Below are 54651 nucleotides of genomic sequence, written 5' to 3'. Positions count from 1 at the left end.
CAAAATCTCGTACACGCGATTCAAACGGCCGATCATCGGCTGCAGGTCTTTTGGCGTCAGACCTTTCTGCTCCATCCTGAACTTGATTGCATCAATCGGGTTGGGCTGCTCCATGGGGAAGTGCTTCGCCTCATAAGCTTCCACGAGCGTGGCCAGGACGTCCAGGCGATCCCCTTCAGGTGTACCTAGTTCGGCGGACATCAGCCCGTCTATCTCTTGCAGCGCTGCAGCGTGGTCTGCGGCGGTCTTGATTGGTTTAATTTCCATTTGCGACCTCATTTAGACTGTCTGTGCATCAATCGCGTCATACTGCTTGTGTGTGCCGATGAACTTGATAAACACGATACCGTGCGGGTAATTAATCGACGTGATGAGTCGATACTTATTTCCTGCAATATTGAATACGACCCGTCCATTCTTCAGAATGCTAGCGGTTCCGAAGTCCGCCTTTACATCTGCCGGTGACGACCAACTCGCTTTTAAGACAAACCCGTACCAAGTTGTCAGGGGAATCTTAGCGTCCGCATAAGTCGGCTGCTCATAGAATGATTTAATAGTCGGGAGGGAGAGTATTCGCATGAATTACATCATAGTCCCAAAATGGGACTAACGCAAGAAAATCTTGCATCTGCCGCCACAGCTATGCACGGCGGCGAGCGGCTACACGCTCGGTTGGAAAGCGCTTCGCGCTTCCCAATGCCTGCCCGCGCTTGGCCGCGACTAGCGCGGCCGTAGGTGCTACTGGGCGTTTTCCTACTTGGCGTGACGTTGGTACTGAAACGCAATGGCGAACACGACTGCGACAACACCAATCAACGTAAAAGGTATTTCAAAGTACGGTGAACCAGAAGCCACCCACGCAAGTGCTCCGGCAACACAAGCCACTGCTGTCCAACGGCGTACAAACTTCACACCATGCTCCCGGAACCAAGCACGATTTTCAGATCGTGCGAGATTGTCTGCATGCCTTGTCCACACGTCTACTACCGAGCGGTGATTGTCTTTCAGGTGCGCAGACCATACCCTTTAGCTAGCAAATCTGCCTTCATCGCATCCTGGGATGCAACCGATACCTTCATCGGTGGATGAAGGGCCAAAAGTAGCTTTTCAAAACATTGAACATGCAAAATTATTTCCATCCAGCTACCGGCCGGTACGGTGGCGCCAGGTGGCGCCGGTCTTTTCCGGGTTACTAAACGTGCGTTGGAGGTGGTCCAAATTTGGCCAACAGTTCGGCCTTGCGATCTGCTGGAGCAAAGATATGCGTCGGCTCCTGCAACTCGCTATGGCATTTTTGGCAGTAACCCAGCGCCTTGCCGCTACCTGACGACGTGGACCAGGCGTAATAGAACGTCTTGTAGCTCGGATTGTCATCTGTTATCAACTCGCCGTTGCCACACTCGCAGTGCAGGCCGGCGACATCGCGGTATAAGATCAATGCGTTCTTGCTCATAATTTTCCTTCATAAAATCTCTGAAACTCAGGGCCTATTAGCGGAAATTCTCGCTTGATAGGCCTGTCGCTCAGCAGTTACCTTGTCTCTTTGCTCGCGCAATTGAAAATCGCGGTTCGAACCATCTTGCTCTTGAGACAGAGGTGGCAACGATGCGTGCTCACGGAGCCTCTGCGCTAACTCTGAGATGGTAAGGCCCAGTACGGCATATCCGTACCGGCGCGCCCAAAAGAATTCTGTATATTCTGGTGGATCATCCATCCACTCTTGCGCGACCTCGCGGTTCAACTGCTCGATGCGGTAAGCCAGACCTAAAATGTCGTACATCAAATTCTGCGGAAGAGCCTTCCAGTTCACATCGATTTCGAGCGGATCAAAATTAGGGGTACTAACCGTTGAAGCATGACAACCACCGCTCCCGGCTGGCCGCCCTTCCTGCGTCCCGTCATCATATGCGACATGAAGGCAAGCAGTTGCCAGGCGATCTAAATGAGCAACTACCAGAATAGCCAAGTAGCTTGCCTCTTTCAGATTCCGCTCCATTTCCCGTTTTGCCTCACGTTGCCAAGTCAGCCTTCCACCCAGCCAAACGCCCACAAGTCCAGCACTTGCAGATATCGCGCTCTGTATGACACCCCACTCGATCGACATATGTTTTTCGTTTTCGTTAGTTTAGTCGGGCATGCCACGCATGCGATCCTCGATCTCCCGTCGTTCGGCGATTTTTTTTAAGTGCGGTACAACTTGAAGGTCGTAGACGGCTTTTTGTGCAGGGCTGAGAGAATCGTAACCTTGATCGAAGCACTGTTTCGCCACGCCGCAAGCTGCAGATTTTTCATCGATCATCCCTTCGTCAACTGCATCTTGCAGCAGTTCGTGAGATTCGTAGTCGTAGTCCATATTTTCCGATCAGGTTGTAGGCTGGGAGTCAGACCGCCACACCTGGAGCATGTGCGCCATCCATTCAGGGCCTACACGGTCGACCGCGTAGGGAATCGAATCGCTTGGCGCCAGCTCGCGCATGCGGCCGGATGCAAGAGCGACATACAGCAGCTCCCCTTTTGACAGCACGCCTGTGCGCTCGTAGTTGCCGGCCCAGGCCTCTCGGGCGATTTCTTCAAGACTTTCTAGATTCGACATGATTTTAATTTCCTCTTACTGTTCGCGCACGAACTTTAACGTCCGGCGCAGGTATTCAAAGCCTTTAATCGTCACAGGCACTTCATGGAGGATGTCGCCGTTATCAGCCAGCACATCGACCCACTGGTCAGCATCCTTGTGAGCGATCATGCCGAAAGCTTCCAATCGGCGCAGAACCAACGCGCAGCCCTGCAAAGGATTGCCCGGAAAGGTGGTGCCGGTGAAGTGACGAAGGTCTTCGTTCACGATGCGGGCCGGGCGCAAGGCGTGCGAACGAAACTGCATCGGCTCATCACCGTCCCGTGTCTTCAAAATAACCATGTTCATAATTTCGCCTCTTACCGCAGGAGTGTGCCGAGAGATTCGGCATGTTCCATCCATTTCAAAATTTTGGCCTTCTTCGCGTCGATGGCAGTGCGGTCGAACAGGCCGGGAAGTTCGACACCGCATTCCTGCAACCCCTCAAGCGCTCCCACCAGATCGTTGAATTCACGGACCAGATCGTTGCGGTTCGTTCGTTCGGTATCTGGATAGCCGTCATGCAGCCCGAAGCGCAGCGCCTTGTTTGCGGCCTGTGCGAGACGCAGAGAGATCTGCGCGACTTCTGAGCATTCTTCGGCAACGCAGGTAAGCATGTGTTCGGAATGATTCACGGCGTTTTCCTTGGCAGCTACGCTGCGTTCAACTGGGCCATTGCGCGCTGATATTTTACGGTCCTGGCCAGGTCGGCAGCCGTGGGAGCCGCAATGCGGGTCAAGTCTGCATTATCCTGCAGGTCTGCGTACTTGACTCGCCGGCCGATCGCATTTGTCGCCGTACGTGCGACAAATGCTTCGTATGTTTCACCTTCCTTGCGCGTCACCGAATCCAACGCGTCAAGAATGTAGGCGGGGAAACCTTCGGCTGCGAGTTGGTCGAGCGTTACATCGGAATCTTCTATCACGTCATGCAAGATGGCGACAATTCGCTCGGCATCGTTGCTCACGGCCGCCATGACGCGCTTCGGGTGCTCGATGTATGGGCGACCGGCTTTGTCTACCTGACCGGCATGCTTCTGTTCAGCGATCGCAATCGCGCGCTGGAGAAGATCCTGAAGTGACTTACTTGGGTTCATTTAATTTCCATTCAGCGGATTTTTTCAGTTCCCGGTGCGCTTCGTCCGGACTACGGTTGCTTGGATCCAAAATCTTTTCCGTGGTCAGGTAGGCTTCAGTTCCCTGGTCCAATCTTGGACTTGCTTGTTCAAGATTGCTTGTTGTTCAGTTGCGCTAAATGCCATGATCAATTCCTTGTTAGTTGAGTTGCGTCACTAGGGCGCGAGCCGGAACGTCCATGCGCTTACCTGCGCTGGCGCCATCCGTGCGCTCTACTTCCCACATTGCCTGGCCACGATATGGCGTTGTCGGTGCAATGGCGCGAACCTCGTTGCCTGATTTCGTGAAAAAGTAGGTTTTACCTGCCTCGATAGTCATGATGCGTTTTCCTATTGCGGTCTAGAACTCTGCTCCAACCATGCTTCGATAGCTAAGTCGGACAAATTTGTGGAACGAAGAGCCTTCCACTTCTCGCACGCCGCGACCCATTGCCTCCCCTCAAAGTCCTTCCGTGCCGCCTGCTGCGCAAAGACGTCCTTGCCGGTCTTTTTCGACAAGTGGTTGAGCTCACTGGCGACCTGAAGCCAGCCTTGCAGATTGTCGCGGCGGCGAATGATCCAAAATTCGGTAACTGCGATCAAGCTCACCGTCATACCCACGTTACGGAAAGCCGTATCGGCAACGACACTTTCAATCCAGCTAACGAAGTCAGTCACAAGCTGCTCACAACTCAACTCGAACGAGAGCGCGCTACCCGGCATATTCACGCCAACGAGGGCGGCCACGTCGGTACGTTGATCGACGGCTAATCTGCGGAACCAATTTAAGTAGTGCTGTGTGGGAGAATTCATACTCACTATATTCCTTCCTACTTTTTCCCGGCACTCATAGCGCGCAATCCCGAAATGCTTTCAGGCTCGATCAACGCATAGAGCCTATCCATATCGCGCCTCGCTGCTGCTTTGTCGACCATACCCGCCAGCTCTAGCCAGAGCTGCCAAATACCGTGGCCCATATCCAAGCGCTGACGGAATTCAATTTTTTCAACCATCGTCGAAGCTTGATCTGCGCACTCGCGTAACTTGCGTTCGGCGGTGCTTGTAAGGGTCGAGTAATCCAACATTAAATATTCGCTTTCTATTTTTTCCGGCGCCGGCCGGTACGGGGCGCCCTGGGCGCCGGGATTTTCCTATCCCGCCGTGAGTGCAGCTTGGAGCAGCTTGTGCATGTCGGATTCAACGATGCTCAACTTCAACCGGCGAGCTTTAGCCAACGCTGCATTGACCATCGCCGGCGTGGCGCTGTATTGCACTTCAGTTTTCCCGCCTTCGCCAACTTCCAACTGCACCATTCCTAAATCGATCTTCATCATTTCCTTCACGCGGACACAGCCGCTTTGTCGCGGTAGCCGGCGACGGTACGTTCCTCCCAGGCCTTCCACTGCACGGACTCAGTATTGCGCTCGAACCCGCCACCCAAAAAGCCTTTACGGCCACATGCTGGGCATGTATCGAATGGCGCGGGAGAGTTCTCCATCGAGCGGCAGTCACTAGCTTGGCACTGGTAACGCGGCCCCGAGCGCAGCGCCAGTTCGAGCTGCAACGCGCTGGTTGAAAAGTCTTTCAATGGTCGTTGAAAATTCACGTTCGTTTCCTTGATCAGAACAAATAGGCGCGGCCATCACCAGGCAGCGTCCAGTGCGTCGGCTCAAAACCCATCATGCGGGCAATTTGACGCGCGTGGCCAGGCCCGATTGCGCCGGTCAATTGGTGAGCGCGAACGTCAGCGCCGACGCCTTTAACACGCAACCAGTACACGTCATTCGGGTGACTTGCTGCGAATTTCGCATCGTGCGCCACGATGACTTGGGCCGGAAAGTCGGCTGGTGGGGTCGCGTTGATTATCTGCATGTCTTTTCCTTGAATTTAAGACCTACCCAGGAGCCGCGAGAATATCGACGGTTTGGTCTTGCTCCGAACCTCAAACTGCTCCTCGTCAGTGCGTATGTGATGATCCTGCATGGTTCGATACTCCATCGGCCAGGTATTAGCCATCACTCTATCAAATCGGGGATCAGCGCCGCAGTACTGCACCAATAACGAAAAAAGACTTGGCGTAATCGCGATTGCAGCTTTTGCAGGGGCACTAAAAACCAAAGTATCGTGGACCGCCGCCAATCCTTCGAACAGCGCTCGAATACCCTGCTCGGATACCGGAGTCAGCGCAAGTGGCGATTCATTACAGTGACCATTGATTTCCACCAAGTTCGTCATGGATATATTCCTTCAATTCGGGATCGGATCGTTCGGCAACCACATCAGCGCACCATCACGCTGATCGCCAGCAATGGTAGTCCAGCTTTTGCCTTCCTCATCGACTGCGATGCAGCCTGGTTGCCAATGCTCAGGGTTGCGAAGCTGATTCACCCAGCTTTGAACTTCGCCATCCAGCAACACAACGACGCCACCACGGCCGATATAGCCCCACTGTTCACGCCAGCGCCGCGCTGCGGCCATGTTGTCGATCATCGTTGTCACAGATCTTTTCCCATTCAAATATATCGGCGGTAGCAGTAGAGCACTTTGCCTGTGTCGGTTCTGCCTGCAGGCAGAACTAATATGCCGCGTTTGCGTAAAGTTCTACCTCGCTTGGCACTGACGACCTTAATATAAAACCGGCCGCCGTCTGACGGCAGATCAAAAATTTCTCGCTGTGTCGCCACGATGTTATCCGCTGAGTTAGAGGATGAAGGAAGCTGCTGTGCACGCACCGCCAATAATTTGGAGCGCAAAACCCAGAACCAGCATTTTCGTGCCAAGCTTTTCGGCGCCTTCAATGTGAGTCGTGGACCCGTACATTCTGATATTTGGCATATCGCGATTACCGTTGGCACGCGCCGCCTCGATCTGCATGTTCATGTCTGCCATTTTTACAGCCATCGTCAAAACGCCGAGAATCTTCGTGACTCGCATGGCCAGCACGATAGTCCCCAGAAGACTTAGAATTACGCCAGCTACTTTTATGTATTCAATTTGCATCTGAATTTCCCTACCAGTTCGTGATAATGTTGTAGAGCGGACGGCAGATCGGACGAATCTTGTCTGCTTCCGCCTTCAATCGAAGAACGGCGGTTTCGACGAGTCCGTTACTGACATCGTTTCGCGCCAGCCGCACGGCTGTCAGGTCATCGAGGCCAGGGGCGGCGAGCAACCTCGCCAACTCCATTACGTCAGCGCTGGTGTAGTGCATATTTTCCTCATGCTTCTATTCCTTTATGCGCCGATCAAAGATTTACCGGTCATCGGGTCGAATTTCGACGGTGGATTGAAGTTTGTGTCGATTTCGTACACGATCAACACGTCTGCACTTTCAGCCACCCTGGAGTAATAACGGAACTGACCACCGTTTTTTTCATCCCAGTTCCAGTCGTGGACGTAATCCTCCATGAAGACGTTTTTGGCATGCGTTAAAACCTGATCCTCATTGAATGAGTCTTCATTGATGATGGTGGCAACACGGATCGGTCGAACGGCTAGCAGAACAGCGTGCCCACCAGCCTTAACGTCACGCAGAATTTCATACTTCAACGCTTTAAGCATGCTTCTTTTCCAGTATCAATTCAGTTCGACGGCCGGATCAGTTGCCCGGAGTTTTTCCAGCACCTGCTGGTAATTAGGATGCAGATCTGGCCAGCCGGTTCCAGGGCGTAGCGCAGATGCGTCCAAACGGCCCAAAGCGACCGCCAGGCGCACGCCAGGGTGACGATGGCCTACGGTTGCCATCCAGCCTGCACATGCGATCTCGGCGCCCTCCCTGGACTGATGGCAGGCGAACATGCTCGCACCGAAGTTTGGTCCCATGTTGCGGGTATCCGGACAACAGTTCGCAAGACTTTCTGCCAAACTTAAATCAAAATTCGGTATATCTGTCGCATCCCGGTTGACGCGCCAGGGGCACGATGGACAAGGTTTAGCGAGAGTTGTCAGCGTACAAGACGACATAGCGTTGTCCTCGGCGTTTAGTGTTGATCAGTCTTCTCGAAAACGGCTTCGATAATACGCTGGTTCGGCAGTGGGCTGAGCGACAAGCTGCCGTTTGGCGACAGTTCGGCCGCGCGTTGAAGCAGTTGTAGCAGCTGGGCGTTTCCCAGCTCGACGCCGAAGGCCTGCCCGCCCAATTCAACGGCAAAAAACACCTTCGTGAATTTATGATCTGCCATGGTTTTCCTAAATCGTTTATACCGTTTTCGCCACCGCGAAAAAGCGGCGGGATTATCCTTGAATCACTTCCGAGCTCTTCGTGCGGCCATTTTCATGATGTCCACCAGTGACCACCATCCGAACAACCCCCAAAAAAATAAGGTGACCACTAGACCGATGCCAACTTCAGCCATCGAGCCATTTGCGAGACCAACGTACACTGCAAGTGGTCCTTCCCATCCAAGCATGATCAGAAAGTAAATGAAGAATGAGACCGAAGACATGGGCGGGCGATATCGCATATCTTTTTCGTTTAGTTGAATGTCGTTTGATCGTGGTCAAACAACGGTTTGCCGCGACGCTTTGCTTCCATGCGAATGAGACTGGAATTCTGCCTCAGTGACGACAGCATTTGCATGGCCGTCTCTTCATTGCAGCCATGCTGCAAAAGGTAGCTGATGGCATGTACCGCACCCTGTTGAACCAAGTCCTGCGCGATCAATAATTCGTCCTGCATTTCGCGGAACGTGCTCGCATCGATCACACCAGTGTTTTCAATTGCTGCCATGTTCTATTCCTCGCTGGCCAGCACCGTGCTGACCCTCTCATATATTGGTTGGTGTTGAACGCTGTGCCCAATGGAATGCATACCGAAGCAGAATAGCACCAGAAAAAATAAGCCCGACCATTGCTTGAGATTCATCTGAGAAAGAACTGAAGCCAGCGAGGTCGGTTATGCAGATGCATGATATTGCGATGCATATTCCAACGATGCCCAAGCGCATTTGACGCTGGCCACTAACCGGCATTGTCTCGATGTCTTCAGGCATCGGGATTGCTGGTGGTAGCGATCTTCCTGCGTTCCTCAGAGTTCTGACAGCCCAAACAATGCAGGCAAAACTCACGAGCAAGGCTGGAACACCCACTATGAACCACAAATTCTCATCCATAAAATCCTCCTACCGGCTACCGGCCGGCACGGTGGCGCCAAGTGGCGCGTTTTCCGTGGAGCGCCGGCGATTACGCTGGCCACCATCCAAAAATCTTTGCCGCTGCTAATGCTAGTGCAATAAGGACAATGAAAATTTTATGATTGAAAAATATTGCAAGAAAACCAAACAGTGCAACAATCACAAAATTAACAGAAATATTTGCCACGTCCCCATACTTCTGTGAAAGAAGTGAGGCATAGATTGCAACACCTAAGAGGCAAATAATTGCCACAGAATTAACGATGACTCGCTTGTACTTTTCCACGATAATCATATTTTTTCCTCATTGACCAAGCACAGCGCTCGACCTTCTCATTGAACCTGGCCCGTCGATGCGGGCCGTGGTGTGCTGCTGGGCGATTTCCGGTGCGTTATTGTTTGATTTGAACATCCGCAAACTCAGTGGCGCTTAAGCCCATCTGCTGGTAACTCTGCGCCATACCTTTATGGGCATCGGCGCTCTTGCCGATGATGACAGTATGGGTGGGCTGACCAGCGATCTTGAAGTAGTTGCTCGTGGCACTGAACCTGTCAGCGTGGACATCAACGATGGCTTCCAGCTGCGCCACTTGCTCCGTCGAATATCCAAGGTCTGTCAGCGTGTGTTTTACCCCTTGGTGGCCAGTATTGGCCAACTCGATCAGTTCTGCTGCATCGTTACTTTTACTCATTTCTTACTCCATATGGCTACCGGCCAGTCTCGGGGTGCGAACGCCGATTTCCTTGGGTCAGATGTTCCACTTGCCGCGCAGCTGTACGATGCGCTGGCCTTTGCGTGTGCGCTCGGCTACAGCTTCGGCACCGGCCGCGATTGGTGCACCAGCCAGCGCGGCGGCGGCCATCGTAGTGTCGTAGTTCTCGACGGCGCGCACCAGGTCAATCAGTTCGCGCAGATCGGGTTGCAGTTCATTCAGCATGCTCTTTTCCGGGTTAAAGTTTTTCGAGTTCAGAAGGCTTGAACGATGCAGACCACGGCATCAAGTTTGCACCTTCCCCGGTACGGAGGCGTCGAACAAAATTGCGAAAACGTTGGAGAACGTATCCATCCAAGACGACGCTAACTTTCCCACTTGGGTCCACATACCGCACAGTCCCGCGCTGGCCCGCACGATACGCAAATACTCTTTGCGTTGTATCGGCTTTTACTTGAACTGTTACGTCGGAAAAGAAAATTGAATGATGGCCCTTAGAAATCAAGGACTTACCGTTCTCATCAAGTCTGGTGGCCGTGCATAAATTCTTGAATAGCAGCTTCTCCGAGCATCTTTTTGATGTGCAATTTTAATATATTCTTGAATGACGGCCAGATACAAAAGTCGAATTCTTTATTTCGATGACCTGTGACTTATCAAAAATGCAACAGAACGTCTTAGGGAAGCACTGATTTATTCATTGGACGCCGTTCCGCGCGGCGGTCCGACCTGAGACAATGACGGCATCCCCACTGTTTGCCATCGACCATGCAAAAGAGCTTTTCCGACCTCGAATACGCCCCCAAGAAGAAGTTGACGCGGCGCGACCGCTTCCTCGCTGAGATCGACAGCGTGACGCCGTGGGGCAAGCTGCATCAAGCCGTCGAGCCGCTCTATCCGAAGGTCGAAGGCGCTGGTCGGCCGCCGATCGGACTGGCTCGCATGTTGCGCATGTACGTGGCCCAGCAGTGCTTTGGTTTGTCGGACGAAGGCATCGAAGATGCGATCTACGACAGCCAATCCATTCGCGCTTTTGTCGACATTGATTTGGGCCGCGAGTCGGCGCCGGACGCGACGACCTTGCTGAAGTTCCGCCGCTTGCTTGAAGCCAAAGGGCTCACACGCCAGATCTTCGACACGATCAACGGTCACCTCGCCGAGAAGGGCCTGATGATGCGCGAAGGCACCATCGTCGACGCCACGCTGATCGCCGCGCCGCCGTCGACAAAAAACAAGGACGGCAAGCGCGATCCCGAAATGCACCAGTCTAAGAAAGGCAATGACTGGCACTTCGGCATGAAGGCCCACGTGCGACCTGAAAGTCGCTTGAATTTCTGTCTTGCTCGGCAGACTTTGCGGTTGTTCCATCAACCGTTCCCTAGCCTACGTGAAATATGTGGGCTGCGTGACAAAAATTCTGCAAACGATATATCTAATTTCGAATTCAGCAAGAGCGCTACTCCTGCCCTGACGAAAGAAACAGCCCGCTTCGCTCAACCACGCGTACAAAATTGATGGCATGGATATGAAGGCGTTCAGCAGCTGCGGCTGCTTCACTGGCGACCACTGTATTACGAACTGCCACTCCAAGCATACTTAGAATTCCAGACTCGATAGTCGCCATTTCCTCGTGGTGTACTGACGAAGTTTTTGCAGCTAAAGTAATTTGCGCACCAAGCTGTCGAAGCTGCTGCTCTATCTCGATTAAGGTCGCTGAAGTAGGGCGTGTAGACCAGATGTGTCGATTAGCAGGGCTATCTGGCCTGCCAATAATTTTTCGGATATCAAGTTCTGCACGGGCGGCTAGTCGAGCAGCGGTATGAGCTACTAAGGTGACGTTTGTCAAATCATATAGTACGTTGCTGTCCAGCGAGTGCAATGATGAATCTGGGCCAAGTTTTTGCTTGAGCGAAGCGATGGTTTTTGTAACTTGAAAACCCATTGCTGTACCGGCCTCACCGATGGCAAGCGAGCGCTCCAATAGAGCACCGCTGCTCATCAACAACTGACCCGCTAGATGCGCAATCTCGCATGCTTTATACAGCAGCTTTTCGTCGTACGAAGCGTCATCTTCGCCGGGGGGCTAATGGGTAAACCAATTTGCAGACTTTCTAATCGACAGTGAGATTGAAGATGAGAATTTATCATGCGGGATAGCGTGCGTCTAACGTACTTTTAATCGAGCGCTTTTTCTGCGTTCTTTATGTTGCCGACAGAATTCCGGACCGCTTAAAACGCGCATAGCAGTACCTGGAGAAATGCCGTTCTCGTACATATATTGGACCGCTTCGGCGATTCCTTGCTCTGCTGCGATACGAAGCGCTGTCTCCACCGCCGCTGCCTTTCCTCGAAACATTCGCCTATCTTGAATCGTCATGAAAACTGTAGTGGTCAACCCATCCCGGACACTACGTTAAGTTTTTCTTCGGTGACAGCCGGTGCCAATCCCTGATTGAACTGATGTGGCCGTATCCAGTTATACCGGTGCATCAGGTAGTGGCTGATGTCCCGTTGTGCTTCTTGTGCCGTCATGTATCCTGTTGACGGCAGCCATTCCGTTTTGAAGCTGCGGAACAGCCGTTCCATCGGGGAGTTATCCCAACAATTTCCCCGACGGCTCATACTCTGTCGTATCCGATAGCGCCACAAGCGCTGACGGAATTTTCGACTGGCGTACTGGCTACCCTGATCCGAATGAAACAGCAGCCCCTGCGGTCGACCTCGCTGCTCGTAAGCCCTTTCCAGCGCTTGCACAACAAGGTCAGCGTCGGGCCGTAGCGAGAATGCCCAGCCCACCGCGCGACGCGCGAACAAGTCCAACACCACGGCCAAGTAATACCATCGGCCTTGCGCCCAGACATAGGTGATGTCCCCGCACCAGACCTGATTTGGCGCCTCCACCGTAAATTCACGATTGAGGTGGTTCGGAATATCAACCCGCTCCACCGTGGCCTGCTTATAGGCATGGCTGCCAGGCTGCTTGCAGACCAGCCCCAACTCCTCCATCAAACGGCTGACTTTGAAGCGGCCAATTGCCGTGCCTTCTTCGCGCATCATGCCCATGATGCTGCGGCTTCCCGCCGAACTACGACTCTCGACGAACAGCTCATGTACGCGGCTACGCAATGCCATGCGCTCAACATCAATGTGGCGGGCGCGCTCCCGATGTGCATACAGGCATGACCGCGCCACGTCGAACACCGCGCAGATCAACTCGATTGATTCGTCACCGCAAATCTGATCGATTACCTCGTACGTTCGATCCCTTCCGACATCAAGAGCGCGGTAGCCTTTTTTAAAATGGACTTCTCCCGCTCCAGACGTTCAATGCGCGCTTCGAGCTCCTGTATTCGCTGCTGGTCAGGCGTCATTGCCTTACTCTGCGGCGTGATGCCTTGCCGCTCCGATTGAAGCTGCCGCACCCAGCGGCGCAGCACTGATTCGCCGATGCCGACCGACCGGCTTGCCTCTATGTGGCTATATCCTTGATCCAGCACCAGGCACGCCGCCTGCTGTTTGAACTCCGGGGAAAACGTACGTCTCTGCTTGCTCATCAAACACCTCTCCATGGCGAGCATTCTCGCCTAAATCAGTGTCCGGGTACATTAAACCACTACACTAAAACCACCAAAAGGAAAGAAATATCGACCCATCGTGACCGCACCGACTACAATTTAACCGCGTAATATCATCTGATACGCAAGTGGGCGCGATAGACCGGAATGGGTGGGCACACTCACCGACATACGCAGTTGGTCATTCGCTCGATACTGCGAAGCCCTAAACAGATCACACCGGCCACATCAGGTCGAGCAAGCCTTCGAACTCTTGCAAAAAGCGGATGCGTGCACCGTCCGGCCGGCTTTCAGAAGTGGGGTGGTCAATCTCAATGGTTTAAGCATTCCAACGCTGTGCTCACACCTTACCGGCGAAGGCGCGGCGCAAAGCCACAGCCGCTGCTCGTTGAGCTGCTACTCCTTGTATCAGACCGTCCCGCGCCTTAAAGTAGCTGCGGCGCGCATCAAGAACCGTATTTAGATCCACAAGGCCCGCGCCAAAAAGGCGCTCGCTTCTAAATGCGGCATCAGCCCCTGCGGCTTGCACCTGCTCCAGATTCGACACCGTGGCATGGGCCGATGAGAGCTGAACCATCGCGGTTTCGGCATCTGCAAGCGCATTCAGCATGGCCTTCTCATACACCAGCATCGCTTCCTGAGCCTTTGCCTCGTGAATATCGATGTTGGCGCGGATTCTGCCGCCATCAAAGATGGGCAGTGAAAGGGAAATGCCATAGCCGACGACGGTCGTTGGTGAAGCGCTGGATCCATCGGTGCTGAGGCGCTCCTTGCGTCCTGACCAATCGAGTGCTATGTGCGGGTACAGATCTCGCTTGGCCACTCCAAGGCGAGCGATGGCGGCTTCGACTGCGCGTGCAGATCCTCCGACGTCTGGGCGACGCTCGAGTAATTCGATCGGCAGCGATACAGTTGGCATTTCTGCACTGGTAGTGGTATTGATAGGGAACGTCAGGTTGGTGCGCGGCTTTGCCTCACCAAGCATAACTGCCAACTGTCGAATTCTCACATCCAGCTCTCCTCGAAGTTGCGTCGTCGTTGCCCGTTCCAAGCCAAGTTCTACCGTTAGCCTGTCGATGTCCAACTTGCCGATTTGCCCCGCATGAAAACGCCGTTGGGCAACTTCAATTTGGCGTTCCAAGGTAGCAACGACATCGCGTGCAACATCCTCTCGTTCTGCGAGGGATTGCGCTTCAAAGTAGGTCGTCATCACTTCTGCCGCAACCGCTACCTGCATTGCCTCGTGCGCCAGTTTCGCACCCTCGAAGTCTCGTTCAGCAGCGAGGCTTGCCAGCCCCTTGTCGCCAAAAAAATCTGGCTCCCAACTGGCGCGGAAGCCGGCATGGCTCAAATCAGTTTTCGGATCGGCACTGGAGTCGTGACCACGTCGCAAGCCGGCATTTAGCCCCAGCTGTGGTGAGAGATCAGCGTCGGTGCTGCCGACGATCGCGCGAGCCTGCGCAACCCGGGCTGCTGCGATACGAATGTCGGAATTTGCTAGCAACGCAGATTCAACAAGCGCCGTTAATTCCGCGTTGCCAAAGTCTCTCCACCAAGCCGTCGTCGGGATGGGCTTACGATCCTGCTTCTGACTGGGATTAATGCTCCACGTCGGAGGTGCGGTAGTCGACAAAGGGGCTATAGCAGGTTGCGTAGAACATCCCGCCAGAAGCACGAGCATCAAGACGGAAGTAGCGATGTTGGGTATGTATTTTTGAGATGGGATGAACATTGGATTTCCAGAGTTGACGTTTAATGTCTAATACTTTACTATACGTACAGTACATTTACAACCACTCAAACATTCCCATGACTAATTCATCTACGCGCCACAGCGCCAAACAACGACTTATTGATGTCGCAGCCGAGATCGTCTCGACACAGGGAGTTCAGGCGTTGACCTTGGAGGGTGTTGCCGCTGCCGCCGGCGTCACCAAGGGCGGTCTGATCTATCACTTCAAGACTAAGGATGATCTTCTGGAAGCGGTCGTCAAGGCCATGCTCGAAGATTGGGGACAGCGCAACCGAGCCAAGGCAATCCTGGCCGGCAACTCCAGTGGTGACCTATTGCGAGCCATGATCGACGACACCCTCGACATGAAGCCGGGGGAAAAACAGTTGATGAGTAACCTGCTTGCGGCTGCATCCAACTATCCGCATCTGTTAGGGCCTGTGCGCGATCTATATGACCATCTCTATAGCGACTTTGCCAACTCAGGCCCCCACAACGGCACCGCATTGGTGATCGCCGCAGCGCTGGACGGGATCTTGATGCTGCAACTGCTGGATTTCCATCGATTCAACGAACATGAACGCAACGCCATTCGCTTGGCGCTTTATACGCTCGCCAAACAACTAACCTAACCCCCCCCCCTCATACAGGATTTTTATGTCATCCTCGACCTCTACGGCTGTAGCCGTCACACTGTTAGCCGCACTGATTGCTGGCTGCGCCCAAAAAACATCTCCAGCTCCTGTGTCACCTCGGCCAGTCAAAGTGGAGGTTGTATCGAGCAGCACACTACAAGCTAATGAATCCTTCATCGGCACACTGCGCGCACGCCAGCGCTCGGAACTTGGCTTCGAATCATCGGGGCGCATCAGTGCCATCCTGGTCGATGTTGGAGACCGCGTAAAGTCGGGGCAGGTGCTCGCTCGCCTCGACGAATCGCCGGCGCTACGGCGCATTGAAAAAGCAGAAGCGGATCGTACTGCTGCCGTTGCGGCTTTGGCCGAGCGTGCCACCCAACTCCGGCAGAACGAATCATTGGCTAAAGACCAGATCGTCTCTCCCATCACACTCGAATCTGTTCAAACCCAGCATCGAATCGCCCAGAGCCAACTACAGGCTGCTGACTCAGCTCTGGCTCTGGCTCGTCGGGAGTTAGCCTTGTCTCGCATCGCAGCCCCGTTCGACGGCGTGATCGTGGCCCGCAACGCCCAGCCTTTTGCCGACATCAGCGCGGGACTGCCCGTATTCCAGATCGAGGCAGGTCAAACCCTGGAGGTAGTTGCTATGCTGCCGGAGGCGGTGGCGGCCCGCATCGCTCCCGGACAGTCAGCCCAAGCGACTATCACCCAACCGTCGCAGCCCTCTGCCAAACTGCTGTTGAAGCTGGAACGCATCTCCAGCCGAAATGAGAGCGGCTCGTTGGTACAGGCTATCTTTCGCTTCGACGGTGCCACGCCGACTTTGCGCAGCGGTGCAATGCTCTCATTGGAGTTGCCCGGAATCACAAACAAAGGCTTGTCGGTGCCCGCGGCAGCGCTCTTGCCGGGTGTGGATTCGGACCATGGCAGCGTCTATCTGCTGGAGCAGACAAAACTCGTCAGACGTACTGTTCAACTCGGCGAGGGCCTGCTGCCCGACGGACGCATTTCGGTAAAATCCGGATTAAATTCCGGTGACCGGGTGGTGATCGCCGGGGCGGCCTTCCTGGTCGACGGCCAAGCCGCTGTAGAACATGCATCTACGACCCTGCTCCACGGAGGCAAGCCATGAAGCTTACCGAATCGGCGCTGGGTTCAAGCCGCCTCACCTTGTTTGTCGCGGTCCTGGTATTGATCGCAGGCGTCTTCGCTTTCCTGCGTTTTCCATCGCAGGAGGAGCCATCGACCACCATTCGCGACGCTATGATCTTCGTCTCCAACCCTGGATTATCAGTTGAGCGTATGGAGCAATTGATCGCGCGACCGCTTGAAGCGCGTTTGCGTGAGCTCCCTGAAATCAAGCATGTTGTAAGTACGGTTCGCACAGGCACAGTCATCGTGCAAGTTACGATTTTAGAGAAGTATTCTGACTTGGCACCTATTTGGCAAAAGGTCCGCGCGAAGGTCTCAGAAGTGTCACCGCTATTCCCCAGCGGTACCTTGCCAACGGTCGTTAACGACGACTTCGGCCGGGTCGCGGTCGCTTCGATCGCGGTAACCGCTCCAGGCTTTAACATGAGCGAAATGCGTGAACCCCTCAAGCGGTTACGGGATCGTCTGTACGAGCTGCCGGGCGTACAGAATATAAGCCTTCACGGACTGCAAGACGAGCGCATCTACATTGAATTTGATCGGGCCCGCCTAGCTGGGCTTGGCCTGGCTGCGCCAGCCGTGCTACAGCAGTTGCAGCAACAAAACGTTGTACTGTCTGGTGGGCAGATGGTGATGAGTGGGCTCAACGCGGCACTGGTGGCTTCTGGCGAGATCCGATCGCTTCAGGCCTTGAGAGAGTTCGTTCTCAGCGTGCCGGACCACAGCGGTCGTGCCGAGAATACCGTCCGTCTGGGCGACATTGCGCAAATCAAGGTGCTGCCTGCCGATCCACCGGATTCAGCCGCTGTCTACAAGGGTGAGCCAGCCGTGGTGCTCGGCGTATCGATGCGCTCGGGCCAAAACATCCAGGCTTTCGGTCGCAGCCTCAAGGCGCGCGTGAGCGAGCTTCAGCAAATGTTACCTGCTGGCTTCACACTCGACTACGTCACCTTTCAGGCCGACGTCGTCGACCGAGAAATGGGCAAGATGAATCAGGTGATGGGAGAGACCATTGTGATCGTCATGACGGTGGTTGTGTTATTCCTTGGCTGGCGCGCCGGCGTGATTGTCGGCAGCATCGTCCCCTTGACCATTCTGGGCACCCTGATCGCCATGCAATTTTTGCACATCGAGCTGCATAGCGTGTCGATGGCCGCAATCATCATCGCGCTGGGTCTTTTGGTGGACAACGGTATTGTTATTGTCGAAGACGTTGAACGCCGATTAGTGGCTGGCGAGGCCCGGCGCGAGGCGTGTATCCAAGCCGGCAAAACGCTCGCAATTCCCCTGCTTACATCATCGTTGGTGATCATCTTCGCGTTCTCGCCCTTTTTCTTCGGCGACACCTCGATCAATGAGTACCTCCGTCCATTGGTTTTGGTGCTGGCGCTAGCGTTGCTCGGCTCTTGGCTCTTATGCCTGACGGTAACGCCGCTGCTGTGCTACTACTTCCTCAAGGTATCCCCCCATGCCACACACGATGCTCACGGCGAGGTTAACACCGAGGCGGGGTTCTACCGTTTTTATCGCCGTGCCATCAACGGGGTCCTGGATCACAAGCTGGTATTCTTTGGCGTCATGGCCGCCCTGCTGACGCTGGCCCTGTTGCTGCTTTCGACGGTCCCCGCAGGCTTCCTGCCCAAGTCGGACAGGCCGCAGTACCAAGTATCGATCGAGCTGCAGCCTGGAAGCGATTCACGCGCCACTTTAGTCAAGGTGCAAAGCATCAGCCGTTGGCTCTCTGACAAAAAGGTTAATCCCGAAGTCACCACCAGCATCGGTTATGTTGCTGATGGAGGTCCACGCATCATCCTGGGGTTGAACCCGCCGCTTCCGGCTTCGCATATTGGCTATTTCACAGTCGGCGTGACTTCAAAGAAGGAGCTTGACACCACCATTGCGCGCACACGCGACTATCTTGCCAAGAACTATCCAGAGATCCGCAGCGAGGTCAAACGGTTCTCACTGGGGTCGAGCGATTCCGGCACTGTGGCTTACCGGATATTCGGTCCGGACGAGGCGGTGCTCAAAAACCTCGGAGAGCAGATCAAGGGCGAGCTTCGCAAGGTAACTGGAGTAGTCGGTGTGCGCGACGACTGGAATAACCGCGTCCCGCGAATTGATGTGCAAATCGACCAAGCCAAAGCACGCCGGCTCGGTGTAACAAGTGAAGAGGTAGCCACTTCGCTAGCTGCTCGATTCTCCGGCATTGATGCATCTGTGCTCCGCGATGGCGACACGCTGGTGCCTGTGGTTGTGCGCGGTACACCTCTTCAACGACAGCGCACAGAAGACGTGGCCAACACGCTGGTATATACGGGCGCTAGCGCTACACCAGTGCCTTTGTCGGCCATCGCCCGAGTCTCACTGGGGTCCGAACCTTCGGTTATCCGACGACGAGATCTCTCTCGCACACTAACAGTCGAGGGGCGCAGCGATAGCGAGACCGCGCAGCAGGTGGTTGATCGACTGGCACCAGCTATTGCTGCGCTCAAGCTTCCCCCAGGCTACAGCATCGAAATGGGTGCTGAAATTGAAGAAGCTGCTGAAGCCAACAATGCACTCAGTGAGTACCTACCGCATGCGGCCATCGCTATGCTGATCTTGTTCATATGGCAGTTCGGCTCATTCCGGAAACTACTGCTCATTCTGGCCATCATTCCGTTCACGTTGATCGGCGTGGCACCGGCACTGAAGCTGGCTGGCGAGCCGCTGGGCTTTATGGCGAACTTCGGCCTTCTCTCGCTCGCCGGCATTATCGTCAATAACGCAGTGTTGTTGTTAGAGCGCATTGAGGCTGAGCTCCATGCAGGCCGCGGTCCGCGGGATGCCGTCATCACGTCGGCTGTGCAGCGCTTACGTCCAATCGTGATGACCAAGCTCACTTGCGTTGCAGGCCTAGTGCCCCTGCTGTTGTTCGGCGGCCCACTCTGGTCTGGGATGGCCATCACCATCATTGGGGGCTTGGCGCTGGGCACACTGGTCACGTTGGGAATGGTTCCAGCGTTGTATGAACTGCTGTTCGACAGCTCGCTGTCCCGATGGCTTGAAAAAAAATCCACCGCTAATGCGGTCACCTCGAAAACCTAATATCTAAGGTAATCATGACTATGTTCTCAAAAATCTATCGACTTCCCTTGGCACATTCGCGCACGTCGGGAAGTAGCGTACAACCCATGAACCAAGATTCGCAACAGTCGCTGATCGCATTGACGTCAATGCGATGCGCCAAGGTGGCGTTGGTGGCTCTAATGGTGGGAGGTCTTGGCGCATGCGCGACGAGCACGCCCCTGCAATCGAATAAGGCCCTCTCATATCAAGGCTTAATAAAAAGCAGTGACCATGCTATGGCAATTCCTCCAAAGAAAGTTGATTTTGGTCGCTACAAGTGGGCCACCATGGCTCCTATCGACGTGGAGGATTCAGTCAGTGCCGAAGTATCGACCGATACGAGCACGGAGATCCGTGATGTTTTGCAGAGCGTCATCGCGTCGGAGGTTGGTAAAAGTTTTAACTTGAGCGCACGCCCAGCCAATAAACCGGCACTGATTTTGCGGGTAAGGATTACCCGGATCACTGAAGCTTCTCCTGGGTTAAACGCGTTGACGACAGCGCTGGTCGGCCCCCTTCGTAACGGTGCCCTAGGCGCGGAGTTGGAGGCAGTCGATGCCGACTCAGGTCAACAAGTTGCCTTGCTGGTTTGGGCTGACTCCGGAGGAGTCATAAAAGATTTTGCCGGTAATTTCAATCGGACTGCGCACGCGCGTACGCTTGCAGCAAGCTTTGCAAGTGAAGCAAACATCTTTCTCTCTCCGTTAAGCCAGCCGGCTCAATGAGGTAAATCAACCAAAGACCTCGTTATTTAACGATTATGATGCCACAAGACGGCTTGCCAAACTTTAGAGCTAACTGAAAAAATTTCAAATGGATACATTATGAGCATATACGTCTATCTCTTTGGCGCGATTGTACTTGAAGTCTTCGCCACTTCTTTCCTGAAAGCCTCTAATGGATTCACCAATCTGTGGCCTAGCCTAGCAACAATCGCAGGCTATGCCGGGTCATTTTATTTATTGTCGCTAACTCTTAAGGTCCTTCCCGTTGGTATTGTCTACGCATTGTGGTCCGGGGCCGGAATAGTGTTGACCGCAATCGTCGCCTGGATTGTTTTCAAACAGAGACTTGACCTCGCCGCAATCAGTGGCATGGCGCTCATCCTCGCCGGGGTAATTGTTATCAACGTGTTCTCAAAGAGTTCCCCACATTGACCACAAAAGATAGCGAATAAAATCAAATGCCATTAGTCGCCAACAAGGCACCCAAGAGAAATTTTTTGTGGCGATCTATTTTGCGCGAGTTGCAGGGGAAATTACTAATTAACTCGAAATTTCACTTTCGAGGTATACAAAGACCATCAGAATTAATCATTCTGTTCGTCACGGTCGAAGGCCATGCAAAAATATACAGTATCAGAAATTAGTTCAAATTTAAAATTTAAACTGCGAGCTCTAATGCATCCAAGCGTTACTCGTTGCTGGACTAAGTTATTAAATTGCAATGAAATTATGCGCGAGCTCGCGATGATTCAGCCGAGAATACTCCATAAAGTGTATCGGCCTTGGTTTAGCTGCAAGATGAATCATCAGGAGCGTCTTGAAGCGCTGACCTATCACTATAAATTTATTCAACAGCATGATCTTAATTATTTAATAATAATGGCGGCGCGTCATCCAGTCGAGATCGCGGTTTTCTCTGGTAAGAATGGTATTAAATTTTGCATTACATTATGTGCGATTGTGCCGTTAGAACGCGAAGGCGAGTTAGTGTTGCAACTGCATAGCTGTGGTGATTTAATATACTCTGTGGCTTTCTCGTTTATTAATGAAGGAGCACACGCAAAGATAGCAATTGGCTGCGTCCAAGGACCAAAACCTGGTGCAGGATTGGATTTGGTGCGTACCGCAACACGAAATCTTTTTGGTCTTCGTCCAAAAAATTTGCTGATGCGGGTGGTGCGTCAGGTCGGTAATGCCTATCGATGCAGTGATTTGGTCCTAGTAGGGAACGTGAATCGCACCGCAGCTCGCAAATCGTTTCGCCAAGGAAAGGTTAAAGCCGATTACGACAGTTTTTGGATTGAATTGGGTGCAAATAGGCGTAGTGACGGTGACTTCGAACTGGCCTGTGGTCCATTAATACCTCCTGCAATGGAGAACGTGATCCCGAAAAAGCGATCTGAGGTACGCAGACGTCATGAGTTGTTAGAGGTCATTAATTTCGATATCATGTCCTATTTGTTCCCACTTAGCCTTACCAGCAGACTGGGCCCGGTCGCGAATGATTTGGGATTGCTGACGGCATTGAGCGACAGATATTTTTAATTCATAAAATTCAAATTTATATAGAGAGGTGCGCAAACGCGTGAAATTGAAATTGTGCGCATGGTACTTCTCTTCTCAAGTAACTTGCGCACATCTTGAATTTCGCCATGCGATATATTACCTTATTATTCACTTTAACAATAATCTCCGGATGTGCGAATGAAAAGACTCGTGCGGTAAAATTTTCTGCTAATGGCCCGGACTGTGGCTCCTGGATATATAGTCAATTGCGATATGAAGAAAATAATAACAGCGCCTGGTGGCGAGAATTTTCAAATCCTCAACTGGATTTTTTGATTCAGTGCGCCCTTCACGCAAATAAAAATGTTCTCACTGCGTCAACGAATATTTTTCTATCTCGTGCCACGCGGCAATCTTTGTATGCGAATGATAAAGTGAGACACTTTCCATTGGAAACCGAAGTAAAACGGCCGCATTTTAGGGGGGGTATAAATTTTGATTTCTTGACTGCAGACATTCAAGCAAGCTGGGAGAGAAAATTATTTAGCGCTGACAATATTAAGAATGTAGAAACTAAAGAGCATTCTGAGAACGCGGTGCTATCCTACCAAGCAACAGAAATTGCCGTGGTGGCTGAAATAGCTAATGCCTATATCGAGTTCCAAGGGCTGATGCATCGCGAAGCAGTGATTGCCGAATCAATTGAAGATTTGGCGCGATGCGTGGAATTAGCCAAAAATGGAGATATTGAAACTGACAAAAGTCGGTTCTTTCTGAGAATATTTGAAGCCGAGATGATGCTAGAGCGCACAGAAAAGGCTAAAATTCAGAGTAAAACAAAGATAAGTCTTCACGGGATTGAATCAATGCTTGGAGGGCTATCATTGCCGAACGGGCTTGCTCTGAGTGAATTAAAATTAACTCCTCCAGACGTTCCAAGAAAAAAAATAGAGGTTAAGTTACTGGAGCGCCGATTTGATGTATTTAGGCAAGCACATAAAGTTGATTTCGAGCTTGCCAGGCTTGGTGTCGCAAAACACGATGTATACCCGCACTTCGAATTTGACTTAAATACTGCTGAAAATCGGCTACGAAGCAAAGCTTCAGCTGCGTCAATTACGGTACCGACGTTAACTAGTATGCCGGCTTTGCTAAAGATCTTCGACGAAGCACGCGCTCGGGAGAAATTTACTGACGAAGGTAGCACCGTGCGACACGCCATGTTGGAGTATGAAAAAGCGATTCTAGGGGCAATTGCCGATGCAAACATCACCTTGCATAAATTTTCGGAGATTGAAAATGATCTAACTGTCCTGGAAAATGCTTACTCGTATAGTGTTCAGACGTTGCAGCAAGAACAGCGAATGTTTCGTGCTGGGCGGGTAGATGTGCATACTCTGCTTGACGCACATCGATCTAGGCTACGGGCGCACGAGTTACTTTTAAAGGGCCAAGTCGCGAAATGGATTGCCGCGATTTCCATACGACGAGCATTTGCTGGTGGAATTTAAAGCGATTAATGAACTGATGTTAAGCATTAGAAATAGACCTTACTTTCTGATTATCCATAATTCACCCTTTCTCCCATCGCGATACGAAAAGTTTATTATCGATTCAAGAATAATCGCCAGTACGGGTTCGTGCCAGGATGGAATAATATGAAAATAATGAGATATAATCCAATTTCGAAAAATTGGGCCTGCTCACTTCGTGCACCTACGCTAGCCGTTTCACTACTTTTATTAATAACCGGGTGCTCTACGCATCGCCCTTGGATGAATCAGCCATTAATAGAAGCGCAAGCGCTTTCTGTTAGTCCCTCAACTGCCTATGGGCAAGAAGTGAGACCGTTGGTGATGGACTATGCCGGTTGGGAGAATCAATCTATCGTTATGGCGGTGACGTTGTCCGGTGGTGGCGCTCGTGCTGCTGCATTTGGCCTTGGTGTCCTTAAGGGATTAGATGAGACCCATTTCGAGTGGGATGGTCAGCAGACGACTTTGCTCGCGCAGGTAAGCTTAGTTGCAGGTGTATCGGGCGGCAGCATCCTGGCCACTCACCTCGCAGCATTCGGGCGCGAGACTCTCCGACGATTCGAGCCGGAATTTCTAAATGTAAATATTGAAAACAGTCTCCTTATTCGACTACTCAATCCAGATCTTTTGTATAGACTGAGTTCGCCCTGGTACGGACGCACTCAAATACTAGCAGAGCGTTTAGATAAGCTATACGAGGGGAAAAAATTTGGAGATCTGCGTCGCCGGCCTGGATATCCGGATTTACTTGTTACAGCCACAGACCTTACTACTGGAGCGGCGTTTGAATTTACTCCCGAACAATTCGATTTAATTTGTTCTGACCTCAGCGGCGTACCGCTGTCGTTCGCGGTTGCTTCTTCTTCAGCTGTCCCGCTACTGCTAACGCCTACAGCGTTGACCAACTATGCGGAACGTTGCCGGACTACGCATTCATCCACGGTGGCGAAAGCCTTGCCGGGCGTTGGGACTACGCCGCAGACCGACAACTACCGCGTACGAATGCTTAAGGCAACCGAGCAGAGTTACCGCGATGGTCTGGAACGCCCCTTTATACACTTGGTTGACGGTGGGCTAACTGATAACTTGGGACTTAGAGCCCAGTTGGATCGACTCGTTGTGGGAGGAACATTGGACGAAAGTTTTCGATACGCACCTACAGGATCGATACGTCACTTGGTTCTCGTCGCGGTCAATTCCGAACGTGACTTAGCCGAACGAATTGACCAGACCGATCGCGTTCCAGACACTTTTCAGGTCGTAAACAGTCTGCTGTTCGGTGCAGGATCGCGCGATACGAAGACCACATTAGCCATGCTGAAAGATGATATTCAGCGTTGGCAATCGGACCTTTTGCGGCTCCGTGGCCAAGAAGGAAGCCCATTTGCCAAGGACGCGCAGGCGCATGTCATTAGCATCAGTTTCCAAGATGTGCCTGATCAAAAGTTACGCAGTCAGGTAGTACATGTCCCAACCGCCTTCACGATCAGCAAAGATGCAGTTGAAAACCTACAAGCGGCGGGCCGCGCGGCTCTATTGGCATCGCCGGACTTTCAGGATCTGAGCCGCGCATTAAAATCCAGGTAATAAATTGATGGGCGCCCGCTTTCAAACTGCATCGAAGTGGCAAGACAGAGGCCCCCCACTTAAAAGGGATTATACAGGGGACCTCGAATTACCTGTGATTTAGGCCATGCCAGACAAATATAGAACCCGGAGGCACAACGCGGGACGCCGCCAAGTTGTTTTGATGCTTATTTTGCCGTCCGAATTCGCCGTTTTCGGCAGTCTGGACGGACCTCGGGCGTTAGAACGCCACGATCCCAGCCTCCTTGAAATAGGCAAACCGGCGCAAGTTGTAAGCTGCCGCTTTCCAGTTCAGGTGAAGCGTGGTGAGTATTCTCACCAACGCCGCCACCTGTTCTCATAAGCCACCTCCACCTGTTCTCGCCAACCGCCACCACCTGTTCGCACTGACCGCCGCCATCTGTTCTCGTCCACCGCCGCCATCTGTTCTCACCGCCGCCGCCACCTAGTCTAATAAACCGCCGCCATTGGATCTCATAAGTCACCGCCACACGCTACCCCCCCACGGTCGCGCTTCCGTAGTGTTCCGTACGGTGTAAATTGGGAATGCCGATTTTTTCACTGTTAGCAACAATCATTTATCGGCCGATGCAGTTGGTAATTTTCCGTAGTTCTGAATGGGACTACATATTTTTTGGCGGACTGGGATTTTCATTCTGGGTGCGGCGAAGTGCGATATGATCTGGCTCTGACAGCTAAAATGAGATCTAGATGACAGCGCATTCTTTTGGTGGCCCTTGGACAATGATCAAGCTGGACCTCCTGGCGCGTTACCTAGCATTCTTTAACACCGCCTTGCAGCACCGGCCCAGCCCGGAGCAGCCATTCACCCGAATTTATATCGACGCATTCGCCGGTACTGGCGAATGCGATATCAATATGGGCGATGGTTTGCGGTCGACCATCGCAGGGTCGGCAAAGATTGCCTTGGACACGGCCCCGGCCTTTGATCGCCTGCACCTGATCGATTTCAATCCGAAACACGTTGCGGAACTTCGAGGCCTGGTAGCAAGCCCCGGTGACATTGATCGCGTGTCCATTTATCATCAGGACGCCAATGAGGCGCTGAACGAAATTATCCAGAAAACTCAATGGCGCTCGACCAGGGGTGTGCTTTTCCTTGACCCGTATGGCATGACCGTGCGGTGGGATACGCTGCAAAAAGTTGCCGCTACGAAGGCGCTAGACGTGTGGTACCTGTTTCCGCTCAGTGCCGTGTACCGCCAGGCCGCGATCGACTTCAATAAAGTCGATGAAGGGAAGGCGGCCGCACTAGATAGCGTGCTGGGAACCACAGAGTGGCGTACCGCATTTTATTCAGATTCTCAGCAAGAAAGCTTTCTGGACGATGGCAAGAGCAGCGCGCGCCGGACGGCGGGCCCTGCGGAGATTACTTCGTTCGTCCACGCCAGGCTTTGTGAAATCTTCAAGGGTTGGGTCAGCGCGCCCATCCTGCTGCCGGAACGCGGCGGTCCACCCATGTTCGCGCTGTTTTTTGCCGTTTCGAATCCAGCGGAGCCAGCAGTCAAATTATCAAAGAAGGCAGCGGATCACCTTTTCGACATGCTGAAGAATCAAAGAATAGGAAAGACCAGCAGCGGGGTCGCCTTGCCATCCCAAGGCGATTTCTTCTAGCCGTGTTGGTGCGCCACCGTCAGAATAGCCTGCGCTGCGCCGGTGCGACTATCTGATCGGAAGTCTTTATCTGACGCGCAGCCTTTTTCCTGCCGCCAGTGTCGCTAACCACCTCGATTACGTTTTCGATGATCAGCTGCTCAAGCGCATCCTGGTAGATCTCTCCGGAAGCCGGGGAATCATTGCAAGTCGTCGCGTAAAGGACACCATAGCTCAGGCCTTCCTCGTGCGCGTAGATGATATTCGGGATTTGCTCCATCAGCGCCGCAATGCTCGCTTTGCGGGCGAGTGGGTCGAACTCGAAGCCTAGCTCGGACTGGCCGCGATGCTTCGTGTCGAAGGTGGGATCGTAGCCGAGCATGTTGAACATGTTCAGGCCGGCGCCGCCGTAGTGAATGAAATAGTTCTGGTTCTTCCAGTGCACGTCTGTCATCACATCGCGGGCCCGGTGGTGCTGCGAGAGGTGAATAAGCCAGTAGTCGCCGTGGCCGCTAGTGTTACGCACGAAGAAGGGCGTGTAGTGTTTCGCCCCGCACTGCGCCACCAGTGCCGAGTAAAGCGTTGACTGAATCAACAAACGCCAGTCACGGTCGGACTCCTTGATTTCCTTGATGGAGCGTCCCTTGAGGATGTCTGGAATCTCGATGCGCTTGAGGCCGTTTGCAAGCACCTTTTCGTTCGCGTAATTGAGCAGCGAATCGACGGCGAAGGTCAGGATTATTTCGGCGCCTGGCAGGGTGTGCAGGATTTTCTTGATCAGCGATGTTGGAACCGCGTTGTAGCCGAACTGGTCGAGCGCGAAGATGGAGCGGCCGTTTCGCGGACTTTTCTTCTTGATGAACTCGATGATACTGGCCGCTTCGTCTTCGAATTTGGCGTGGCGCATCTGAATCGATTTTCCGATCCGGTCGCCGTAGCCTTCTTTGCGCAGCGTGTCATTTAAGTGGTGAAAAGCATCGCGTTTCGCCTCGACAAAAAAATGACTGATGTCGAGCCGGACGGGCTTGGTACGCCCCTTGTTGATCAGGAATTCCGCTTCGCGTTCGGCGTTGAGGAAAATGAAGGGCGATCCCAGCACGGGCTGGCGCGTGTCTTCATGAAAATAGAGTCCGCCACCGGCGAAGCCATCGACCAGTGTCAGCTTAAATTCGTCGCGCGGTTGTCCACCGACCAGTGTTTGAAAATACGCCGCCAGATAGGATTCAAGGATCCGATGCTTGGCAATACTATGTTGTTGAATCGATTCCGCACCATTTTTCCACGTGTATTGGCTTTGCATCGATTTCCTATATGTTAGAGCGGCGCTGGCATTTCGTCATAGGTGCGGCCGTTGATTGTACGGCCATTATATTTCTTTGCCCGCTTCTTACCGTCAGCGCCCCAGCCGCCCCACTGCTTGAAGAAGAAGGCAGCGCCTTGCTCTTCGCACTGGTATTGAATCGTTTCAACCCACTCCTGCCGCATTGGGCGGGCCTTAGGCCCTGATTCGCCGCCGACGATGACCCAGTGGATATCCCGGAGGTTGATTTCGACCAGGTCCTCAAGGAGCGGTTCAACAGACAGAAACCTAACGACCGCATCAATCGTTCGCAGATAATCTATTCGCGGTAAGCCGTACTTGCGATCTTCAACTGACACACCCAGCCATGCATTGCGGGGAGCGATCTTCCCTTGGAAGTATTCAGCCATGCGATCCGCCCGCTTAGTCAGAATCTGAAAAGTGTGCCAATGCGCCTTAGTAATCGTTTCAAAGACCTGATCAATGAAGGCAAACGGCACGCCCTCGTGAAAAAGGTCTGACATAGAATTCACAAAGTACACCGTCGGTTTGCGTCGTTTCAAGGGATCGTCGAGTCGAGTAGCGATCATGGTCAGCTCAAACCCATTGTCGTACCCAGCCGCGCCCATTGCCTGTAAGCGCTCAGCCATACGTTCGGCATAACAGTTCTTGCACCCTGGCGAGACCTTGGTACAGCCCACCGTCGGATTCCAAGTCATCTCCGTCCATTCAATCTTGCTACCGGTCGTCATATCTTTTTCCTTCTAGAGTTATCTTGCCCTCATTCGCCGCCGCGACCAAGCTTTCGATCGCTTCCCTGCGGCTCAAGCCCGATTCTTTACATAGCTCCCCGAGCTGATGAAAGACGTTTTCCGGTATCCATTCCTGCAAACGTTGATAGCCGTTTTGCCGCATACGGTCTCGAAAACTGCTTTGCGCCTTCGCTAATTGGCTGGCCCGAGCCTCTGCTGTCATTGATGACTCCTATTGTGACGCCAAAAAGTGCTGTTTCCGTTGATTACACTGTAATCATACCGATCCCTATCGAAAATGCAACATCCGATTGCATTGCAGCGGTAGGGGGCTCAACCGCCTACATCCGTCAGGCCTGCGCAAAGGTCTGCGGCGATACAAGGACGCGTCTTTTTTAGAGGCGTTCCGCCGCAGATCAGCTCGACGGCATTTGTGAACGTCTCATCAGAATTAGGGGCGCCTGACGGTTGGATAGCATTCACTAAGGAACAGATGAGTTTCTGTATCCCTGTGGAAAAATCTGTCAGTTGTACGGTCTTGGGTAAACCGAAGGATAAGGGGATGGAAATTTCTTATGATAAAACCTCGGTTTATCCTGCCTTGGTCCTTAAGAGTAAAAACCAAGACACTCTACTAGCTCACGCAATATTTAATAAATTGGTACGAGCTATCAAAAACGTATCCAAGGGAGAGGAAGTCATCGATAGTTTTGAGCCTATCGAAGATTGCAACAATTGCTCAAAAACAACTAGTGAACCGGATATGGAAATAGTTTATATTTACGCTGAATTTCCAACGATATCGATCTTCGATGGTGCTAGCCAATTTATCACGGTAGGCATCGGAGATATGGGGCCCGAGCTACCTGATCCTTTGCCCGATGGGGTGGCGCCATCAGATATAGAGAAAGCGAGAGATCCAGCCGGGATGCTAGCCTGCACCGTACTGTATTTTCGAACTTATATGATCATGATACAAGGCTGCACAACGAATTTACCTGCTTTTACCAACTATCGAACTTGTATGCAAAACAGTATGAGAGCGTACGCAAATAATTTGAAAACCGAATGCTACGACAAATATTTTCATTAAAATTCAAGGGTGCTTAGTCCAAATTCAGGAAGAAGCACTTTCAAATCATCAGTTTCATTGTTAAACCATAAAAAATTCCATCCCGCAGCTTTTAGCATGCGCAATTCAAGATAAACCATACACATTGCGTTTTGAACGGCATCCCATTCATCCGCACCGTATGCGCGGCGTTCATCTTGCAGAATAATTCCCAACTGAATTTTTGAGCTCCATACTCCGTCCTTGAACTCTGGATGTTCAACCCCTACCTTTACTTGCGTCTTAATTCCGTATGGGTCGATTGCTGAACATTGGCGATATATCATGGGATTAGTCATAGTTTCTCCAGGGGTTAATAGCTATGAAAAATTGGAAGATGGTTCATGCTCGTTACTGACCAAGCTATAGAAAAGCCTTAACATGATAAATCTAAATTTCGAAAATTTTTTTGGCTTTAGGCCAAGTAACTCTGCTCCAGCTTGCCTTCCAAAGTGTTTTATACTAGTTTGCTGGCCTGCGGTAGAGCCATTCGCCGGCTATCTGCGCCGCGTCGTGCCATGCCTGGTCGGTCAGATAGGCCAGGTGGGCGCAGGCGACTGTAGGCATGGTGGCGCGGCTTAGCCACAGCGCCCTGTCCTCATCGCCCAGCGCGTTCCACCAGCCGGCGCCGGCCGCCTCGTCCTGTGCGACGGGGAACGTGCCGCCGCCCATTTCCACGCCGTCCTTGAGCAGGTACAGGCGCGGAACGCTGTCTTAAAAAAGTCTTCTCTGAAAGTCGCGAGTGCGGTTGGGAGGGAATTGCTGATTAAACCACTCGATATCATGGTTTAATAGCCACCGGAACGATTTCGCCTCCGCATGAGCGAATTTGCTACGGCTGGGGTTGGTGGTAGACATGATGTCGATGCATTTTGCGCGATGAAAATCAGGAGCGCAGTTCACTTCTGGCGTTTGCCTTAAACTTCCATCTGCATGGCGGTTGACCTTACAGCTGCCGTTGTTCATCACTTGGTGCCATTGGCACTGTGACTTAAAAGCTTCCCAGGAACCAAAGAGCCAACTCAAAAGCAGAAGCTGGTGCAGGCAGCGCCGCCAAATGCGCGGATCGTCCAAGCTGCGGCATAGAATCTCAACACCATTACCCGATACAGCGCCCGCAAAATCGGGGTGATGACGCAGGAAACCATAGCAACGTAAAAACCTCGGCACGAAGGATTCACGAGACACTGTTCCCCGAGGAGAAAGCAAGGCATGGCTTTCGAGCGCTTGACTAATGACCGCCTGCTTTGTCTTCGCATCGAGATACTCCTTGTCATCCTGAAGCGCAGCCACAGATAAGCGGCCAAGGCCGAGCAGCACATCTTCGTTGGTGGCTGTATCGATACGATGAAATGCGTTCTCGAACTTGGCCTCGTCCGGGAGGATAAACCGATTGTGAAACTGCGTTGCCGGAGCGGTGCAAGCCAGCAGAAGGATATGGTGGGTAGGACAAAACAATACTCCTGGCAGCTGGTGTGCTCTGCGCCAGTACCCGCATGGGTTGTGGGAGCGGTCTTCCCGCAGGCATTGTTTGCAGGTGTGCCATGTGCGGGTATTCCCGTTCGAGAGGATTGACAGGCCATAGCCGGCGATCGCTGCCGGGCGTGGTGCGCTGCCTTTGCGCCAAGGCCATGCGCCTAGCTGCTCAAACAAAGGAACCAGTGTCATCTGTGATAAGAGCTGATCGGGTGATCCCAGTAGCCCCTTTGTCGCCAAGTAGAAGCTCGACAGATTGACGGGGAATTCGGACACACGCATGTTGGGTGCATGTCCGAACATACTTCGGCAGGCATCGCGGTCATCTCTTGCGGCGTTGGCTCGACGCAGCCTTGCCGCAAAACTGTACAAGGTCTCGTCAGGTCGGTGGAGGGGAATGGAGCAAATTTGCATAGCCTCGATCCTTTCCATTTGATCGCAACTTAGCGAGGCGACTCCCAGTCTCCAGCGCGTCCGCCGATTGGTCCGCGCCGGGCTGTACGTAGTTTGTAAGCTCTACCCGTTTTATAGAACGTCTTTTCCGGACATGGCCCGGCCCAAGTCCGTCCGACGCCATGCGCGGCGAGAATCTGATTGATCTCTTTGATTGACGGCCCACCACAACGCCGGACGTTGCTGAAATATTTGAGGATTTCCCTCGCCTTATTTACCTCCAGCCGCGCAAGCTTGATGATTGCATGGGGCGGCGTATCCGGGGCGTTTAGTGACTGCAATGTCCACAGCATACGTCGCGCGTAAAAGTGCCAGATGGATTCTGCATTGGCATCGGCCGCTGCGCGGGCCAATGGTGTGCGTTCCGGGGTGGGCAGGCGCATGCCCTTTGGTGATCCGGTGGCAGCTTTGACCAACTGGTTCATCGTCACACGGAAGGGGCGTTGCTCATTCTGATAAATTGTAGCTGCACTGGCTTCTATCCCTGTGGCCCACGACGGGTCCAGTGCGTCATCCCTTGACTTGGTATTCAACCGGCGGGTGGCAAGCCGCTTCTTTTTTGCAGCTCCTTCCTGCAGCCGCGCTTCAATCCGCTCATATGCGTCAGGTACCAATTTTACCAATCGCTTCATCTTGCTGACGTTGTGGTGCCAAAGCTGTTGTGGGGCGTAGCCAAGCCGTGTAGCACTGTCGATCAATTCTTCTATCAATTCGTCGGCCAGGGTCTTTTCTTCGTTGTTGTCGGTCAGTGTGGGCCCAGTGAAGTCTTTCAGCGACTTGATGCGCTCATTTTCAACCAGTTCTTTGATCCGTGCCAGGAAGACGTCGGCCTCACGGAACAGGTAAAAGGAAAATAGCAGATGGCGATACAGTGGGGCTTCCATCGTGAGCGACGTTTGTAGGACATGGAACCAGCCGCTGGTTTTGCATTTGCTGTACGCTGGATCTATTCTGGAAAGTACAGCTGGGCCAAAAAATTCTTCAATACTGGCGAACAGCGCCGTGCGTTTCAGGCGATCACTACCCTGTCTAAAGCCTACCTCTATGCCGCGCGATCGATAAAGTTGCACCAGTTGGTTTGGCGTCATATGTGCGGGAGCTGCATCGATGAGTGCTTTGGCGAAGCGGGCGAATGCAAGCTCGGTCTCAGTCGGTGCTGTCTCTTCGCGTTTTGCTTGCGCAAGGTCATGTCCGCATTCGCATCCAATCCATGCGGAAAGGATCAGTTGACCAGGCTGAGAAAACGGTTGTCTACATGCTGGGCAACGGTCCATCAGCAGCCTACCGTGTTTCCAGCAGGATGTGACGCCAGGGATTTGATGAGACCGATGGATATAACGGCAGCCATGCACTTTGTCGTCGTCGATGAGGCATTCGGGACAAAGATGTGTCAGCCGGCTTCCACCCACCAGCCGCCGCGGCAATTCAACGGCGGTGATCTCGTTCCCGATGGCTTTGCGTTTGGCTAAATGGGTGCCGAAGAACCTGCGAAACAGTGGAAGTAGCGTGCTCTCATTTTGCAGGTCACGCAGATTATCGACAGGCGATCCCGGCAGACGAAGCGCGAGTTTGTCGAGATGCGGTTGTACCAGCGGCGTAAGACTAAACGGCGCCAATCCAAACAGCTCTGTATAAGTGGAATTGTTAGTCAGCTGGCCACGGCGGATGTGGTAGCGGCTCACGCGCGAGCTGATAGTCTCATCCGGCAGCGCTGAGGGAAAGAAGGGAAGTATCTTTGGCGCAGGGTCCGTGGACGTGCTCTTCATTTTTAAATTCCTTTCCGATTATTCGTGGTGCTGCCTTCTTGTTTCTGAAGCAGTTCAATCCCGGTGATCAAGTGGTCTTGGAGGCCATTGTTGCGCATGTCGTTCTCGTCCAACGCGGTCTTCGCTTGCTGCTTCTTGGCATCCTTATTTTTCGACCGTGTCTGTCGCCGCTGCGCTGCTTCTGCTGACTGCTGGGCAACCGGCTTCCTCCTCTTCGTAGTTGTGTTCGATGTCGCGGGTCCATCGCATGCGGCCGGCTGCTCCAATTCGTGTTCCGTATCTGATGCGTAATATCCCCAGCGCTGTGCGTAGCGCTGCCATGGCACGTCGTCGAAATCCTGCAGTAGTAGCGGATTATGGTCGCGAAAGCCCGCGATGAGTTGACGATCACGCTCGCTGAAGTCAGGTCCCATGAATGCTTGCTTCATGTGCTCTTCAGTCACGGCTTGGTTCCCCTGGTCGAGCGCCAGCCGTTGCGATGCAACACGCATTCTTGCGCCGTAGGACCGTATGCCACCGCAATACCTAAAGAGTATGGAGCCGTCCTTGTCTTCCACTTCGGAAGGCCGCGGCATTACGTTGTATCGCCACAGGGCGGGAGCCAGCATATCTGTGTAATCGTAATCCTCCTTGCCCAAGGGATGCATTTCAATGTTGCCGCTGGAACCGACTCGCCGCATGTCTTGCGAGAAGGAGTCCAGCGCATCCATGCCAATCGGATTGCCCATCAGGACTAGGGGTATCCCGAAGTTCAATATTCGCAGGAAGAAGGTGGCAGCCAGTCCCCCGCGTGCGCCCCCAGCGAAGTTACGGCCCTGGAGCTCGTCGATCACCAGCACGCCGACAGCGTGGTTGTTCAGGACGATCCCCACTTGGACAGCAAGCTTTTCGTTGCTGAGTCCTGTCAGACTGCGTTCGCGTGAGTAGCTGGTTCCGGCGCATTTGTCGAGTTCTACAAGTATCTGGAGCAGAAGTCCGCCAAGCGAGCCGTCATGGCTCATGCCGACATATAGCCACGCGACCTGCGTCATATGGGTCCAGTCCGCACTTCTGGAGTATCCATGTTCGAACTTTGGCGGCAACTGCGTCAAGGCCCGCAAGATCTCATAAGTCTTACCCAATCCAGTAACGCCGGACACTCTCATGCATTTTGCGGAATGCTGAAACCATGGGACTTCCCGCAGTTCTCGTCCGGCAAAGCGCGCGACTGCCATGAGATGTGCGCGTGTGCTGGTCTGGGTCGGATCTCGCGCTATGCACCCGCGCCTTATCATTCTGTAAAGACGCGTTGTGGTATCGAGCGAGGTGAGCGTCGGCTCGAACAGTTGTTCTTGCATGAGATCGAGAAAATCGTGTCTGGCAGTGGTGCTAAGATTCGCAACGTCCACCCCGGCAAGTGGCCAATTATGCAGACGCTGTTCCAGGTCGTTTGTTGAAAGATAGGGCTCCAACGCTTCCAGTAAAGGATTTCCTTGCGTTGCATGAAGTATGCTGTTGACCGACGCACTCATGAAAACTTCCTTTCACTATTGAAGCGCGACAGACGCGCCTTTCTCAATTCGATCAACGGGGATGTGCTCGATAACCTGGGCTGCGGCGGTTTCTGCGTGCCGGTCCCGTCGTTGGCCGCTGCCGGCATCTCCGAAAGAACAGTGGGTTCTGCATCATCGCTGCGGGTACGCTGGATGACGTTATTCATTTCTTCCCGGCGTTCATTCGCCTGAGCCGCGCGTACGCTGGCCTTCTTCTTGCTGGGAGGCGGCTGCTTTCCAAGCGCCTTGCGCGCAGCACTCTGTAGTTGCTTCGCATCTGCCTCCTCTTCTTGCCGGAACGATTGCTGGTCGATATCGTCCTGGTCGCGCCGCGAAGCGCCCAGCACGTTGTCCAGCTTTTCGGCATCGTTGAGGGCGCAGAGATCAGCAATTCCCCCTTCATTGATGAACAGCGCATCATCTTTTATGTTGGGTATGACGTGTATGCCATTCTGGTCGACCAAAAAAACTTGGCTTAGGTCATCTGGATCCGCGCTTACCTCGATGTATTTTTCTCCCCTCGACGCTGCCTGAATAATTCCGGCCTGCGCGAGGTACGGATGGTTGAACTTGGCGCCATGCAGAAGCTCCACCAGTTTGCCGGTCTTTGGCCTGTGTAAGATCAGGCCGCCGCGTTGCACGCTGGCGGTGAATTTGGGAAGCAGATGTGCACGCAGGTAGTCCGAATTGATGGGCTTACCCGAAACATACCCGTTTGATACAGCCCAACGATAAACCTCAATGCGCGTGCGGTTGGGTGTCTTTCCCTGCGCTGCGAATTCCCGCCGCATTTCTGTCGGAATCATATGCAGCGGCAACTCTTGCTGTGTATTGGACCAGTGTATCCAAAGAAGCAATAACCGCATGTAGGCGTAGCGAGTTAGCAGCGCTGAGGCGATGGCGAGAGGTTCGCCTCTTTGAGCTTGTCGGCCCTTGGTTGTACCTGTCATTTTGTGGTCAAAACGACGATGGCGGGAATGGTGTCCTGATTCAGAGGAACTATTGCGGTCGGCACGGCCGCTGGTGATGAATTCGATGCGCGATGACAGCTCATCGACGATGGAGGACATACCATCCTGGCTGCGAAGTTCGCCGTTGTCGCAAAGGTACCTCGAAAAAAACAAAGAGGGAAAGTCGTCCGCTGGAAGGTCCAGGCCATAATGCTGCAGCGTCGTTGACTTGTCCGTGGCAGCGCGGAGAATGGCCAGTTTGGCGTCGTCGGTGCACAGGCCGTTGATGGCGACATGCCAACCCATGTACAAACCCAGCCATGCATCGCGTACAAAAAGTCCCCGCCCCACTCCGATGGGTTGTAGCGGACTCCCACATGCCACTTGGTTGACATCGATCGGAGAGGCATCCAGCGAAGCCACTTGACCGACCATTGTGATGCCGTCGCGGGCGGTGCCTACCAAAGGTCTGAAATTCTTTGCCCATTGCCCCTCTCCCATCAGGCGGCGGGCGGCTGCATACTGGTCTTTGCCGGCCGGGCCGTGATAGCGGAAATCGCTCTCCGTCGGCCGCTCGTTCGCTGGTAGGAGATCAACTGCCCAGTAACCGTGTTTTTGAGTGTAACCGTTGCTGTAATAGACCGCGCTCATGGACAAGAACGCATCCCGTATCGTCGTGCCTGGACGAACAAAAGCGCTGTAGCCGTCTTGCATATTTTCGACGTCTTGGTCCGTCAGGATGATGCCGGCTTGATCCGTCCTGCCCGCCTTGACTGCCGCGTTTTTTCTGCCGAGCTTTACGCCATTTTTTGCGCGTCTTTTTTTGCCAGGCGCACCGGAACGCCCGGTGTTATTGGGCAGCAGCGCATTCCGAACGCATCCGAACGCGTAGTATCGATGCAAGGCGTCGAATACTTGGCCAGCACTGACTCCAGCTTCCCTTGCTCGAGCTTGTACCAGCGCATCCAGGCAACTTAGATCAGGGAGTTTTATGGGAGCCGTTTTTTCAGCTATCTCGACGAGTGGGGCGATGAGCTTGAACTTGAAGTTGCGTTTTCGCTCAAGCGGGGAAAGATGGCGATCCTCGGCCGGAATTTCAGGATTGCCGGTTGGGGGCGAAAGCTTGCGCAAGTCGGCATCGCTCATGTACCAGTGGCTTGGCAAAGGGAGTGTCGTCTTTCGAATGACCTTGGTTTCAAGCATGAGCCTTAGCTGTGATAGCTTCGTCGTGTGGAAGCCTTTGGCATAGTAGTTCACCTTTTTTGCATGCGGGTCGCGTTTGGGCACAGGGATCGGAATCAATACGGCCCGGTCCAGTTTAGGAATGACTTCCACAACCCGCTGGAGTCCTCCAAACGGACTGTCGGGTTCCGTTCCAACCAGCACGTCACCTGCGGAAATTGAGATGTCGATCATGTCCAGGCCTCCCCAAACAGTCGCTGCTGCCATGATTGCCGCAATGCCCGGCCGCCGGGCCGCGCCGGGTAGGAGTGAAGAATCCGCACTGTGGGGTCGATATCGATCGCCTGAGTCCAGGCGCAGTGCCTGAAGAGGAACCAAGCTTGGTCGAGATCGAGCGAGCATTGCGAGGCGGCTTTGTTGACCGCTTCGAGAATAGACAGTGCTTTGCTCTCGTTGAAGCTCGCCGCGAACGGCGCCGCGTAGTTCTCTAGATGAGGGAAGTAGCGCAGGTTGGACGCGTCGAGCCAGTTTTCCAATTGGCCGGCGGTGAAAACCGAGATTAAGGCCGCACTCGACACATAGTATCTCGCTGCTATATCGATCGCGTATCTGCGTTCGAGTTCAAGGCGTTCCAGCGTTCGCCATTTGATGTCGTCTCTGGGGGAGTTGATCGGCTTGGACGAAAAAATTGTCAGAGCGCCGCGGCCGCCGAGTCGGGTTGTCGCTAGCAGATCAAGGCTGGCGACGTAGGGGACGTTTGTGCCGAACTCCACACCGTGTTCGACACCTGCAGCGGCGGCAATTGCCAATAGGCCGCGTGACCAAGGCCTCGGCTTGTCCTGCGCGACGTCGTACAAATCCAGTGGATGAGGGTGAGGGATGGGCCAGATAGGAAATTGCTCGCGGAGATCTTCTACTCCGAGCCACAACAAGAACAACGCCGTGTGATATTCGCCGCGGGAAAAGTAGTGGGCTGTACGGCCCAGAGGGGGCATCCTCGAAATCACTTGGTTCGATTGCGGGGAGGGATTCTTTTTTCGCAGCGTCAGCCAAGGGAGATAGTGGGGGCCGGTCCCTAGTCCGTGACCCAGCGCGATCCGGGCCGTCAGCTTAGCGTAGGTCATGCCCTTGCTGCGGCGCTGCTTTGGCAACGGCTCAGTGAGCAGGTGGCCCTCGTCACTCGCGGCTCCGCTCGGCACCCCAGAACTGGCTGATTTGGATTCCCACATAACAGCTCCGCTTGTATAGCGATTCTATTGACAGCGCTGCAAGATAATGCTGCTGGAAAACATAAAAAATCTATGGTATTAAGTTCTAGTTTTGCTTCTAAGCTGGCTTCTTCTTGCCCATCGGTCCTTGCCGTCGCGGTGGCAGGGCCGGCGGCAGCTGAGCGGTAGTCAGCGTATCCGGCAAACGTAATGCGATCTGCATCAACTCCAGCTGAACCGGGCGCAGCGTGTCCACCTGGCGCCGGAGCTCGTTGAACAGTTTGTACATATCCTCGGATGCACCGACGGGCAGAATGATCTTCCGTTGCGACTCGTCCAAAGCTGCGCGCAGCCGGGCTTCCCACGTATCACTCAACTGCAGGCGTTCATTTATCCTGTCGATAAATTCTCCGCCAGGCGGCCCTTTTCCCAGCTCAATGGCCGAGATGTAGCTCTGCTCATATCCAAGCTTAGCCGCAAAATCGGCCTGTCGCATGCCACAAAATACTCGCAGGTCTCGGAAAGCTGTGGCAAACGGGCTCATACGAAAAACTCAGTGGTTATAACTACTAATTTTGAGTATATTTTAGACATGCCTTTTCCTTTGTCAACCTAAATTCGCGTTTGCTTAAGGCGTGGCCGGATGGCGCTGCTTGGCGCCTCGCCCATTCAAGGTTTTATTCTTTAATCAGAGGTCTCCATTCAAGCTTCCATTCTTCTCTTCAAGGTTCTATTCGGACGTAACATGAACCCGGTCGCCGTCAATAATTGCTTGTACCATTTGAATTTTCCTCGATCAGTACGCAAGCTTTTCAGGTTTGTCCAAAAGTGCAAATTTGTATACGACGAACGGACCGCGTTGGCGACCACCCCAATGCGTCTTCGCATCGCTGGAGTTCTGCGCCGGGGCAACCAAAGTGCGGAAGAAGTTGGTCAGGGCGGTCGCCGTCTCGGCCAAAAAAAGCGCCTTCCACTTTGGATCATGCATCCGGGCCGTGTCGTCGATCAATACCCACATCGTCGCATCGGCCAAGTTGTAGGCCACGCCCACACCATCAGGGCCAGTGATCTGGTCGATATGGATCAGTGTGTGAGTACCTGCTTTCTGCGCTCCAAATTGGCTCTCCAGCGCGTTCCGGTACTCTTTTAAATCAACTGCGGCGTAAGCCATACACGTCACTTTCATCGGCTTCCGGCCGTTGCGGGCGCCCCAGGGCGCGATTTCTTAGCTCTATCTGGCTGAGCCGCATGCACTAGCTTCGACCATCCAGCCATACTCTTTTTCGCTCTCGGCGCGAACCATCCGCACCGTGCATTCAGCGCCTTTTCCAAAGACGGCTTTAGCAGTCGCCCTATTCCCTTCGATGATTGGTGCATCGTTGACACGAACAGGATCGGCGCTTTGCGTCATACCGACATACTTCGCCGCCAAGAACCGCGCCGCTAAGGGCGTGCCAGGTGGCGCAACTTGCTTGTTCAGCCCACGGTACCCGATCACGCCCAGTATTATCGCGACAGCGAAATAAAGTAGTTGATTTCTGCGAACGACATTCATACGTTTTCCTCACATCGTATAACTGAATTGGAAGTACCGGCCATCACCCAGCGGAATCGACACAGTGCCCGCGTACTCGTCGCCGGTATAACCGCCGTTTGTGGTCTGGTCCACGTAGTGCTTGCCCCACGCAGCGCCGCCATATTGTTCCTGGCCTTTTGGAGACGAAGCAATCTGGTAGTCGAACGTGTAGCCGTCTGCGGTCAGCTCTTCCACAATGTCCGTATAGACCTCGGCGCTCACGACGCGCTTGACTTCTTGCAGTACTGCCTGTCGTTTCACGTCCTCGGCACGCTCATGCGCAATGTGCGCTGCGTCGGCCGCCGCCATCGCGGCGCGGTCTGCCTCACTTAACTTGAATTCGGTTTTCACGATCTTTTCCCTACTCATACCGCTTGGTAGAGCGGTTATATTTGCCGTACTTGACCTTGATCGAGCATCGCTTGGTTACTGGATTGCGGCAAGGCTCGCCTTTACGCGCAGACCACCCACAGCTGCACCGCTCCCAGCAGTCGCAGTCGCCAGCTGGCGCACCACAAACGGTACACCTCATGTTGGCCTTGCTGAACAAGGCATCGATTACTGCCACGGTCGATTTCCTATTTCAATCCTATTTCATAAAACCCGGCGGAATATACCCTAGCGACAACGCTCCATCCGCGCCGAATCCAGGCTTCACCACGTTAAGGGAGAATCCACCTCGCTCAGACCCAGCTGGACCATTAATTTTCCATGTTGTGACTACTTGAGGCCCGGACGAATCGACGTCAATTTTCTTTAGCTCATATAACTTGACAAGACCACTACGAACCTCATCAGCATTGGAGGTTTGGGAAAGAATCCCACAACCGCCAGGCTCAGTGATCATAATGAAATATCTCTCAGAATTGAATTTTAATGAAAAAGCCCTCCCACCATTTTTAGCGCCAACTGGATCAGCATCAACAAAAGACTGTGGGAGCCTTTTGCCTCCTTGGGCAAGCACCATTTTTTCTACCACGTCAGCCTTTCCTTGAGACCCGACGCACAGTGAGTCAATCAGAACCAATAAATCTTTTGCCGCAGCGTTCGTAGTTAGATGAACACCAAAGGTCAAAATGACTGCTAGAATTTTTTTCATTTGTGATCCGCGACGAGGCGGCCTTTCGATTTGCTGGTCCCGCCATGCTCTCTAGGGCATCTTTGCGGAAATTTTCTTTAGATCGTTTGGTCTTCCAGCATCAACGGGTGCTGCTGGGCGTTTTCCTAGTTCGTTGTCTTGAAACTGATTCGTGTCTGCCATAAGTGCAGGATCTTAAGCAAAGCGAAGATCATCCAGGTACCGCCGACACCCAAAATAAGTAGTTTGTCCGACATACCAAACACTGTTACAACCACGAGTACTGATAGCGTTGCGACGACAATTATTTTGTTCAGCAACCATGGGACAAACCTGAACACCATGAAACTACCGAAGCAAATTAGGAACAAGAGCACGAAAATTTGGGGCATAAAATTATTCCTCGCCGGCTACCGGCCGGACTGTCGGGCACCACCAGGGCGCGATTTCCTTTTATTGCTCGTGGCGGTGAACGCCACCAGCCAGCTCAGCCGAGACTTCCGCGAAGTGATCGGGTTCAACGATACCAAGCAGCTTCTTGGCCGCTTTAACATACGCCCAAGGCAGGTAGTCTTCATTCTCTACAATGCGGCGTGCCTGCTTGAGTTGCAATTCAGTTGCCATGATTTTTCCTTGCCGGCGCCGGCCGGTGCGGGGCGCCCAGGGCGCCGGGATTTTCCTCGAATCAGTTACTGCCCTGCTGAACCAACGTAGCAAGGCGAGACAGGTCTTTCAGCATTACTCGATGACTCCAGCGACGCGATGACCACCAGCGCTGCCAAGCGCCCTTAGAAACGCGGTAGTCGTTCGGCTCGATTGTGTACTGCATTGAGCCATCGTCACGAAAGTTCGCGGTAAGCCACCAATTAAAATTCAAGCCCAGGTCCTGCCCTCTCTCTTCGATTGCGCGATGCACCTTAAACGCAAGTTCCTTGGGCGCCACAAACGTGACGAAGGGGCGTGATGCTCGCTCAGGATGCCCTTCGCAAGACCAGATTGTGAAGACGCCAGGCAAGCTATTCAACGCATCGCAAAGCGGGATTACACCCGCCTCAACAGGAGTATTGATTGAGCGATTATCAGCGGTATAGCCAGGATACTTTTGGGCGAATTCCACGATAATTTCCTTGGTGTTTATTTGAGGGCTGCGTGCACCGGTACCGAGGCCATCACCGCGATACCTTTCGCCGTGGCCGAGCTACGCAGCTCATCCAGGAAGACGGCAAAATCGGCGTTCTCACCGAACGTCGGCCATTTGCGGCCCATGAGAAAATCCGATACCTTGGAAAGCACCCGGCCAATAACATCGGCGTCCTCTACGCCCCACTCTGATAGGTCACCGAGCAGCGCGGTGTCCGTGTTCAACAGGTCTGCCAACTCCACTTCACTGAACGAAACACCGGATTGCGCTTCAATGAAGCCCATCAGCTCTGCCCGAACGTCCGCATTGATGCGGCTCCAGGTCGCATGCAGATCCGTATCGCCGTCAGAATCAACAATACCGTCGTGCGCAATGTTTTCAACAATCACAGCTTTACCGCCTACGATAATCATCGTGCCAATGCCATCGTCATCTTGGGGCTTGGTAAACATAATAATTTCCTAGATGGTTAGAGTGAGTTCCAGGACTCATCAAATACGGTGCGTGGAGTCATTACCCGCTCATGCTTCGCACCACACCACAGGCACATTCGTGTGTCGCCATCCATGGTGTAACGGTCAGCCATGAAACTTTCCCTATGGGCCGGGTCGATGGCGCAGCGCCCGACCTTTAGATAGTTATCCCAAAAGCCTTCTACCTCTTCAAGCATGGTTGCGATGCCGATGTAATAGAAACGGCCCGCCTTGGAACCGTTGCACAACGCAGCCATCAAACGGATACCGGAAAATCCGTTTTCATCGGGACTGTCCGGATAGCCGATCATCAAGGTATCCGCACCAAAGTCTTTCGCAAGCGATGTATTGGACTTGATGCGGTAGACCGTTTGCAGCACGCCGCCACCTTTGTAGAAGTGTGCCTTCTCGCGCATCCAGCGATGCAAATTAGGCGAGAACGATGCCGAAACCGATGGAGCAAGCTGCTTGAGTGTCAAGGTCAAGTGGCCAATAGCGCGTGTAGTTCTTGCTTCATGCATATAATCTGCGTGACGTTCATCGCGCAGTTCAATCAAGTCTTTTTCAGTCAGTGCCATGCTGGCCTCCCATTTCGCCGGGCTGAATTACGCTTCCATGTAGACCATTGTATGCCCTCAATGAGGGTAGTCAAGCGCCCTTTGCTTCTTTATCTAAAATTTCTTGAATGAACTTCCACGCCATATCTGGCATGCCCCGCGCCGAGTCGCTCGGAGGCAATATCCAGTTGTCCAGCGTCTTGCGCTTGACGGCGATTCGATCCGCGAATTCATCACGCGTCATATCGAGACGATGCATAGCGTCCCGCAAAAATTCCTGTTGCGTCATCTGTATCTTCGGCATCAAAATACTCCCGCTTGTGCGGTATTCAGAGTTAATTATGCAAAGAATACGGAGAATATCCTTCACAGGCAAGGCAGGTAGCCTAGTCCTCGGAAAAACGATGGAATGGTGTTTTGAAACGCGTGCTTGGACTTAGTTCGCGCGTGCTACAGGGAGCTCATCCCATCGCGTAGTGTAGCAAGGGGTTTTGTTCTCTGACCGCATGGCCCACCGCGGCGCCAGGCCGGCCGATGCCAGCTTCACCGCATCGCGCCCAAACCGCTGGTTCAGCGCATCGAGCGCCGCCATCACCTTGTCGCCGCTCTCACTTGGTCTCGCTTCATCGAACAGAACGCCCTGCAGGGTTCCCTTGGGCGAAATATCCATCAGCTGCACGCCGGCTTTCTTGTAGCGAACCCCTTCGAGAAAAATGCGCTCGAGCCCATGCAGCGCCGCGCCGGCCAGCACGCGCGTGTCGTCGGTTGGCACGATGATGGGCACGGTCCGGCTGTTTCCGTATTGGAGGTCATCGGAACGAAACCGATTTGTCTGAATAAAAACGTTTACGGCGCCGCATACGGAACCCTGGCCGCGCAGCTTTTCAGCGGCACGCGTGACATACGCCGTCACGGCCTCGGCCAGCTCGTCATAGGTGTGCACCATCGAGCCGAACGATTTGGAACTGACAATTTCCTTGCGCGGCGGCGCCACCTCTTCCAGATCCAGGCACGACAGCCCGCGAAGTTCCTGAACCGTACGCTCCATCAATATCCCAAACTTTGCCCGCATGTCGCGCGGCTCCGCCTCTTTCAGGTCCTGCACCGTGTTGATGCCCAGGGCGCGCAACTTGTCACCGATGCGCCGGCCGACGCCCCACACCTCCCCTACGTCGATGCGCACGAACAGCCAGCGCATGCGGGCGGCCGACATCGACGACAGGTCGCATACGCTGTCGAACAGCGGGAATTCCTTGGCGATGTGATTGGCCAGCTTGGCCTGAGTTTTCGAGGCGCCTACTCCCACACACACGGGTAAATTTACCCATTTCAAAATCTTGGCGCGCATGTGCTGGCCCATGGCCGTAGGCGACTCCCACAGGCCGCCCATGCCGTTCAGCGATACGAACGCCTCGTCTATGCTGTAAACTTCCACGTGAGGGCTGTAGGTGCGCAGAATGGTCATGATTCGATTGCTCATGTCCGCGTAAACCGTATAGTTAGAAGACAAGCCTACTATTCCGTGCTGGCGCGCCAGGTCCTGCATTTGGAACCAAGGCTGGCCCATTTTGACAATACCGAGCGCCTTGACTTCCTTCGACCTGGCCACCACGCAGCCATCATTGTTGGACAGCACCACCACTGGGCGATCACGCAGGCGAGGTTGAAATGACTTTTCGCAGCTGGCATAAAAATTATTAGCGTCGACCAGAGCGAACAGCTGGGCACGAGGATCGGCCATATTACACCCGCAACTTGCGCACCACGCCAGTGACGACGCCCCAAACTTCCAGTTCATTGCCGTCCACAAGACGGATCGGGGAAAAAGCGGGGTTTTCAGGATGCAGCTCGATCACACCAAGCTGGTGAAACAGCCGTTTGAGCGTGTATTCGCCGTCGATCACGGCCAAGATGATGTGGCCGTGCGCAGCCGTCACTGATCGATCGACAACCACGTAGTCGCCGTCCATGATGCCGATGCCTGTCAGGCACTCGCCCACGACACGGAAAAAGAATGTCGCTTCCTTGTGCTGCACCAGGAAGGTATTCAGGTCCAGCCCTTTTTCCGTGTAGTCGGCCGCCGGCGAAGGAAAGCCCGCTGGTATTTTGTGGCAAAACAGCGGCCGCACTGTCGGCGGCGCCGTGCGCGCTGCAGGGATGAATTCAACCTGGGCGGCGCTGACGGGCCGCAAATATTTAAGAATGGACATAGGCAATTTTATACTGTGTTTTCATACAGTATAGCATTTCAATTTTCGCGGGCGCGATAATAGGCACTACTGATACAAGACTGCTACATTCCTGCTGTTGGCCGGCGTGCGTGTTGCATGGTTATGCTAAAACCGGGGCATAGTTGTTGTATCTGGAATGGGGGTGCTGGACGAGATGACAAGACGTCGATAGTCACCGGCATGGTTCCTCCAGAAAGCTGGTTATCTACGGCTAGTCATGGGCTCGGCCGTGATGTTTATCGCAGATTAATTTCCAGGAAAATGTATTGTCGGCCAGGGCATACCAATCCCTGCTGGGTCCGTCGCATGATCTATTTCAATGTCGGGAGTCCATTCCGAGCCTAATATTCAGTGACACAGGGATGTGAACGGGGGCGACGATTCTGCTGCTATTCTTCATCGACTTCAAGTGCGATAGCACCTGCTGCGTGGGTTCGCCGTGTGGCGCAACGGAGACATCGACCGTGCGCAGGATCACCGGGCATAGTTGGATCGACTGCAAATGGAAAGCACGATGCGATGGCTGGATTTTCAACGAATCGTCGCACAAAGCCTACTGTCCTGAATGTGCGTCAAGGCATCGGACTACACTTCATTAGCTTACCTTTATCACTTCCCCCCGCCTCGCTGCGCCGCGGCCACCTGTAGCTGGTGGACGTGCCAGCGGCGCCGACCTAGTGCGCTCTCTCGCGCACCAGCCAGTTGGCCAGCACCGCGCGTGACCACCGGCATGACCGTTATCGAGCGCTGCGCTCGATCGCCAGCTGCGTCGCGCCGCCACGGCGCTGGCCAGCTGCTCGATGACACTACCCGACTTTGTGAATGTGAGCGCTGCGCTCCGGGGCAGGTCTGGCGCCACCTGCGCCGCCCGGCCTAGCCGGTAGATACTTTTCTAGACTATCCGACCCAGTTCATATGGCCAAATTTAGCGCCGACGATCTCGGCACGTCGTATACAGGAAAGGCAAAGCGAAGCGCTTGCGCAGGCGCGGATTGGTCGAGGTCAGTGGCAGCGCATAGAGCGCATCATTTATGTGGCGCCATTGGCCTGTGGCCATTATGTTCTCAGCATCCTTGCTCGTGTCTACCGCACGCGGCTTATCCAAATCAAGGAACGGATGCTTAATCACGCTCAGTACCCTCACCTACCTGGTGATCATCGTTCATTAGCTCTTAATGGCAAATTTAAGGCGAACTCAATAACGGTTGCTTTTTAATTAAATACCCTAATGAGCACCAATCGACCCCTAGAAACCCTATAAGTATACAGATAGTGACTGATAGACCAGTATAGACCCCAATAGGGTCTTGTACTGATCTGGCAAATGGGATACAGTTTGCTTGTAGTCAAAATCACTGTCCGCTGGATAGGCGGCAATCACATTAGAGAGATCGACAATGAGCATTAATTCGCAGACAGAAACGCTAATGATCGTTGGTGTTGACGATGGTCACGATACAATCAAGTCGTGCTGGGGCTGGGACAAAGAAACTGGCTCGTTTAAGTATGGCTACCACAAGGCGCGCGCTGTAGAAGGACTGCAGCAAGTTATGTCGGTAGGGTCGCATAGTTCGACCGGAGGTGCCTATGAGACCGAAGGCCAGCGCTTCACCGTTGCAGGATCGCAGAACTTGCTGCGCACTTTGGATACCCGGATTGATGGGTACCCGATTTCAGACCTTAATCGGACGCTCGTCTGCCATTCGCTCGCAGCATGTGGCCTCGGAGATACGCCGGTCTTGCTGATAACCGGCTTGCCTGTGGATCAATATTATAAAAATGGAGCACCGAATCATGCGCTGATAGGCAAGAAAATTGAAAGCCTTGCGAAGCCCGTTACCCGTATCGGTAAAGGTCCGGGGTTAGCGCGGATCCTGAAGCAGAGTGTCATTAGTGAAGCGATTGCTGCGTTCTATGACGTACTTATTCGCCCAGATGGAACATTTGATGCGGACATCGAAAGCTTGATCTCACGTCGTCCTGTTGGTGTTGTCGACCTTGGCGGTAAGACCTTGGACATTGTCGTTGTAGCTGAAAACGTGAGCTCAGTGTACAACGATCGCAGTGGTACTTCGAACATTGGCGTTTTGCATCTGCTGGACAAGGTAGCTGATCGCATTAAGTCTGAGTACGATCTTAATTCCAACCCGCCACTGCCGTTTGTAGAACAAGCCTGCCGCACAAAGAAGTATGAGTTATTCGGGGAAATCGTTGACGTTAGTCACATCATCGAAGAGGCGTGCAAAGACTATCTGACGTTGGTGAAGAACTACTTCGTCACCAAGGCCGGTGATGGCTCTGACCTCGGCGCGGTTCTCTTCGTTGGCGGAGGTACTGCGTTGATCCTGAGCGCACTGGGTGCCGATGCATTCGCTTCTATTTATAAAGGCAAGCGTATAATTGTATCGGAGCCGGAATACGCGAATGCAAGGGGTATGTGGAAATATGGCACTTTCGTTTTGAATGCCTCAGAACGCACAATGAGTACTCCGGTCAAAGCTGCGTAAGCTAGCAAGGTAGAATCTATGTAAAAGGACGAAGGAATGGCGAAGGAGAATCCGCAAGGCTCGACGATGAAGTACAAGGTACTGCTAAGGCCAACCGCTATTGGAGTGCTTGTTATGGATCGGCTTCAACGGCCTCACCTGGACATGAGTGCAGAGCTACGCCGTTTAATCGAGCTGGGATATGCGGCCGAACAATCAGGTTTTATTCTTGATGGAACGGTCCTACGACATGCTGGCCGTGTTTGGGATACTCAGCCTGAACTTTGTGTTGATACCAGCGCTTCGGTTTCTGTTTCGGGACCGCACAAAGGTGGTTTGAAAAAAGCAGCAGTTGCTAAAGACACTGAGCCGATGCAATCAAATCCGAGTGTAGTAGGTGATAAGTTATCGCCTGGAGTTCCAGTATCTACTCAAGCCGATCAAAACTTGCCACCAGACGTTGGATCGTCGCTTCTGACTAATCTGCGAAGTCTTTCAGGCTGATCATATTCAATACATTCCCGAAGGCGACCTGGTCGCCTTTTTTTGCGTCATGCTCTCGGCATTTCAGTCACCGGCGCCTCTCGATGAAACGATCGGCGTCAAGTGTTCTACCAGAAATAGATGGTGGTGTTCTACGAACAAAGCTACTATCAATACGTTCCCTTTACCAAATTCATGAACTGAACCGTATCGATAGCCCACGCTAGCAAGCCAGATGGTCGGGCTAGACCACTTCATTTTCCCGCTTCAGGTAGGGTGCCCAGTACCCATCTAGCAGCCAGTTCCTTTATTCTCTTGCGAAAAAAAAAGTGCCTACATTTGGCACTTTTTAAAAATATTAGCAGCTAATATTTTCTTCTAAGTCATTGATTCCAAAGGATATCTTCTCATTTGAGGAAAATTAAAACTGGCTAAGTAATTGATTATTAAGACTTTTTATCTTCGGGGACCTCGATTGTTTCAGCAAACGCGCGTAACGCCGCGATTGTACGCTTGCATGAGAGGTCAACATCAACACCAGGTACTACATTAATGATGATCTGGTTTGCAGTTGAATGAACTTTGAATGCCGACCTACCATTTTTGTCCTCTACGATCCTCGTAGGTGCAGCTTGTCGTTTCGGACGTTTTCTTTCACAGGCCTTGCCTATGAGTTCCTTAAGCTCCCCGGGTTCGATCTCTGGCTTATCAATCATCATCTCTAAAGTTGTTGAGATGGCCAATGCCCCGTCTGGATACTTTAGGAGTAATTCCTGGAGAACTCGTGCATGACGATAAGTGATCAAGCCGGGATAGGTGTCAAGCATATCAATGATAACTCTGGGCAGTTTAAGCATGCTTAAACACTGAGAAATGCGGCCCTGAGTACAACCAGCCAGTCGTGCGACCTCTTGCTGGGTTTGAGCAAACCCCTCATCCAGCAACGCTTTATAGGACAAGGCTCTCTCAAAATCACTTAGACCTTCGCTTGTTTCGTTGCTCAGCAACGTTGATTTATGAGCCTCACGGTCATCAACAGCTGATACGATGGCATTCAGTTCGGCCCAACCAATAAGGCGCGCAGCTCTGGTTCGTCGATGCCCAGAAATCAGTTCGAATTTCCCGTTTGCTAATGGACGAACCCGAATGGGCTCATCCTGCCCTCTGGCTTTCAAGGTCTCACCGAGAGCCTGAATCGCAGTCTCATCGTATTTGAGCCGCGGTTGCCAAGGAGAGTCCACTAAATTCTGGACCGGTAATCTACGAATTGGACTAGAGCCATTCTCGGCAAGTGATTCATTAACGCTTGCCGTCGACGTTACATTAGCCGTGCTCGCATTGGATGAAAAGGGGACGGTATCAAAATCCTTCAGAAGGGCGTCAAGCGATTTTGATGAGCCTACAGGAGCGTCGTTCATGTGCATCTTTGAAGTTGCACCAGGGCTCGCTCCTTCTGGCTGTAAGCGAGCGGCCAACGAAGCATTAAAGGCAGCTTCTGATTGTTTGCTTTTCATAAAATTTCCATCTTTTTGATCAATGACTTTGCTACATCACGCAATTCTTTCGCGGCTGTACTACTTGGCCGCGCGAGCGCCAAGGGCATTCCTTCATCATCAGACAAAACCTTCTTGAACTCTTCGCTAGAACTGATTTGCGTATCAAGCCATGCATCAGGATACTGCTTAGTTAACGCAATTACTTGAGCTGCAACGCGTACACGGGTCATATCAAAGAAATTCCCAAGAATTGTAAGTTCAGGGAACTTGCCGTATTCAACTTCCATTTCATTTAAGACACCAGCAAGGTAGGACACTGACTTGGTACTGTACTTTTCCATTGATACCGGCGCGATGACAAAGTCACTTGCAAGCAAAGCACCACGTGTCGTTTGGTTTTTCGCAGGGGGGGCATCGAACATGATCACATCATACATAGACAAGTCGACGTCTTTGTTCCGGCCAGATCGTCCCTCAGCGAGAAATCGTGCGATGGCAAGTTCAGGTTTCTTGCTCATGATTGCATCTACTGTAAACAGTGCCTCGAGACGGTCAAGAGTTACTTCAGATGGTATCAAGTGGGGGCCATTTTCGCCGAATGGTTTTTTAATTACATCTGAGAGTTTCGGTGTAGGGGAGTTACCTTGCCATTGAGGCAAAAGGTGGCCTAGATGAAAATCAACACAAGTTGCAAGAGGAAAACCATTCTCCGTTGCTTCTTCTCTTGTCAATTCAGGATCGTATCCGTATGAAATTGTGAGGTTTGCCTGGAAATCCAAGTCGGCGACTAGGACTTTGAGGCCCATCAACGCAAAAATAGCCGCCAGGTTTGAAGTTTGAGTAGTTTTGCCAACTCCTCCTTTAGGGGCATACACCGTGATAATTCTTTTGTTTTTAGCAACAAGATTATATTTTTTGGCGCGGAATGCGGCAATATCATAGATATTTTCAATGCTGAACAACCTCGTTTTGGGACCGTCTCCTGGTTGACGTTCGATCTGCAGGCCAGCTTCCTCTGAGTCACGTCGCACAGCATCTACACTGATACCAAGAAGGGTCGCTACGGCTTGTACTTTGAAAGGTTTGCGAGGCAAGTTGATCTCCAGTTAGATTAGATTTCTACATTCTTGCAGGCTTCAAGTCTCTGTGCAAGGTTTTTTAGTCTTTGTGTGGGAAAAACCTAGCAGCGAAGCGTTTTCCAATATGAAGGAGGAATATTCATATCGAGATCTATGCATGGAAGTTCATATAGTTCCAAATACGTTAAAATCGTTCAGTAAACATTCACCGGGGCAAGATTATGAATACATGCGGCCTCTGGCACTTTTAGGGTTGTGGATATGTTTACAGGTGAGCTTTTTTGATAGCCAAGGGTTGTGGATATGTTTACAGGTGAGCTTTTTTGATAGCAGAGGGATGCGGATATGTTTACAGGTGAGCTTTTTTGATAGTAGCTGTGGATATGTTGCTGTCGCACCAATGTTTTGGCTAGTTTTTTGCCTACACCAAGTCGACTAGCATTCAACCATTGATAAATACATCAAAAAAGGAATGATTCGAGGTGTTATTAATGCAATGAACTTGTCGATGTGCGGCTACGGTGGAGCAAAAGGTGAGCTTTTCTGATAGCCAAAAAGGTCCACGAGGATGAAAGGTGAGCTTTTTTGATAGGCAAACGACTGCTTCAACTTCAAAGGTGAGCTTTTTTGATACCCAGAATGTGATTTATGAGTCAGAAGAGAGGCTTGACGAGGAACTCGTCGCTGTAAGAGAGGGAACCGCATAAAACGTAGGCCATACATTGGTAAAGGTGAGCGTTTTTGATAGGGTAGACAAACATAATTAGCTGGGATGGGGGGAAAGGTGAGCGTTTTTGATAGTCTGTGGTGTTGCTCCTACCAAAGGTGAGCGTTTTTGATAGCTGGTTGGCGACGTATTTGGTGAAAGGTGAGGATTTTTGATAGGGGCGTGGGATTTTATTGGTTTAGAAGAAATATATTTCAGGTTGGTGATACGAAAGACGGGGATATCGGGGGATGTAGCTTCACTTTGGAAAGCGAGACTACGAGGAATCGACCGAAAAGCTCACCTTTGGCCGGCCTTCGAAATTTCCTACATACCAGGTGCGTGCAAAGTTGTTGGCTGCGGGGGGGGGCAGCAAGGGGCTCAAGAGGATTCCAAAAAGCTAGTTGATTAGCGCGGATTTTTACCCGTCTAAGTGATGAAACGGCTCAGCTCACCTGCGGCCGAATTGCTAGCCTGTCCAAGCAGCCATTTTGTGACTGTCAAAGGTGTCGCTGAGTGAGAGCAAGACCGCTTAGTGCGGTAGAAGTGCCTGCATCACACGCCGATTAGAGGTGTTCGATCCAGTGTCGACAGAATGTTCTTCGCGTGGATAAGGACAGACGAGGTTCGGAACTACATCCTCAGCGGCTGTTTTCTGGAATGGGAAATTATCTTCCCGGTTAGTGAGCTTTGGCTGCAATGCGCACGACACTGGAAGGTCTGCGTTTTACCGTGCCACACTACGTAATGCTCGCGTCCGAGCCAGTATGCGCCAGCCTTCCGGTACCCGTGGATTGTTCCAGTGTCCATCGAGCGTTAATAATTTGTTTAGGCCCATGTCAGCTTGAAATTGGAACTGATTGACGTTGTCATACCCGCCGTTGGTATCCGCAGCGTTGTGCCATACCCACTTAGATCATTGGCAAGTCGGCGGCTGGGAAATGATGAAGATTGGCGCCAATCATCAAAACGTTTGACGAATAAAGCAGAAAGGTGAACAATGTCGTCAAAATCCTCACCTATAGAAAATTATGAATCAAGACGATACCAATGGATCGCAGATGGCTCTCGCTCTGCTTTTTGAACAGCAACCGGAGATTTTGAAGAAGCCAGTCCAGGCGATTCACATGGCTATCACCGGCGGTATTCAGAGCAAGACTCAGCGCTTGGCCTTCAACGCCATGCTCAAGCATGCACTTGAGGTGCGCGCAAAAAATCCTGCTATGGATAGTGAGACTTACTCGATCTCGCGCGAGGAACTCATGCGGATCATTGGTTACAACTCACCAAACAGGAAGCATCTGAAAGAAGCACTTACACAGATGCAAAAACTGACTGTTCAATGGGATATTCTTCGACAGGACGCCGAACCTATGTGGGCATCCTGTGTGCTTCTGCCGTTCGTGGCCTTTGACCGAGATAAAGTCTTTTATGCCTACGCACCACAGATTAAGCCTATGTTGTTCGATTCGAAGATTTACGCGCGCCTGGACTTGCGTATTCAGCGAACATTCAAGTTGGATCAATCGGCCGCACTTTATGAGTGGGTCAATCGCTTTCGAACAAACCCGTCCAAACGGACGAATGAAATGGGTTGGCAAGACTGGCGATGGGTGATTTATGGCGAGATATCAGAGACGTCAATTTTGAACGAGTACAAGATATTCAAGCGTGACAAGCTGAAGCCGGCTATCAAAGAGATCAACGAAAAATCGGACCTGAACATTGAGTTGATCGAGAATCGCGATGGCAGCAGAAGCGTGAAGTATCTGCAGTTTATCGTTGAAGAAAAACAGATGTTCCGCGTTCTGCCAGATACCGATGAGAAGGGAGAGTGGGAAAAGAGACTTGAAGATCTTGGGCTGTCGCCGCGGGACAGAAAGAAGATTTTGTCCACGTATCCGATCGAGACGATAGATGCACACTGGAAATTCACGATGGCCCGAGTGAGTGACAAGAGCCAGCCTTCGATCAAGAGTCCAGCTTCTTATTTGAAACGAGCGCTAGAAGGAAACTTCGCACCTGAACTCGCGGAGAAAGTTAGTTCAGCCAGTTCACAAGGTTTGGATGGTATGCGTGAGATCCAGATGAAGTTTACGCAAGTCCGCAATGCAGAAGCTGAGGCCATGCTGAACGAAATGCTTGAGGTCGACCGCGAGGCAGTCATCGCGGAATATAACGCTGCACAGGACAGCAAGCCTATGCAGATTCCGGAGGAAATGGATAAGCGGACACCAAGATACATGGTGCCTATGTTTGCCTGGCTAGCTAAAAAACATTGGGGCGAACCGACACCGCAAGATCTATTCCAATTTGCTCTCAAAACGGGCGCGATCAGTATGAATTGATCGTAGTGGTTAGACCAACAATTTCAAGATCAAATTCTAACGCTGAGTACCCAGTACCTGATCCGTCGAGGGGGAGGGGAAGTGTCACGCTCAGTTAGCAGAAATGAATGTCCATGTGCAGGCATGCGCCGGCGGAGATGACCATGCACCAAACGAATTCCTCTTTACGTATTGCAGAGCTTGAAGCTGTACTTGGCAGCACTATTGAGTTCCTGAAAAAACTTCCAACACACCCTATGACGAGCATGGTTATAAAAGGTGCCGAAGCCAAGCTATACGCGCCGGCTAACCAGGGCATAGAGGGTAGGGAGGCGGAGGGTTTGATCTCGCGTACTTATGCCCCGAATGGTGCACTACTGATTGGGGTTGAATCAACAAGCAAGGGTGTGACTATCACCACTGCCAACATAAAAATACCTCAACTACGGTAAGCGTAAATCCAGCACCGTCTTGAGCCCGGCAATGAATTAGAAGATGATGGCATCACACCGCTGGGAAGCGGCGTGTTTTTAAGCCGAAGGG

At 52.6% G+C, this 54651-nt stretch carries 67 protein-coding genes and 1 pseudogene (1 of these 68 only partly in view); 15 read left to right on the top strand and 53 right to left on the bottom strand.

The window, feature by feature from the left end; all coding sequences use genetic code 11:
* The 26 genes from BXA07_RS26170 to BXA07_RS26045 all read right to left on the bottom strand — a co-directional run.
* Positions 1–267 carry the 5' portion of a helix-turn-helix domain-containing protein gene (locus BXA07_RS26170; RefSeq protein ID WP_076572416.1) on the bottom strand. The gene continues 105 nt to the left of window position 1, outside the view, so the window shows 267 of its 372 coding nt (coding positions 1–267); its start codon is at positions 265–267; its stop codon lies off the left edge, out of view.
* Positions 268–279: 12 nt separating this feature from the next.
* Positions 280–579: a type II toxin-antitoxin system HigB family toxin gene (locus BXA07_RS26165; RefSeq protein WP_076572366.1), complete on the bottom strand. Its 300-nt coding sequence runs from the start codon at positions 577–579 to the stop codon at positions 280–282.
* Positions 580–1192: 613 nt separating this feature from the next.
* Positions 1193–1453, bottom strand: a complete 261-nt coding sequence (locus tag BXA07_RS26160) for a hypothetical protein (protein ID WP_076572364.1) — start codon at positions 1451–1453, stop codon at positions 1193–1195.
* A 27-nt stretch (positions 1454–1480) separates the two neighbouring features.
* Complete coding sequence (locus BXA07_RS26155; RefSeq protein WP_139335778.1) at positions 1481–2104, bottom strand: hypothetical protein; 624 nt, start codon at positions 2102–2104, stop codon at positions 1481–1483.
* A 21-nt stretch (positions 2105–2125) separates the two neighbouring features.
* Positions 2126–2353 (bottom strand): hypothetical protein, encoded by a 228-nt coding sequence (locus BXA07_RS26150; protein ID WP_076572362.1) that lies wholly within the window; start codon positions 2351–2353, stop codon positions 2126–2128.
* Positions 2354–2362: 9 nt separating this feature from the next.
* A complete protein-coding gene (locus BXA07_RS26145) occupies positions 2363–2593 on the bottom strand; it encodes a hypothetical protein (protein ID WP_076572360.1) in 231 nt (76 codons plus the stop codon).
* 15 nt (positions 2594–2608) lie between these two features.
* The gene (locus tag BXA07_RS26140; protein WP_076572358.1) at positions 2609–2920 is read right to left on the bottom strand and encodes a hypothetical protein; all 312 of its coding nucleotides are present in this window, start codon (positions 2918–2920) and stop codon (positions 2609–2611) included.
* A gap of 11 nt (positions 2921–2931) precedes the next feature.
* Entirely contained in the window at positions 2932–3246 is a 315-nt protein-coding gene (locus tag BXA07_RS26135; RefSeq protein ID WP_139335777.1) for a hypothetical protein, read from the bottom strand.
* 17 nt (positions 3247–3263) lie between these two features.
* Positions 3264–3707, bottom strand: coding sequence for a bifunctional (p)ppGpp synthetase/guanosine-3',5'-bis(diphosphate) 3'-pyrophosphohydrolase (locus tag BXA07_RS26130; protein ID WP_076572354.1), 444 nt, complete (start codon positions 3705–3707; stop codon positions 3264–3266).
* Between the two features lie 178 nt (positions 3708–3885).
* Positions 3886–4065: a hypothetical protein gene (locus tag BXA07_RS26125; RefSeq protein WP_076572352.1), complete on the bottom strand. Its 180-nt coding sequence runs from the start codon at positions 4063–4065 to the stop codon at positions 3886–3888.
* Between the two features lie 11 nt (positions 4066–4076).
* Positions 4077–4538, bottom strand: coding sequence for a hypothetical protein (locus BXA07_RS26120; protein ID WP_076572350.1), 462 nt, complete (start codon positions 4536–4538; stop codon positions 4077–4079).
* Positions 4539–4555: 17 nt separating this feature from the next.
* On the bottom strand, positions 4556–4810 hold the full coding sequence (locus BXA07_RS26115) for a hypothetical protein (protein WP_076572348.1): 255 nt from the start codon (positions 4808–4810) through the stop codon (positions 4556–4558).
* 66 nt (positions 4811–4876) lie between these two features.
* On the bottom strand, positions 4877–5059 hold the full coding sequence (locus BXA07_RS26110) for a hypothetical protein (RefSeq protein ID WP_139335776.1): 183 nt from the start codon (positions 5057–5059) through the stop codon (positions 4877–4879).
* Between the two features lie 5 nt (positions 5060–5064).
* On the bottom strand, positions 5065–5331 hold the full coding sequence (locus tag BXA07_RS30470) for a hypothetical protein (protein WP_139335775.1): 267 nt from the start codon (positions 5329–5331) through the stop codon (positions 5065–5067).
* 14 nt (positions 5332–5345) lie between these two features.
* Positions 5346–5597, bottom strand: a complete 252-nt coding sequence (locus tag BXA07_RS26105) for a hypothetical protein (RefSeq protein WP_076572344.1) — start codon at positions 5595–5597, stop codon at positions 5346–5348.
* Between the two features lie 15 nt (positions 5598–5612).
* Positions 5613–5960, bottom strand: coding sequence for a hypothetical protein (locus tag BXA07_RS26100; protein WP_076572342.1), 348 nt, complete (start codon positions 5958–5960; stop codon positions 5613–5615).
* A gap of 12 nt (positions 5961–5972) precedes the next feature.
* Entirely contained in the window at positions 5973–6215 is a 243-nt protein-coding gene (locus tag BXA07_RS26095) for a hypothetical protein (protein WP_076572340.1), read from the bottom strand.
* Between the two features lie 210 nt (positions 6216–6425).
* Positions 6426–6725: a hypothetical protein gene (locus tag BXA07_RS26090; protein ID WP_076572338.1), complete on the bottom strand. Its 300-nt coding sequence runs from the start codon at positions 6723–6725 to the stop codon at positions 6426–6428.
* A gap of 10 nt (positions 6726–6735) precedes the next feature.
* The gene (locus BXA07_RS26085; RefSeq protein ID WP_076572336.1) at positions 6736–6936 is read right to left on the bottom strand and encodes a hypothetical protein; all 201 of its coding nucleotides are present in this window, start codon (positions 6934–6936) and stop codon (positions 6736–6738) included.
* Positions 6937–6959: 23 nt separating this feature from the next.
* A complete protein-coding gene (locus tag BXA07_RS26080) occupies positions 6960–7286 on the bottom strand; it encodes a hypothetical protein (RefSeq protein ID WP_076572334.1) in 327 nt (108 codons plus the stop codon).
* A gap of 419 nt (positions 7287–7705) precedes the next feature.
* Entirely contained in the window at positions 7706–7906 is a 201-nt protein-coding gene (locus tag BXA07_RS26070) for a hypothetical protein (RefSeq protein WP_076572332.1), read from the bottom strand.
* Positions 7907–8199: 293 nt separating this feature from the next.
* Entirely contained in the window at positions 8200–8454 is a 255-nt protein-coding gene (locus tag BXA07_RS26060; RefSeq protein WP_244556411.1) for a hypothetical protein, read from the bottom strand.
* Between the two features lie 37 nt (positions 8455–8491).
* A complete protein-coding gene (locus tag BXA07_RS30465) occupies positions 8492–8836 on the bottom strand; it encodes a hypothetical protein (protein WP_139335774.1) in 345 nt (114 codons plus the stop codon).
* Positions 8837–8906: 70 nt separating this feature from the next.
* Entirely contained in the window at positions 8907–9152 is a 246-nt protein-coding gene (locus BXA07_RS26055; protein WP_076572328.1) for a hypothetical protein, read from the bottom strand.
* Between the two features lie 97 nt (positions 9153–9249).
* Entirely contained in the window at positions 9250–9549 is a 300-nt protein-coding gene (locus BXA07_RS26050; protein ID WP_076572326.1) for a hypothetical protein, read from the bottom strand.
* Between the two features lie 57 nt (positions 9550–9606).
* Positions 9607–9795, bottom strand: coding sequence for a hypothetical protein (locus BXA07_RS26045; protein WP_076572324.1), 189 nt, complete (start codon positions 9793–9795; stop codon positions 9607–9609).
* A gap of 543 nt (positions 9796–10338) precedes the next feature.
* Here BXA07_RS26045 and BXA07_RS26040 point away from each other — a divergent pair.
* Positions 10339–10896, top strand: a pseudogene (locus BXA07_RS26040) (IS5 family transposase); the annotation flags it as partial.
* A gap of 130 nt (positions 10897–11026) precedes the next feature.
* Here the strand turns inward: BXA07_RS26040 and BXA07_RS30460 are convergent.
* The 3 genes from BXA07_RS30460 to BXA07_RS26025 form a co-directional block, all read right to left on the bottom strand.
* Positions 11027–11569, bottom strand: a complete 543-nt coding sequence (locus tag BXA07_RS30460; protein ID WP_139335773.1) for a hypothetical protein — start codon at positions 11567–11569, stop codon at positions 11027–11029.
* Positions 11570–11961: 392 nt separating this feature from the next.
* Positions 11962–13124, bottom strand: a protein-coding gene (locus tag BXA07_RS26035) for an IS3 family transposase (protein WP_139335772.1) whose coding sequence is annotated in 2 segments (ribosomal slippage) — positions 11962–12869 and positions 12869–13124 — 1164 coding nt in all. Because the reading frame shifts where the segments join, the coding sequence is not laid out codon by codon here.
* A gap of 361 nt (positions 13125–13485) precedes the next feature.
* Complete coding sequence (locus tag BXA07_RS26025) at positions 13486–14877, bottom strand: efflux transporter outer membrane subunit (protein ID WP_083708557.1); 1392 nt, start codon at positions 14875–14877, stop codon at positions 13486–13488.
* A 77-nt stretch (positions 14878–14954) separates the two neighbouring features.
* On the opposite strand from BXA07_RS26025, the gene BXA07_RS26020 reads away from it, so the two are divergent.
* The 9 genes from BXA07_RS26020 (at position 14955) to BXA07_RS25980 (ending at position 26766) form a co-directional block, all read left to right on the top strand.
* Positions 14955–15509: a TetR/AcrR family transcriptional regulator gene (locus BXA07_RS26020; protein WP_076572403.1), complete on the top strand. Its 555-nt coding sequence runs from the start codon at positions 14955–14957 to the stop codon at positions 15507–15509.
* Between the two features lie 25 nt (positions 15510–15534).
* On the top strand, positions 15535–16647 hold the full coding sequence (locus BXA07_RS26015; RefSeq protein ID WP_076572320.1) for an efflux RND transporter periplasmic adaptor subunit: 1113 nt from the start codon (positions 15535–15537) through the stop codon (positions 16645–16647).
* A complete protein-coding gene (locus BXA07_RS26010) occupies positions 16644–19757 on the top strand; it encodes an efflux RND transporter permease subunit (protein WP_076572318.1) in 3114 nt (1037 codons plus the stop codon). Before BXA07_RS26015 ends, BXA07_RS26010 begins: the two co-directional genes overlap by 4 nt.
* Positions 19758–19843: 86 nt before the next feature.
* Positions 19844–20503 (top strand): DUF3313 family protein, encoded by a 660-nt coding sequence (locus BXA07_RS26005; protein WP_076572316.1) that lies wholly within the window; start codon positions 19844–19846, stop codon positions 20501–20503.
* A gap of 99 nt (positions 20504–20602) precedes the next feature.
* On the top strand, positions 20603–20935 hold the full coding sequence (locus BXA07_RS26000; protein ID WP_139335771.1) for an SMR family transporter: 333 nt from the start codon (positions 20603–20605) through the stop codon (positions 20933–20935).
* A gap of 183 nt (positions 20936–21118) precedes the next feature.
* Entirely contained in the window at positions 21119–22048 is a 930-nt protein-coding gene (locus BXA07_RS25995; protein ID WP_076572312.1) for a DUF535 family protein, read from the top strand.
* A gap of 107 nt (positions 22049–22155) precedes the next feature.
* The gene (locus BXA07_RS25990; RefSeq protein WP_139335770.1) at positions 22156–23520 is read left to right on the top strand and encodes a TolC family protein; all 1365 of its coding nucleotides are present in this window, start codon (positions 22156–22158) and stop codon (positions 23518–23520) included.
* 147 nt (positions 23521–23667) lie between these two features.
* Positions 23668–25131: a patatin-like phospholipase family protein gene (locus tag BXA07_RS25985; protein ID WP_244556410.1), complete on the top strand. Its 1464-nt coding sequence runs from the start codon at positions 23668–23670 to the stop codon at positions 25129–25131.
* 711 nt (positions 25132–25842) lie between these two features.
* Positions 25843–26766 carry a three-Cys-motif partner protein TcmP gene (locus BXA07_RS25980; RefSeq protein ID WP_083708553.1) on the top strand — a complete coding sequence of 308 codons (924 nt, stop codon included), beginning with the start codon at positions 25843–25845 and terminating at the stop codon, positions 26764–26766.
* Between the two features lie 19 nt (positions 26767–26785).
* Here BXA07_RS25980 and BXA07_RS25975 read toward each other — a convergent pair whose 3' ends face one another.
* The 3 genes from BXA07_RS25975 to BXA07_RS25965 are packed head-to-tail and all read right to left on the bottom strand — an operon-like array spanning position 26786 to position 29020.
* Complete coding sequence (locus tag BXA07_RS25975) at positions 26786–28045, bottom strand: three-Cys-motif partner protein TcmP (protein WP_076572307.1); 1260 nt, start codon at positions 28043–28045, stop codon at positions 26786–26788.
* Between the two features lie 14 nt (positions 28046–28059).
* Complete coding sequence (locus BXA07_RS25970) at positions 28060–28797, bottom strand: DUF5131 family protein (protein ID WP_076572305.1); 738 nt, start codon at positions 28795–28797, stop codon at positions 28060–28062.
* Entirely contained in the window at positions 28784–29020 is a 237-nt protein-coding gene (locus BXA07_RS25965) for a hypothetical protein (RefSeq protein WP_076572303.1), read from the bottom strand. Before BXA07_RS25965 ends, BXA07_RS25970 begins: the two co-directional genes overlap by 14 nt.
* 270 nt (positions 29021–29290) lie before the next feature.
* On the opposite strand from BXA07_RS25965, the gene BXA07_RS30455 reads away from it, so the two are divergent.
* A complete protein-coding gene (locus tag BXA07_RS30455) occupies positions 29291–29890 on the top strand; it encodes a hypothetical protein (protein ID WP_212592369.1) in 600 nt (199 codons plus the stop codon).
* Here BXA07_RS30455 and BXA07_RS30450 read toward each other — a convergent pair.
* From BXA07_RS30450 to umuD, 19 genes are all read right to left on the bottom strand, one after another.
* Positions 29887–30207 carry a DUF6968 family protein gene (locus tag BXA07_RS30450; RefSeq protein ID WP_139335768.1) on the bottom strand — a complete coding sequence of 107 codons (321 nt, stop codon included), beginning with the start codon at positions 30205–30207 and terminating at the stop codon, positions 29887–29889. The two genes, BXA07_RS30455 and BXA07_RS30450, sit on opposite strands and share 4 nt — an antisense overlap.
* Before the next feature lie 163 nt (positions 30208–30370).
* Complete coding sequence (locus BXA07_RS25960; protein ID WP_083708552.1) at positions 30371–30580, bottom strand: hypothetical protein; 210 nt, start codon at positions 30578–30580, stop codon at positions 30371–30373.
* A gap of 42 nt (positions 30581–30622) precedes the next feature.
* Complete coding sequence (locus BXA07_RS30445) at positions 30623–31798, bottom strand: TniQ family protein (RefSeq protein ID WP_212592368.1); 1176 nt, start codon at positions 31796–31798, stop codon at positions 30623–30625.
* 29 nt (positions 31799–31827) lie between these two features.
* Positions 31828–33603, bottom strand: coding sequence for a TnsD family Tn7-like transposition protein (locus BXA07_RS25950; RefSeq protein ID WP_076572297.1), 1776 nt, complete (start codon positions 33601–33603; stop codon positions 31828–31830).
* Positions 33604–33605: 2 nt separating this feature from the next.
* On the bottom strand, positions 33606–35114 hold the full coding sequence (locus BXA07_RS25945; RefSeq protein ID WP_076572294.1) for an AAA family ATPase: 1509 nt from the start codon (positions 35112–35114) through the stop codon (positions 33606–33608).
* The gene (locus tag BXA07_RS25940; protein WP_076572292.1) at positions 35111–37501 is read right to left on the bottom strand and encodes a hypothetical protein; all 2391 of its coding nucleotides are present in this window, start codon (positions 37499–37501) and stop codon (positions 35111–35113) included. The genes BXA07_RS25945 and BXA07_RS25940 overlap by 4 nt, the downstream gene beginning before the upstream one ends.
* A complete protein-coding gene (locus BXA07_RS25935) occupies positions 37498–38496 on the bottom strand; it encodes a PDDEXK family nuclease (RefSeq protein ID WP_076572290.1) in 999 nt (332 codons plus the stop codon). The genes BXA07_RS25940 and BXA07_RS25935 overlap by 4 nt, the downstream gene beginning before the upstream one ends.
* 97 nt (positions 38497–38593) lie before the next feature.
* Positions 38594–39019 carry a helix-turn-helix domain-containing protein gene (locus tag BXA07_RS25930; protein WP_076572287.1) on the bottom strand — a complete coding sequence of 142 codons (426 nt, stop codon included), beginning with the start codon at positions 39017–39019 and terminating at the stop codon, positions 38594–38596.
* A 252-nt stretch (positions 39020–39271) separates the two neighbouring features.
* Positions 39272–39646, bottom strand: coding sequence for a hypothetical protein (locus tag BXA07_RS25925; RefSeq protein WP_076572285.1), 375 nt, complete (start codon positions 39644–39646; stop codon positions 39272–39274).
* Positions 39647–39706: 60 nt separating this feature from the next.
* Positions 39707–40030: a hypothetical protein gene (locus BXA07_RS25920; RefSeq protein WP_076572282.1), complete on the bottom strand. Its 324-nt coding sequence runs from the start codon at positions 40028–40030 to the stop codon at positions 39707–39709.
* A gap of 9 nt (positions 40031–40039) precedes the next feature.
* A complete protein-coding gene (locus BXA07_RS25915; RefSeq protein ID WP_139335767.1) occupies positions 40040–40402 on the bottom strand; it encodes a hypothetical protein in 363 nt (120 codons plus the stop codon).
* Positions 40403–40640: 238 nt separating this feature from the next.
* Positions 40641–41150: a hypothetical protein gene (locus BXA07_RS30440; RefSeq protein ID WP_139335766.1), complete on the bottom strand. Its 510-nt coding sequence runs from the start codon at positions 41148–41150 to the stop codon at positions 40641–40643.
* A 432-nt stretch (positions 41151–41582) separates the two neighbouring features.
* Positions 41583–41753 carry a hypothetical protein gene (locus BXA07_RS30945; protein WP_170909743.1) on the bottom strand — a complete coding sequence of 57 codons (171 nt, stop codon included), beginning with the start codon at positions 41751–41753 and terminating at the stop codon, positions 41583–41585.
* Positions 41754–41814: 61 nt separating this feature from the next.
* The gene (locus tag BXA07_RS30435; RefSeq protein ID WP_139335765.1) at positions 41815–42246 is read right to left on the bottom strand and encodes a tRNA wybutosine-synthesizing 3 family protein; all 432 of its coding nucleotides are present in this window, start codon (positions 42244–42246) and stop codon (positions 41815–41817) included.
* A 17-nt stretch (positions 42247–42263) separates the two neighbouring features.
* Positions 42264–42722, bottom strand: coding sequence for a hypothetical protein (locus tag BXA07_RS25905; RefSeq protein ID WP_076572275.1), 459 nt, complete (start codon positions 42720–42722; stop codon positions 42264–42266).
* Positions 42723–42739: 17 nt separating this feature from the next.
* Positions 42740–43321, bottom strand: coding sequence for a hypothetical protein (locus BXA07_RS25900; RefSeq protein ID WP_139335764.1), 582 nt, complete (start codon positions 43319–43321; stop codon positions 42740–42742).
* A gap of 70 nt (positions 43322–43391) precedes the next feature.
* Entirely contained in the window at positions 43392–43604 is a 213-nt protein-coding gene (locus BXA07_RS25895; protein ID WP_076572399.1) for a transcriptional regulator, read from the bottom strand.
* A 132-nt stretch (positions 43605–43736) separates the two neighbouring features.
* Positions 43737–45041, bottom strand: a complete 1305-nt coding sequence (gene umuC / locus BXA07_RS25890) for a translesion error-prone DNA polymerase V subunit UmuC (RefSeq protein WP_076572271.1) — start codon at positions 45039–45041, stop codon at positions 43737–43739.
* Position 45042: 1 nt separating this feature from the next.
* Complete coding sequence (umuD, locus tag BXA07_RS25885; RefSeq protein ID WP_083708551.1) at positions 45043–45510, bottom strand: LexA family protein; 468 nt, start codon at positions 45508–45510, stop codon at positions 45043–45045.
* Positions 45511–46928: 1418 nt separating this feature from the next.
* Between umuD and BXA07_RS25875 the strand changes: the two genes are divergently transcribed.
* Together BXA07_RS25875 and BXA07_RS30430 are read left to right on the top strand one after the other, a co-directional pair.
* The gene (locus BXA07_RS25875; RefSeq protein WP_076572267.1) at positions 46929–48038 is read left to right on the top strand and encodes a ParM/StbA family protein; all 1110 of its coding nucleotides are present in this window, start codon (positions 46929–46931) and stop codon (positions 48036–48038) included.
* 36 nt (positions 48039–48074) lie between these two features.
* On the top strand, positions 48075–48521 hold the full coding sequence (locus BXA07_RS30430; protein WP_139335763.1) for a hypothetical protein: 447 nt from the start codon (positions 48075–48077) through the stop codon (positions 48519–48521).
* 425 nt (positions 48522–48946) lie between these two features.
* Here the strand turns inward: BXA07_RS30430 and BXA07_RS25870 are convergent, their stop codons facing one another.
* Positions 48947–50014, bottom strand: a complete 1068-nt coding sequence (locus tag BXA07_RS25870; protein ID WP_083708550.1) for a ParB/RepB/Spo0J family partition protein — start codon at positions 50012–50014, stop codon at positions 48947–48949.
* Complete coding sequence (locus tag BXA07_RS25865; protein ID WP_170909742.1) at positions 50011–51090, bottom strand: ParA family protein; 1080 nt, start codon at positions 51088–51090, stop codon at positions 50011–50013. The genes BXA07_RS25870 and BXA07_RS25865 overlap by 4 nt, the downstream gene beginning before the upstream one ends.
* A 1722-nt stretch (positions 51091–52812) precedes the next feature.
* On the opposite strand from BXA07_RS25865, the gene BXA07_RS25860 reads away from it, so the two are divergent.
* Complete coding sequence (locus BXA07_RS25860) at positions 52813–54129, top strand: replication initiation protein (protein ID WP_076572261.1); 1317 nt, start codon at positions 52813–52815, stop codon at positions 54127–54129.
* A 143-nt stretch (positions 54130–54272) separates the two neighbouring features.
* On the top strand, positions 54273–54560 hold the full coding sequence (locus BXA07_RS25855) for a hypothetical protein (protein ID WP_139335762.1): 288 nt from the start codon (positions 54273–54275) through the stop codon (positions 54558–54560).
* Positions 54561–54651 lie beyond the last annotated feature (91 nt).

It is taken from the genome of Janthinobacterium sp. TND4EL3, from assembly GCF_900156175.1.
Lineage (GTDB): Bacteria > Pseudomonadota > Gammaproteobacteria > Burkholderiales > Burkholderiaceae_D > Janthinobacterium.
Note: the sequence above shows the minus strand (reverse complement) of the source record. Positions and strands in the feature narration are given on the sequence as shown.

Coding starts and splice junctions, on each gene's coding strand:
- BXA07_RS26055 (WP_076572328.1), bottom strand. CDS start 9,152: ATGATTATCGTGGAAAAGTACAAGCGAGTCATCGTTAATTCTGTGGCA.
- BXA07_RS26050 (WP_076572326.1), bottom strand. CDS start 9,549: ATGAGTAAAAGTAACGATGCAGCAGAACTGATCGAGTTGGCCAATACT.
- BXA07_RS25950 (WP_076572297.1), bottom strand. CDS start 33,603: ATGAAGAGCACGTCCACGGACCCTGCGCCAAAGATACTTCCCTTCTTT.
- BXA07_RS26010 (WP_076572318.1), top strand. CDS start 16,644: ATGAAGCTTACCGAATCGGCGCTGGGTTCAAGCCGCCTCACCTTGTTT.
- BXA07_RS25960 (WP_083708552.1), bottom strand. CDS start 30,580: ATGGGCGGCGGCACGTTCCCCGTCGCACAGGACGAGGCGGCCGGCGCC.
- BXA07_RS25945 (WP_076572294.1), bottom strand. CDS start 35,114: ATGAGTGCGTCGGTCAACAGCATACTTCATGCAACGCAAGGAAATCCT.
- BXA07_RS30440 (WP_139335766.1), bottom strand. CDS start 41,150: ATGAAAAAAATTCTAGCAGTCATTTTGACCTTTGGTGTTCATCTAACT.
- BXA07_RS30430 (WP_139335763.1), top strand. CDS start 48,075: ATGGCGAAGGAGAATCCGCAAGGCTCGACGATGAAGTACAAGGTACTG.
- BXA07_RS25855 (WP_139335762.1), top strand. CDS start 54,273: ATGCACCAAACGAATTCCTCTTTACGTATTGCAGAGCTTGAAGCTGTA.
- BXA07_RS25990 (WP_139335770.1), top strand. CDS start 22,156: ATGCGATATATTACCTTATTATTCACTTTAACAATAATCTCCGGATGT.
- BXA07_RS25985 (WP_244556410.1), top strand. CDS start 23,668: ATGAAAATAATGAGATATAATCCAATTTCGAAAAATTGGGCCTGCTCA.
- BXA07_RS26165 (WP_076572366.1), bottom strand. CDS start 579: ATGCGAATACTCTCCCTCCCGACTATTAAATCATTCTATGAGCAGCCG.
- BXA07_RS26100 (WP_076572342.1), bottom strand. CDS start 5,960: ATGACGAACTTGGTGGAAATCAATGGTCACTGTAATGAATCGCCACTT.
- BXA07_RS26060 (WP_244556411.1), bottom strand. CDS start 8,454: ATGGCAGCAATTGAAAACACTGGTGTGATCGATGCGAGCACGTTCCGC.
- BXA07_RS26045 (WP_076572324.1), bottom strand. CDS start 9,795: ATGCTGAATGAACTGCAACCCGATCTGCGCGAACTGATTGACCTGGTG.
- BXA07_RS26095 (WP_076572340.1), bottom strand. CDS start 6,215: ATGATCGACAACATGGCCGCAGCGCGGCGCTGGCGTGAACAGTGGGGC.
- BXA07_RS25875 (WP_076572267.1), top strand. CDS start 46,929: ATGAGCATTAATTCGCAGACAGAAACGCTAATGATCGTTGGTGTTGAC.
- BXA07_RS26105 (WP_076572344.1), bottom strand. CDS start 5,597: ATGCAGATAATCAACGCGACCCCACCAGCCGACTTTCCGGCCCAAGTC.
- BXA07_RS26015 (WP_076572320.1), top strand. CDS start 15,535: ATGTCATCCTCGACCTCTACGGCTGTAGCCGTCACACTGTTAGCCGCA.
- BXA07_RS25940 (WP_076572292.1), bottom strand. CDS start 37,501: ATGATCGACATCTCAATTTCCGCAGGTGACGTGCTGGTTGGAACGGAA.
- BXA07_RS26080 (WP_076572334.1), bottom strand. CDS start 7,286: ATGCTTAAAGCGTTGAAGTATGAAATTCTGCGTGACGTTAAGGCTGGT.
- umuC (WP_076572271.1), bottom strand. CDS start 45,041: ATGGCCGATCCTCGTGCCCAGCTGTTCGCTCTGGTCGACGCTAATAAT.
- BXA07_RS25930 (WP_076572287.1), bottom strand. CDS start 39,019: ATGAGCCCGTTTGCCACAGCTTTCCGAGACCTGCGAGTATTTTGTGGC.
- BXA07_RS25965 (WP_076572303.1), bottom strand. CDS start 29,020: ATGACAGCAGAGGCTCGGGCCAGCCAATTAGCGAAGGCGCAAAGCAGT.
- BXA07_RS26025 (WP_083708557.1), bottom strand. CDS start 14,877: ATGTTCATCCCATCTCAAAAATACATACCCAACATCGCTACTTCCGTC.
- BXA07_RS26125 (WP_076572352.1), bottom strand. CDS start 4,065: ATGACTATCGAGGCAGGTAAAACCTACTTTTTCACGAAATCAGGCAAC.
- BXA07_RS30460 (WP_139335773.1), bottom strand. CDS start 11,569: ATGAGCAGCGGTGCTCTATTGGAGCGCTCGCTTGCCATCGGTGAGGCC.
- BXA07_RS30450 (WP_139335768.1), bottom strand. CDS start 30,207: ATGACTAATCCCATGATATATCGCCAATGTTCAGCAATCGACCCATAC.
- BXA07_RS26130 (WP_076572354.1), bottom strand. CDS start 3,707: ATGAACCCAAGTAAGTCACTTCAGGATCTTCTCCAGCGCGCGATTGCG.
- BXA07_RS26160 (WP_076572364.1), bottom strand. CDS start 1,453: ATGAGCAAGAACGCATTGATCTTATACCGCGATGTCGCCGGCCTGCAC.
- BXA07_RS25895 (WP_076572399.1), bottom strand. CDS start 43,604: ATGCCGAAGATACAGATGACGCAACAGGAATTTTTGCGGGACGCTATG.
- umuD (WP_083708551.1), bottom strand. CDS start 45,510: ATGTCCATTCTTAAATATTTGCGGCCCGTCAGCGCCGCCCAGGTTGAA.
- BXA07_RS26090 (WP_076572338.1), bottom strand. CDS start 6,725: ATGCAAATTGAATACATAAAAGTAGCTGGCGTAATTCTAAGTCTTCTG.
- BXA07_RS26110 (WP_139335776.1), bottom strand. CDS start 5,059: ATGATGAAGATCGATTTAGGAATGGTGCAGTTGGAAGTTGGCGAAGGC.
- BXA07_RS30465 (WP_139335774.1), bottom strand. CDS start 8,836: ATGGATGAGAATTTGTGGTTCATAGTGGGTGTTCCAGCCTTGCTCGTG.
- BXA07_RS25860 (WP_076572261.1), top strand. CDS start 52,813: ATGAATCAAGACGATACCAATGGATCGCAGATGGCTCTCGCTCTGCTT.
- BXA07_RS30445 (WP_212592368.1), bottom strand. CDS start 31,798: ATGCAAATTTGCTCCATTCCCCTCCACCGACCTGACGAGACCTTGTAC.
- BXA07_RS26120 (WP_076572350.1), bottom strand. CDS start 4,538: ATGAATTCTCCCACACAGCACTACTTAAATTGGTTCCGCAGATTAGCC.
- BXA07_RS25935 (WP_076572290.1), bottom strand. CDS start 38,496: ATGTGGGAATCCAAATCAGCCAGTTCTGGGGTGCCGAGCGGAGCCGCG.
- BXA07_RS25925 (WP_076572285.1), bottom strand. CDS start 39,646: ATGGCTTACGCCGCAGTTGATTTAAAAGAGTACCGGAACGCGCTGGAG.
- BXA07_RS25900 (WP_139335764.1), bottom strand. CDS start 43,321: ATGGCACTGACTGAAAAAGACTTGATTGAACTGCGCGATGAACGTCAC.
- BXA07_RS26020 (WP_076572403.1), top strand. CDS start 14,955: ATGACTAATTCATCTACGCGCCACAGCGCCAAACAACGACTTATTGAT.
- BXA07_RS26005 (WP_076572316.1), top strand. CDS start 19,844: ATGAACCAAGATTCGCAACAGTCGCTGATCGCATTGACGTCAATGCGA.
- BXA07_RS25995 (WP_076572312.1), top strand. CDS start 21,119: ATGCAAAAATATACAGTATCAGAAATTAGTTCAAATTTAAAATTTAAA.
- BXA07_RS26145 (WP_076572360.1), bottom strand. CDS start 2,593: ATGTCGAATCTAGAAAGTCTTGAAGAAATCGCCCGAGAGGCCTGGGCC.
- BXA07_RS25920 (WP_076572282.1), bottom strand. CDS start 40,030: ATGAATGTCGTTCGCAGAAATCAACTACTTTATTTCGCTGTCGCGATA.
- BXA07_RS30945 (WP_170909743.1), bottom strand. CDS start 41,753: ATGGCAACTGAATTGCAACTCAAGCAGGCACGCCGCATTGTAGAGAAT.
- BXA07_RS26000 (WP_139335771.1), top strand. CDS start 20,603: ATGAGCATATACGTCTATCTCTTTGGCGCGATTGTACTTGAAGTCTTC.
- BXA07_RS25905 (WP_076572275.1), bottom strand. CDS start 42,722: ATGTTTACCAAGCCCCAAGATGACGATGGCATTGGCACGATGATTATC.
- BXA07_RS25970 (WP_076572305.1), bottom strand. CDS start 28,797: ATGACGACCGGTAGCAAGATTGAATGGACGGAGATGACTTGGAATCCG.
- BXA07_RS26070 (WP_076572332.1), bottom strand. CDS start 7,906: ATGGCAGATCATAAATTCACGAAGGTGTTTTTTGCCGTTGAATTGGGC.
- BXA07_RS30455 (WP_212592369.1), top strand. CDS start 29,291: ATGAGTTTCTGTATCCCTGTGGAAAAATCTGTCAGTTGTACGGTCTTG.
- BXA07_RS26115 (WP_076572348.1), bottom strand. CDS start 4,810: ATGTTGGATTACTCGACCCTTACAAGCACCGCCGAACGCAAGTTACGC.
- BXA07_RS25975 (WP_076572307.1), bottom strand. CDS start 28,045: ATGCAAAGCCAATACACGTGGAAAAATGGTGCGGAATCGATTCAACAA.
- BXA07_RS25870 (WP_083708550.1), bottom strand. CDS start 50,014: ATGAAAAGCAAACAATCAGAAGCTGCCTTTAATGCTTCGTTGGCCGCT.
- BXA07_RS26155 (WP_139335778.1), bottom strand. CDS start 2,104: ATGTCGATCGAGTGGGGTGTCATACAGAGCGCGATATCTGCAAGTGCT.
- BXA07_RS26150 (WP_076572362.1), bottom strand. CDS start 2,353: ATGGACTACGACTACGAATCTCACGAACTGCTGCAAGATGCAGTTGAC.
- BXA07_RS26140 (WP_076572358.1), bottom strand. CDS start 2,920: ATGAACATGGTTATTTTGAAGACACGGGACGGTGATGAGCCGATGCAG.
- BXA07_RS25980 (WP_083708553.1), top strand. CDS start 25,843: ATGACAGCGCATTCTTTTGGTGGCCCTTGGACAATGATCAAGCTGGAC.
- BXA07_RS26085 (WP_076572336.1), bottom strand. CDS start 6,936: ATGCACTACACCAGCGCTGACGTAATGGAGTTGGCGAGGTTGCTCGCC.